This window comes from Massilia jejuensis (genome assembly GCF_042656795.1).
Classification (GTDB): Bacteria; Pseudomonadota; Gammaproteobacteria; order Burkholderiales; family Burkholderiaceae_D; genus Telluria; species Telluria jejuensis.
In genome coordinates this window covers 1-44,029 of sequence record NZ_JBHSMS010000013.1, presented here as the reverse complement: position 1 = coordinate 44,029, position 44,029 = coordinate 1, and the positions used below count along the sequence as shown (strand labels likewise).

Here is a 44,029-nt window from a genome sequence, read left to right as displayed (position 1 = left end):
AGGCGGCCGGCGCGGCGGCGGCCGCGCCGGCCCGTTGCGGCGCCGCGCCGAGCAGGTCGAGCAGCTGCGACACGCTGGGCGGGCGCGCCGCCGGGTCGTGCGCGAAGCCGCTCGCCAGCACGCGCCACTGGTCGTCGCTCAGGTTGTCCGGCCGGGCGGGCGCGCCGGTCGCGGGCGCGGCGATCCCGGCCACCATCTGGTGCACCATCACCGCCACCGAATACACGTCCAGCGCGCGCGAGGGCGCCGTTGCGGCGCTGCCCGCTTCCGGCGCGCGGTAGCCGGGCGTGCCCGACAAGGCCGGGGCCTCGGTCGAGGCGCGCCCGCCGGCACGCACGCGCGCGGCGATGCCGAAGTCGAGCAGCTTGACCTCGCCGCGCGCGGTGACGAAGGCATTGCCCGGCTTGATGTCGCGGTGCACCAGGCGGTGCTTGTCCCAGGCGTAGTCGAGGGCGACGCCGACCGGCCGCAAGAGCGCCAGCGTGCGCGCCAGCGGTAATGTTCCCTCGCGTGCCAGCAGGCTGTCGAGGTCTTCGCCTTCGAGGCATTCCATGATCACGAAATAGCTGGCCGTCGCCGGGTCCTGGGCCCAGTCGTAGACGCGCACGATGTGTTCGTGCGCCAGGCGCCGCGCGCGCGTGGCTTCCTGCACCAGCAGCTTGGCGTGGCCCGAGCTTTCCGTCACTTCGGGCGAGAGGATCTTCAAGGCGACCTGGGCGCTGTGTCCCAGTTCCGCATGCGTGGCAAGGTCGGTCGCCTGCCACACCTGGCCCATGCCGCCCAGCGCGATCAGGCGTTCGAGGCGGTAGCGGCGGTTGGCCGGGCCGACCTGCTGGCCCACCATCAAGCCCAGTTCGGTTCCGCGCGGCGCGCCTGCCGGGGCCGCGCGACTGCCCGCCGGCGGCACGTGGGCGGCGTCGAGGATCGCGTTCTTGCGCTGCTCGAATTCCTGGCGGCTCAGCAGGCCGTCCTCGTGCAGGGCGCGCAGCTCGCGGATCTTGTCGATGGCAGTTTGCATCGCGCTTTCGTCAAGCGAGCGGCGCGCCGCAGGCGCCGCAGAAACGGTCGCCGCCGCGTACCGGGTGGCCATGGATGCAGGCGCAGGCCCTGGCGGGCGCGCCGGCCGCGGCCAGCGCCGCGCCCACCGTGCCGGCCACCTGCGCCTGGGCGCCGAGCGCCGTCTTGTTCACGTCGTTCTGCAGCGCCAGCAGCGCGAGCTGGTGGCGGCGGTCCTGGTCGACCTCGGCGTCGCGCCGCGCGCGTTCGCCCGCGATGGCTTCCCGGGCCAGGCTCGCCGCTTCGTTCGCGCCGCCGGCGGCCACCACGCCGGCCAGGGCCGCCAGCTGGCCGGCGTCCATGCCCGCATGCACCCGGGTCTTCAGGTAGTCGGCCAGCACGGCCGCATTCGGCGCGGCCGCGACGGCCAGCTTGGTGGTGTCGTCGAGCGCGTCGAGCGACTCGGCGCGCGCCATGTCCAGGCGCGCCAGGTCGAGGGCGTGCGCCAGCTCGGCGGCGCGTTCGGCGCGCTGCGCGCCCAGGCGGCGCAATTCCTGCTGCCAGTTCGCTTCCTGCTCGGCGCGGCGCTGCTGGTGGCGGCGTTCTTCGGCCAGCAGCTCGACTTCCCTGGCGGCGCGCGCCTGGCGCTGCTCGGCCTCGATCGTGCGCAGCAGCTTCTCGTGCTGGGCGATCGACTCTTGCTGGCCGCCGGTGCGGCGCAAGGCGTCGATCTGTTGCCTGACGCCTTCGGCCTCGAGGTCCTCGCCGCGCATGTGCGCCCGCACCCTGGCTTGCGCCTGCAGCTCGATCCATTCCTCTTCGCGCTCGAGTGCGCGCCGGCGCGCGGCGTTGGCCAGCAGCACCAGGCCGAACTGGGCCTTGTGCTCTTCCTCGTCGAGCGCGCGCGCGCGCTGCGACAGCGCCTGCTCGTTCGCGCGCAGGCGGGCCAGTTCCGCGCGCTGGCGCACCGCATCCTCGATGTCCTTGGCCTGCTCGACCTTGTTGCGGATCTGCTGGGCCAGCAGCTGTTGCGCAAAGCGCTGGCGCGCCAGGGTGCGCGTCTGCTGCGCTTCCTGCTGCGCCACTTCGAGCGCGCCGCGCATGCGGATCGCGGCCAGCGCTTGCAGGTGCGCCCATTCGGCCTGGGCGCCGGCGCGCTGGCCGCGCTTGTGCGCCAGGTCGTGCTCGAGTTCGGCCAGGAGCTCGCCGGCGCCGCGCTCGACCGCTTCGCGCCTGGACTTCGCTTCGGCCACGCGCGCATACAGGTCGATCTCGCGCGCGCGCAGGGCGATGGCGCGCTCGGCATGATCGAGCCTGACCTCGCCCCGGTCGAGGGTCTCGCTTTCCTGCAGTTCGAGGCGGCGCAGGCGCAGGCGCGCCGCCTGTTCTTCGCGCGCGATGCGGTGCCAGGCCTGCTCGTCGTACAGTTCTTCGAGCTGGCGCGCGTGCGTCAGCTGCACGCGGCGCTCGTCGGCCGCCAGCCATAGCGTGCCGATGCGCGCGCGGTTGGCGTCGAACTTGTCGTGGCGCAGGGCCAGCGTGTCGACCTGCGCCACGCCCAGGCCATAGTCGGCCAGCAGCAGGCGCAAGGCTCCTTGCAGGCGCTCGTCGAACTCGGCGCGCAGCGCACTCCGGCCGGCCATCTCGCGCAGCGAACGGCTGCCGATGAATTCGGCGGCGAGCTGGCGCACGGCCGGCTGCAGCAGTTCGCGCAGCTCGCCCGTGGTCACTGTGCCCGGCATGGTCATGAAATGGCGCGCGAAGGCGGGCACGTTCTCGACGCGCAGGCTGACGCTCAAGCGCGCGCCGACGGCCAGGTGCTCGGCGGTCTCGAGGTCGTCGAAAGCGAATTCGACCGGCAGCGCACTGGTGCGCGTGACCAGGATCTCGGCGTGGCCGTCGCGCAGCAAATGGTTCAGGCGCGAGAAGAAGCCTTCGATCTCGTATTCGCCCTGCGGCACTTCGGTGGCTTGCCCGCCTTGCAGGATGTAGGCGCGCGCCGTGGCGGGCACGCGCAGGGTTTTCACGAAGATGCCGGACAGCGCCCGCACGCCGAAGAAGACGGCCAGCTCGTCGGCGCCGGCGACCCAGCGGTTTTCCACCAGCAGCGGCGCGTTGCGCGGGGCGCCGAGCGTGATCCCGCACGCCGCGCAATAGCCCGCGCCGCCCGCGTTCTTGTGCTCGCAACGCGGGCATTTGCTACCGCCAAAACCGAACATCTGGACCATGATCCGACTCCATCCTCAGGTGATTCACGACTTTCAACAGTGCGCCGGTCGCGCCAGATTCTATCAGGCGCGGCCGTTTCAAATGATTCCGATGCGCTCGACGCAGGCCAGGCTGGCGCCCTTTGCCCGCAGCGCCTGCGCCAGCCCCGGCGGCAACTGCGTTTCCCAGGCGCGCGGCAGCAGCACGCGGTCGCCGCGCTGCGCCGTCCGTTCGATCAGGGCGCATTTCGGCGCCAGCCCTTCGACCGGCTCGACCAGCCCGGCATGCCAGGCGCTGGAACAGCCGCTGGCGATGATGCGCCCGCGCGGCACGAATTCGCGTCCGCGCGCCAGGCGGTCGGCCAGCACCAGCGCCAGTTCGTAGGAATTGCCGTGGAAGGCGGCGGCGCCGAAGCGCACCGTGGTGCGCCAGCGCGCGGTCCGGGCGCCGTCGAAATGGCGCGCGCCCAGCAGCACCTGGCGCAGCGCCGCCTGGCGCACGCCGTCGAGGCCGGGCGCGGCGATCGCGTCCTCGTCGGCCGCCTCGCCACCGTCCCCGCCCAGCGGGTAGACGCTGACCTCGACCCAGCCGAGGGCGTCGTTGATGCCGCCGCTGTGCAGCGGGAACCAGGCGCGCGCGCTCGAAACCGAAGCGGCCACGTCGGGCTGGCCGCTGAATGCACCAAGATGGTGCAAATGACCGGGTCCGCCGCGCAGCGCACCTGGCGGCAGCCTGGTCGTGTCGTGGCCCGCGATGCGCCCGAGCTGCCATGCGTCGGACCAGCCGTTGGCGATGACGCCCGGCCCGGGCGCCAGCAGGCCGCGCGCGCCGCGGTCGGCCAGCACGACGGCCAGTTCCCAGTCGCGCTCCGAGGGATGCGGCGCGCGGTCCAGGCTGATGACCACCTGGTCGCGGCTGTCGTAGCGCGCTTCGGTATGGCGCGCCAGGCGCGCGACGAGGGCCATGCGCGCGGCCAGCAGCGGCGCGCCGGGGGCGCTGCACTTGACGTCGGCACGGCCGGCGCGCGGGCGGCGCGTGGCCGTCACCGTCGCGACGCTGCCGTCGGCGAGCACGGTGCGCACGACCGCGCAGTCCGGCCTGGCCGGGGCAGGCGCGCTCATGCCGCCTCCTCCGCGCTGGCCGTGCGCTTGCGCGCGGCCAGCGCATCCTCGACATTGGCGACGATCCGGTCGGCTTCGTCGAGCAGGCGCTCGAGTCCTTCGTCGCCGGCCGTTTCCAGGCGCGCCAGCAGCGCCCAGGCTTCGTCGAGCGCGGCGGCGGCGCGCAGGCTGTGGCCGGCGCGCCGCCGCTGGTCCGCGGGGGCCAGCGCCTGGCCGGGCGCCGCCAGGCCGAGCGCCGGCATGGTGGACGCCGCCAGGCAGGCCAGGTCCAGCCGCCGCAGCAAGGCCTGCTGGCGGCGGAAGGCGTCCTGCCCTTGCGGCAGCGCCGCCTGGCGCATGCGGCACATCACGCAAGGCAGTTCCAGGAACAGGCGGCGCAGCGCGCGCGCATCGCCGCCTGCCGCGTCGGCCGCATGCGGCGCCGCAATGGCAGGTGCGGCCGGCGCGGCCGGGACGGCGGCGGCCGCCCGCGCCTGCAACGCCTGCGCGTAATCGCGCGTGCCGCCCAGGTCGACCGGCACGCAGTCGTCGACCGTGACGCCGAAGCGGGTGTAGAGCAGCTGGTTGAAGCCGCCCCGGAACGCATTCCATTCGTCCAGCGTCGCACAGGGCGGCAAGTCCAGGTTGCCCTGGCCGAGTTCGCGCTGCAGGGCCGCCTCGATGCGCGCGCCCAGGTTCGCCAGCGTCAGCTCGCCCGCCGCTTCGCTGGCGAGGAACAGGTCGAAGCGTTGCTGGGTCACGCGCCGGTCCGGGCTGTCAATCGCGAAATGCAGGCGCAGGCCGATCTCGGGCGCCGCCGCGAACGGGACCAGGTCGCAGCCATAGGGTCCCGGATGGAAGCACCAGCCGGCTTCGCCCTCGGCCAGGGTCAAGCGCCCGCCCGCGCTGACGCGGCGCGTGTGGCCGCTGGCGGCCACCACGACGCCGACGCCGGCGGGCGGCAGCACGCAGCCCGCGCCGACCGGACGCGCGATCACGTCCGTGCCCAGGCCGGCGGCATCGAACTGGGGCGCGCGCGACAGGCGCTTGAAGAATTCGAGCATCGCTAGCGCGCCGGCTGGACCGCGAAGGCCGCGCCGTGGCGCTGGAAATGCGCGGCCGGGTCGAGCGCGAAGGGCCAGGCGCATTCGCACTCGCCATCGGGGTCGAGCCGGCCGGACAGCACTTCGCCGCCGGCGCCGTCGACCACACGCAAGTGCAGCCGTGCGCGCAGCAGGCGCGCCGCGAACGGGGCCTCCGGCATCAGTTGCAGGACCACGCGCCGCGCATCGGCGGCGCCGACGAAATGCAGGCGCCACCAGCCATCTTCGGTGTCCAGGTGCAGCAGCGCCTGCCCGCTGTCGGCCGCGCGCAGCATGCCGCTGCTGCCGTGCCAGGCGTCGCTGGCGGCGGCGCGTGCTTGCAGGGCCAGCGTGCGCAGGCGCCGCGTGGTCAGGGGCGACGCTTGCAGGGCCGCGCGCTCGCCGGCGGTGAGCGGCCGGCTGCCGTCGAGGGCCGCGCGCAGCACGGCGTCGCTCAGCACCAGGCGGTCGCCCGCCACGCGCGGCGCCGTCAGCAGACGTTCGCGCAGCTTGCGCTCGATCCGGCTTTCCGTATTCATTCGCTTCTCCCATTCTGTGTTGCATGCGCCTGCAGGCTGGCGATCGCCGCATCGCGCCGCTTGCGCAGGGTCGGCAGCGAGACGCCGTCGAGCGCGGCCAGCTGCACCATCGTCGGCAGCGCGTTCGTGGCCGGATCGCGCCAGGCGTCCGGATAGCTGTCGTCGTCCGGCCCCAGCAGCTTCGCGTACACCGCCAGGCGCACCGCCAGCGATGCGCCGGCCAGCATGCGCGCGCTCCAGCTGCCCGGCTCCTGCGCCGCGCCCGCCGCCAGTACAAAGCCGGGGGGCAGTGAAACCGCGTGCGCGCGCAGCGCGGCGAGCGGCTCGTCGGCGCCGTCCGCGGCGCCGGCCGCGTCGGCGGCTTCGGCGGCTGCTTCGGCTGCCTCCGGCGCCACGGCCTGCCCGCCATCCTCGTCCTCCAGCGCTTCCAGGATCTGGTCCGGTCCAGGCGTGCTGCCCGCGCCCGACTCGTCCAGCACGCGCCAGTAATCCTCGATCCAGGCGGCCGAGGTGTCGGCATCCTGCAGCCAGTCGCGGTCGCGGTTGGCCGAGAGCGCTTCATATTCGCCGATCTCGGCCAGCATGGCGCCGATCTTCTCGCGGTTGTCCTTCAGGCTGTCGAAGCGTTTCGAGCGCGTGTGCAGCGGACCGGGGGTGCCGCCGAAGCGCTCGAGCGTCTCGCTCCAGCGCAGGATCCATTCGGGGCGGCAGGCGCCGATCGCGCCGAGCTGGCGCACTTCGATCGGCTGCGCCGCGTCCAGCGGCCGGCCGAGGATGGCGCCGACCTGGGCGCGGTGCATCTGCCAGCCGGCGAACAGGCGCGCGATGTCGCCGTAGGCCGTGTCGAGCATGCGGTAGGCGTACAGGCGGTTCGGGCTGCAGGGACGGCCGCAGGCGGCCTGGTAATTGTCGGCATCGACCTTGTCGCGCAGGACGGCGAACATGTCGTTGACCTTCTTGCGCAGCAGCGCTTCACCTCCCGGATGGCGCCAGAAGGCGGGCGCGCGCGCATGCTCGCCGGCGATGGCCGTGCGAAACGCCTCCCAGTCCGCCGGCCGCGCCGCCAGCTCGTAGGCCAGCAGCAGGGCCAGCTCGGCGACGCTGTCGCCATAGCTGTTGCCGGCGGCCCGGCCGCGCGCGCCGCGGCCGGCCGCGTGCAGGCTGGCCGCCAGCAGGTCGACGTACAGCGCCAGGCCGTCGCCGCCGCCGGCGGGCGCGAGCAGTCCGGCGAGGTCGCAGCGCGCAAAGGCGTCGAGCGAGCACTGTCCGAGCAGCTTGCGCACCTGCTCCCAGCCTGGCTCCTGATACCGGGTTCCCGGCAAACGCATACCTTCCTCGTGGTGTGATGGCGTATCCGCCAGATAACGGATTTTGTAAATCATGCCATACAAACACAAAAACAAGGCGCGCTGGAGAGGCTCAGTCGGCCTTCTGCTCGGGCTTTTGATCCAGGGTGCGCAACAGGCTCGCCACCACCGGCGCCGCATGCTCGCCCCCGGTCGCGTCCGACCGGCTGACGAATACCGCGAACGCCAGGCGCCGCGTCTGTCCCGCCAGGCTGCCCGGTTCGAGCCAGCCGGTGAACCAGACCGTGGCCTGGCCGGCGTCGCCCACCGGCGCGGTCCCGGTCTTGCCGTACAGGCCGGCGCGCAGGCGGTCGAAGTGCGCGCCGCGGAAGGCGCCCGCCGCCGTGCCGTGGGTGACGACGCCGTGCAGGCCGGCGCGCACCCGGTCGAGCCGCACCCCCAGCGGCGCGCCCGGCACCGGCCTGGCCGCCTGTCCGTCGAGCGCCAGCAGCAGGCGCGGCGCGATCGCGCGTCCTTCGCCGACCGCGCCCGCCGTCATCGCCATGTGCAGGGGCGTGGCCTGCATGCGCAGGCCGATCGCCATCTGGCGCAACTCGTGGCGCGAGCCGATCGGGTCGATCCCGGCGGCGCTGGCCTGCAGCGCGTCCCAGCCGCGCCAGTCGAACTCGGGCGGCAGCAGGCCGCCGTCGAGCTGGAGCGGACGCTCGAAGCCGAGGCGGCGCGCCATGTCGGCGATCGGACGCACGCCGTCCATGGCCGTGTCGTCGAGCGCGCGCAGGCTGGGCGCGCCGCCCCGGGCCTTGCCGAACAGGCTGGCGTCGGACAGTTCGGCGCCCCAGGCGAACCAGGTATTGAGGCTATGGGACAGCGCTTCGCTCAGCCCCAGCTTGCCGTCCCGGGCGCGGCGGCCGGGGACCGCGTCGCGGAAGTTCGTGATGCGCGCGCCGCCGCCGGCCGGATAGGCCGCGGCATCGGTGCGGAAGGCGAAGCCGCGGCTGGCGGCCAGCGCATCCATCCCGGCCAGCGGCATGCCGTCCAGCAGCGCGTCGAGGCGCGGGTCGCGCCGGGCGGCCAGCTCCAGGCCCAGCGCGCTGACGATCTTGAAGGTCGAGCCGGGGCTGCGCTCGACACCGCCGTCGTGCTGGAAGGCCGCCTGGCGCAGGGGACTGCGGGCGGGATCGACCTGGTCGAATGCGCGCACTTCGCGCCAATCGGCCTGCGCCAGGTCGGCGCTGCCGCTGCTGGCCGCGGCCAGGATGTCGCCACTGCCGGTATCGAGCAGCACCAGGCCCGCCTGGCGCCCGGCCGGGGCATCGGCTCCCCCCTGGCAGCGCGCGCCATCCCACTGCCCGCGGCGCATCCCGACGCAGTCGAGCACCGCCTGGGAGGTGCGCTGCAGGCCCAGGTCGAGCGTGAGCCTGGCGGCGTGCGCGCGGCCGTCCTTCGAGGGCAGGCGCGCCAGCATGCCGGCCACGCTGCTCGCCTGGCCGGGGTGCAGGCCGAGCAGCGTGCCCAGCCCGGCCGCGCGCGCGGCGGCGGTGACGGCGCCGGCGCCCCACAGCGGCGTGCCCGCGCGGTCTGCCAGCAGAACCGGCACCGGCACCTGCACCGGCGCCGGCGCCGTGGCCTGCCCCGCGCGGGGAAGCGCCCGCCACGCGAGCCGGCCATGCTCGAGTTGCAGGTGGCGGTAAGCGGCGTCGCCGCTTCCGCCCATGCCGGCCAGGTCGAGCGGCGCGGCGGCGAGCACGACCTGGCGCGCGCCCGCATGCGGCACCAGCACCAGTTCGCGCACGTCGTCCGGCCGGCGGCAGGCGCGGCCCGCGCAGGCCGGGCGCGTCGCGGCGGGCAGCGCGCCATCGATGCGCGTCACCTGGCCGGCGACCATCAGGGCGATGCGTTCGTCGCCACGCGCCGGCTGCGCCAGCGTCAGCACGAGCCGGGCATTGGCGGCGCCGCCCGGCCAGTCGGCCACGCGCCGCCACGGCGTCCAGCCCTGCGGCAGGCGGTCGAACAGGCGCGCCGCGCCCAGCGGCATCGCCTCGTCGGTGGCGACTGCATTCGCGCCCGCCTCGACGCGCCAGGCGCCGGCCGACGGTCCCGGGCGCAGGCGCCAGGCCAGCAGGCGCCGCTCGCCATTGAAGAGGCGGATCTGTTCGCGCACATAGGCGCCGTCGGCGCGATGGTGGAGCCGCTCGAGCAGGCGCCGGCCCGCCGCGTCGAGCACGACATGGTCCCAGCCGCGCAGGTCGGCCGCGCGCTGGCCCGGGGTGGCCGCGCGCCATGCCGGCAGGTCGCGCGGCGCCGTCGCGATCATTGCGCCCGGCGAGACGCGCACCAGGCCACGCGCCAGCAAGCCGTCGAACAGGGCGCCGTCTTCCAGGGCCGCCGCGGCGGCCTCCGGAACGCGGTAGTCGCCGGGAGCTAGCCGCGCACTGGTCACCCCTCCGCGCGCGGGAAAGGCGGCGACCAGGGCGGCCGATGCAGTGCCCGATGCAGCCCGGTAGCGCGTCAGCACCAGTTCGCCGCCTTGCGCGCAAGCGGCGCCGGCCCGGCGCGCGACGCGCAGCGCCTCGTGCTCGCCCCAGACCAGCCAGCCCTCGCGGCCCAGGACCGCCGTGCCGCGTTCGCCGCGCGCGATGCCGCCGGCACTCGCGTCGCCGATCCAGCGCGCCGCCCGGCCGTGCCAGGCCAGCCGCAGAGGCGACGCCAGCGACCCGCCGATATCGACCCGCGGCATGTCCGCACCGGCCAGCACCAGGTTGCGCAGCGTGACCGGGCTGGACCCGCTCTCGTTGCGCGCCGCCCAGCGCGCCACATCGGCGAAGCGGTAGCCGATGCGCAGCGGCGCCAGCCGTCCGCCGCTTTGCGCCAGTGCCTGTTCACACAGGTCGATCACGACCGGCCGCCCGGCGCGCATGCCTGACAAGACCAGCAGGGCGCCGCCCGGATGCGCGGCCAGGTGCACGCCGGGCACGGCCGGCACGCTGAAGGACACGCCCGGCAGCGCCGGCTGGAAGGCCGGCAGCGTGCGCACCGGCCCGCCCGCGGCCAGGCGGTTCGGCGCCGCCGCCCCGAGCGAACGGGCATGGCCGGCAATGAGCAGGGCGCCGCCGAGGGCCAGGCCTGCGGCGAGCAGGACCAGCCAGAAGCGCGGGCCCGCGTGCCAGTCGGGCAGGCGCACGGCCGGCCTGGCGCGCACCCCGCCCGCGCGCAGGTTGCGCGCGCGGCGCCAGTTCCGGCGCCTGGCGTCGAGGTCGGTCAGCACCGCGGCGAACACTCCTCCCATCTCGTCTCCCCGGCGGCCGGGATGGCCGCGTTCGCCCAGTCCTAGCGGGGGGACGCGCAAAGCGTGCCGATAAGCGTGCCGATAAGCGTGGCGATAAGCGTGCCGATAAGCGTGCCGATACCGTCGGGCTGGACGCCCGCGGCGCGGTGCGCCGGTCGCCCCGTCGTGCAGGCCATCCCGCGTTTCATGCGCCTCGTCGCAATCCGGTGGAGTATTGCGCGGGCCCTGGCTACATTGGACACATCGCAAGCCACCCGCCACCCGCCAACCGCAAGGAGAAACACCGTGAACATCGCCAAGCACATGGAAGCCGTTTTCGTCGTTGCCCTTGCCGCCGCCGGCTCGGCCAGCTTCCTGTCCGACCCGCCGCAGGCCCGGGCCCGGCCCGCCGCCATCGTCGACTCGAGCATCGCCACCGAAACGAAGATGGCCGTGGTCGTCGTCAAGGGCAAGCGCCCGTCCGCCGTACGGGCTCCTGCCATGCTGGCCGATCGCCGTACTGGCGGGATCCGCATTTGAACGGCGCTCGCAACGCGCGCCGGGCCGCCTCCTGAGGCGCGTCCGGCGGCGCCGCTTCCTCCTGCCGTCTTCCCGTCCGTGCGCCTGTCGCGGCCGAGCTGCCGCAATCTGTTTCAGTTGTAAGCAGGTGCATCAAACATCCCACGCCATCCGAGCGATTGATATATTGAATCATCCGCTTTTGGAGATGGAGAACGAGATGAAACGCAGCCTGACCCTTGCAAGCCTGATCGCCGTCGGCGCCGCCGCGTTTGCACCGCTGCCATCGATGGCCCAAACCGATGTCCAACTGTATATCGGCTCGGCCCCGCCGGCACCGGTGTACGAACGCGCCCCCGCAGCGCGCCGCGGCTATGTCTGGTCGCCGGGTTACTGGGAATGGCGTGGGCATCGCCACTACTGGGTGCCGGGCAGCTACATCGTCGAGCGTCCCGGCTACGTGTACGCGCCGCCGGCCTGGCAGCAACGCGGCGGCCGCTGGCACATGCACCAGGGCGGCTGGGCGCCACGCGGCGATGGCTACTACGGCGCGCGTGACGGCCACTACGCCGCGCGTGACGGCTACTACGCTTCGCGCGACGGCTATTACGCATCGCGTGACAGCTACGCCCGCCAGGGCTTCTACGACGGCGGCTACCGCAACGGTCACGGCTACCGCGACCGCAACCGCGACGGCGTGCCCGATCGCTACGAGCACCACCGCGGCATCGGCGCGCGCGACTACGACCGCGACGGCGTGCCGAACCGCTACGACCGCGACCGCGACAACGACGGCGTGCTCAACGAGTACGACCGCGACCGCGACGGCGACGGCCGCCGCAACCGCCACGACAGCAGCCCGGACAATCCGTACCGCCGCTGAACGGCATCCTGAAGCACCCTGCGGGGCGCTTCGTTCATGTCCGTGTCGCCCGCGCCCATGGTGTCCGTTCGTGCGAAACCGGTTATGCTCGCGCCATGACCGAACTCGACCGCTTGCAAGGCGCCGCCAACCGCGGCGAACTGGCCGCCAGCCGCAGGCTGGCCCTGCGCACGGGCGTGCCGATCGAGGAGGCGCTGCGCAGTACCCTGGCCGCCAGCGCCGGCGCGGCCGGCTTGCCGGCACTGCTGGCCGAACGCGGCGCGCTGCGCGAACGCGAGGCCGCGCACCTGCGCGCCCGGCAAGCGGCGCGCGCGGCCGCGCTGGCCCTGCGCCGTGCCCGTCACGACGGCGCCCCGACTCCCTGGCGCGCCTGGTTCGACGGCTCGGCCAGGCCGAACCCCGGACACTGCGGCATCGGCGCGCGCCTGCTCGGCCCGGCCGGCGAAGTGATCGAATTGTGCGATCCGGCCGGCTACGGCAATAGCGGCGAAGCGGAATACCTGGCCCTGATCGCCGTGCTGGAAGCAGCGGCGCGCCACGGCGCGCACGAACTGACGGTGTATGGCGACAGCCGCGTCGTACTCGACGACGCCAGCGCGCCGCACGCCGCCGGTGCTCCCGCCCTGCAGCCGTATCGCGCGCGCGTGCAGGCGCTACTGGCGCTGCTGCCGGGCGCCCGGCTGCGCTGGGTGCCGCGCCATAAGAACTTGGACGCCGATGCCCTGTCGCAACGCGCCAGCCGGCTCTGTGCCCTGGCTTCCGATGACCGTCCATGAGCACGCGCGCCTGCAGGGCGGGCGCCGCCCGGTGCCGCCTGTTTCGACGGGCGGCATTCCATCGCCTCCCCGGCATCGGCGGCATCCACGCCTTGAGACGGGCGGTGTCACCGGGGAGAACAAGTTGCGGCGGGTATTCCCTGTCGGAAAACTTTACAGAAAGGTTGACAACAATCTGGCGTACATTCGCAAGTTTCTGATTTTACAGATAAATTTCCTGCTGGCATGCTAATTGCTCATCAATACACAACTCCAACGCCACTCGAAAGCACACTGATGAACTTCCTGAACACACTTGGCTGCGTCGCAGCCGTCGCCATGGTCGCCAGCGCGGCCCAGGCTGCTCCGATCATGAACAACTGGATCTTCAACCCGGTCGGCACCGGCCTGGTCAAGGGCCAGAAGATCAACGAGTACCTGGACGTGAACGGAAACGCCTTCATTCAGATCAAGCCGACCGGCGGCGCCTCGTTCTCGTTTACCGACCACGCGGTCTTTAACCTGGTCCAGGCCGACAGCAATGGCCAACTGTTCCCGGTTAACTACAAGGGCGGCAACATTACCGCGACCCTGGTCGGCTACGGCACCGGCACCTTCGGCGGCGCCTTCCGCTTTGACGGCGGCACGATCAAAATGTACCAGAACAAGACTAATGGCCAATACGGTACCACCAGGGGTTATTTCGGGGCCAATCTGGGCGAAGTGATCGCCGAGTTCAACATCCTCGTCGGCGGCGGCGGTTCGGTCGATGCCAAGGGCAACCCGACCGACAACGGCCAGGTCAGCGTTTCGGCCAAAACCATCGCCGGCACCATGGATGCGGGCTATTTCTTTGACAACCGCGGCGTCGACATGTCGACCCTGACGAGCACGGCATTTGCCTTCACCAATGCCAATACGGTCGGCAAGCCGACCGCGCGCCTGATCAACGAAGTCGCTTGCCAGTTCGCCGGCTACACCGGTTCCGGCTGCGGCAAAGGCAAGTACGCGAACGTCGCGGGCGACCATTTCTTTATCAGCGGCAACGGCCAGTTCAAGTTCGCCGAAGTGCCTGAACCAGGGTCGGTCGCGCTGTTCGGCATCGCCCTGATAGGCCTGGGCGTCCTGCGCCGCCGCGTGAAGTAATTCGCTACCCGACGTCGCCCTGCCCCATGGCCCGGCACGCCGGGCCATGTTTGTTTAGCGCTCCCGCAGATGCGCCCGGCCCGGCGGGCGGGAAGCTCAGAACTTCAGCTCCAGCGTCGCGCGCACGCTCGGCCCGGCCTTGAAGCGGGTTTCGCGCACGACCAGTCCGCGCTCCTCTTCGACGAAACTGCCGCGGTTGACGAAGTCCTGGCCCAGCAGGTTCGACAGCGCCACGCGCAGCTGCTGCCGGGGCGTGAATTTGTAGAGCGCATACGCTTCCAGCTCGCGCCGCGGCACGATGAAGGACGTCTGGCGCTCCGAGACCCGCACGGTGCCGCCCTGCTTGTAGGCGAAGCTGGCGCCCGTGCTAAGCTCGCCGCGCCTGTAATCGATGCCGAGGTTGCCCGACAGGCGCGTCTGGCCATCCAGGCGGTTGTCCGGCCCCGGTACGCCTTCCACCCGCGACCAGTTGGCCGACAGGCTGGCACGCAGGTCGATCGCCGGCGCATCCTTCATGAGCGCCTTCAAGGGGAACTTGGTTTCCAGTTCCAGCCCACGAGTCCTGGCGCGGCCTGCGTTCGTCGGCATCGCCACCCAGCGCGCGCCGTCGAAATCGACCAGGGTGCGCGTGTAGTCGTCGATACGGCGCATCGAGGCGCTGATCGACACCAGCGCGCCCTCGGCCCAGTAATGCTCGTAGGAGGCGTCGAAGCCGAGCGCCAGTTCCGGCTTCAGGTCCGGGTTGCCGGCGAAGTCGGGATCGGTCGAGCGGTTGTCGATCGCGCTCTGGCGACGCGGGATCAGCTGCTGGAAGCTCGGCGCCTTGTAGGTGCGGGTGACGGCGAAGCGGATCTGGTCGCCCTTCTTATCCGGAATCTTGAACAGGGTCTGCATCACCGGGCTCCAGACGTAGGAGCTCGAGCGGCCGGTGGAGAAGGTATTACCCGTGGTGCGGGTGCGGATTCCTTCCCAGCGCGCACCCAGGTACAGCGACCAGCGCGGCGTCAGGTTCCACTCGTCCTGGGCATACAGCGCCAGGCGCGCCACGCGCGAGTCGGATGTCTCGCCATCGGGCAGCGCCGGCAACAGCAGGCGTCCCGCCTCGCTTTCCTCGCGGCTGTCCTCGCGCACGGAATAGCCGGCATCCCAGCCCATGCCCAGGGCGTGGTCCTTGAGGATCGTCTTGCTGAACTTGCCCACCGTGGTGGTGCCGGCTTCCTCGGCTTCCAGGTGAACCAGGTTATCGACCGGGCGCGCCGCCCCGGGCGGCGTGGTGCGCCGGCTGTCGGTGGTGTTCTGGCCGCCGATCAGGCTGGCCTTGACGTCGAGCTTGGCACCGCTGGCCAGCTTGTGCACCCAGTTCAGTTCCGTGCGCACGACATCGTTGTCGGACCGGAGCGACGAGTTCAGCGCAGGATAGAAGGCGGACGTGCCCAGGCTGGCGGTCGTGGTCTCGCGGTTATCGTTGCGAAAGCGGGCGGAGTTCACGAAGCTCTGGGAGGTGAGCGTGTCGCCGTTGTCGAGCGTCCAGTTCAGCCGCGGCGCGAGGTTGATCAGCATGAGGCGGCCGTTTTCGTCGCCATCCGTATGGCGTGCCACGGCGGGCCTGCCGGACGGGTCGTAGCCCTGTTCGTCGCTGGCGACCTCGCGCTTGAACTGCTCGGCCATCACGCTGCCGGCGATCGAATACGACATCTTGCCCAGTTTGTCGGACACCTGGATATTCGCCGTCGGTCCGCTGAGACCACTGCCTGCGCGTGCGCCGAGCTTGAATTCGCGTTGACCGCTGCGCACCGTTTTTTTCAGCACGATATTGACCGTGCCGGCCACCGACTGGGTCGAGAACTCGGCGCTGGCCGCGCGCAGCACTTCGATGCGCTCGATCACGTCGGGCGCGAGCGAATCGAGCGTGAAGCCGTTGGGGGCGCGCTCGCCGTTGATCAGGATCTGCGTATAGCCCACCCCCAGGCCGCGCATGCGAATTTCCGCATTGCGTCCGTTCGGACTGCTGACCGTGATGCCGGGCACGCGTTTCAGGACGTCGGCCACGTTGGTGTCGCCATATTTCGCGATCTCCGCCTGGCCGACCACGATCTTGGTGGCGGTATCGTCGCGGCGCGGATCGTAGCTGTCGGCGTTGCCGCGCACTTCGACTTTTTGCATCTCCTGCGCGGCGGCGCCGGCCGCTTTCGATGCGGCGGCGGGCGGCGTTTCCTGCGCATCCGCAGGGAAGGCGGCGGCAAGCGCGGTGGCGAGCAGGGTCAGGCGGATCGGTGAGAGGATGTACATATCAGAAAACCAAGTTTATGAACGCGTATTGTCCTATAGTTCTTCCCTATTTAAATGCTTGAGGGAATGTATTTTCGATATGCATGTTCCGGCGGGAGCGGACTACCCTGCGCAAGCGGCCCGTGCGAGGGCAATGCGCTACACTGAATTCGGGCTACGTACGCAAAACAAAGATATGCACCGCAACGCCCCTTATTTATAATTCGCCATCATCACAAGTAATAAAGGGCTGCCATCGTGTCCGATCGTTTCAAAGTACTGCCGCAATACCTCATGCCGAAGCAGGCGCTGACCACGTTCGCGGGGCGCGTTGCAGGCCACCGCGGAGGCAAGGTGACGACCCGCCTGATCCGCTGGTTCGTCGGCAAGTATGGCGTCAACATGGACGAGGCGGCCAATTCCGACATCGCCAGCTACCCGAGCTTCAACGAATTCTTCACCCGGCCCCTGAAGGAAGGCGTGCGTCCGCTCGCCGACGCCGACTTCGTCTGCCCGGTGGACGGCGCGATCAGCCAGTTCGGCGCGATCGACGATTACCACATCCTCCAGGCCAAGGGCCACAAGTTCACGACGACCCAGCTGGTGGGCGGCGATGCCACCCTGGGCGCCCAGTTCCAGCACGGCAGTTTCGCCAACCTCTACCTGAGCCCGAAGGATTACCACCGTCTGCACATGCCCTGCGACGGCCGCCTGACGCGCATGATCTACGTGCCCGGCGCCCTGTTCTCGGTGAACCCGACCACGGCGCGCGGCGTGCCCGGCCTGTTCGCCCGCAACGAGCGCGTCACCTGCGTGTTCGAGTCCGAGCAATTCGGCACTTTCGTGATGGTCCTGGTCGGCGCGACCATCGTCGGCAGCATGGCGACCCCCTGGCACGGCGTCGTCAATCCGCAGCGTCATGGACGCATCTCGGAGTGGACCTACGACGCGCAGCCGGTCGTGCTGAAAAAGGGCGAAGAGATGGGACGCTTCCTGCTTGGGTCGACGGTGGTGATGCTGTTCAAGGCCAACACGATCCAGTTCAACCCGGAATGGGCGCCGGAGCGCAAGGTGCGCCTTGGCGAGATGATGGGCAACCGACCGGCGTGATCAAGACCTCCAAGACCTGGGGTCAAGTCTGACATTCGGACGCGAACTCAACCATTCAGGCTTTCCGGAGATGGCTTGAAGCTGGGATAAAGCAGAGTTCGGGTCTGAATGTCAGACCTGACACCAGCCTTTCGTGACACCAGTCTTTCGTGAGACCTGGAGACCTGGGGTCAAGTCTGACATTCGGACGCGAACTCAACCATTCAGGCTTTCGGGAGATGGCTTGAAGCTGGAATAAAGCAGAGTTCGTGTCTGAATGTCAGACCTGACACCAGTCTTTCGGCGATCCTGGCGAGGCGGCGGCGATGGCGTCAGCCGCCGCCATCGCCGCCCGCCTCGCTGCAAAACATCTCTTCCATCAGGTCGAGGAAGGCGCGCGTCTTGGCCGGCATCAGGCGCCGGCCCGGGAACACGGCCCAGCCGGTGGCGGGCGGCAGGTGCCATTCGGGCAGTACCCGCACCAGTTCTCCCCGGCGTACCAGGGGCGACGCGAACAGTTCCGAGCTGGCCGCGATGCCGGCGCCGCTGCAGGCGATGCGCGCCAGCAGGTCGGGCGAATTGGCCGTCAGGCGCGCCGGCAGTTCGCGCTGCCAGCGCGTCTTGCCGCGCGTGAGCGTCCAGGACAGCGGGCCGCCGCCGCGGCTGAGCAGGCATAGCAGATCGTGGCCGAGCAGGTCGTCCGGGTGCTCTGGCAGGCCGCGCACGGCCGTGTAGCCGGGGGAGGCGTACAGCCCGAAGCGCTGCAGCGTGACGCGGCGCGCGGCCAGCGAAGCGTCGTCCGGCAAGTCGCCCATGCGGATGGCGATGTCGACATTTTCCGCTACCAGGTCGACCCGGCGCGGCGACAGGTCGAGTTCGACGTTCACCGCCGGGTAGCGCGCAAGAAATGCCCCGATCATCGCGCTCATGCCGAGGTTGGCGAAATCGGCCGGCAGCGATATACGCAGGCGCCCGCTGGGCGCGGCCTGGCGGTGCTGCGCCAGGGCGGCGGCCGCTTCCGATTCTTCCACCACCTTGCGCGCGTGCTCGAGCAGGCTGGCGCCGAATTCCGTGACCATCAGCTTGCGCGTCGTGCGCTGCAGCAGGCGCTCGCCGAGCCTGGCTTCCAGCAACGCAATGCGGCGCGAGACCGTCGACTTCGGCAGGTTGACGCGGGTGGCCGCGGCACTGAAGCTGCCAGCCTCGACAATGCGGGCGAACAGCAGCAGGTCGTTCGGTTCGACTTCCATTGGATTGTTCCACTGGCTGAATAATGTTATCCATTCTAGCGGCTTCTAGATTGATTTTGGAACTGCTACAGTGGCTATGTCGAAACGCCGAACTCATACAAGGAATCCAAGATGAACATCCTGCAAATTACTTCCAGCCTGCGCGGCGCCGAATCCGAGTCGACCCGTGTCACCAACAGCGTCGTCGCCAAGCTGGTCGCCGCCAACCCGAACGCGACCGTCGTCACCCGCGACCTGGCCCGCGCGCCACATCCGCCGCTCGACGAAGCCGCGCTCGGCGCCCTGTTCACCCCGGTCGAGGCGCGCACCCCCGAGCAGGCCGCCCGCGTGGCGCTCGACGACGCCCTGATCGCCCAGGTGCAGGCGGCCGACGTGGTCGTGCTCGGCGCGCCCATGTACAACTTCGGCATCCCGGTGCAGCTGAAAAGCTGGTTCGACGCGATCGCCCGCGCCGGCGTGACCTTCCGCTACACCGAGGCCGGTCCGGAAGGCCTCCTGAAGGGCAAGAAGGTGTTCGTGGCCACCGCGCGCGGCGGCGTCTACCCGCCCGATGCCGATCCCCAGGTGCCGTTCGTGCGCATGCTGCTCAACTTCCTGGGCATGACCGACCACACCTTCATCCATTCGCCGGCTCAGGCAATGGGTCCGGAAGCGGCGAGCGAGGGCCGCGCGCAAGCCGACGCCACGATCGAAGCGGCGCTGGCGTGAATGTTCCAGGCGGCGTTTTCAAGGAGAAGAATATGCATGCAGTGATCGACCAGACCGTCACCCGGCCGCGCGGCGTGGAGCGCGTCGTCAGCGGCCAGTTCGTGATGGACGGCGCAGGGGTGAAGATCAACCGCGTCCTGACCCAGGCCTTGCAGCGCCGCCTCGACCCTTTCCTGATGCTCGACGCCTTCGGCAGCGACAAGGCGGGCGACTACATCGCCGGCTTTCCGGAGCATCCGCACCGCGGCTTCGAGACCATCACCTACATGCTGGCCGGCCGCATGCGCCACCGCGACAGCGGCGGCAACGAAGGCCTGATCACGGACGGCGGCGTGCAGTGGATGACGGCCGGGCGCGGCGTGATCCATTCCGAAATGCCCGGGCAGACCGAAGGCCTGATGGAAGGCTTCCAGCTGTGGCTGAACCTGCCGGCGAAGGACAAGCTGTGCGATCCCTGGTACCGCGACATTCCGAACAGGGAGGTGCCGCGTTTCACGACGGACGCCGGCGTGACGGTGCAGGTGATCGCCGGCGCCACGCATAGCGTCGAAGGCGCCGTGCAGCGCGCCGGGACCGAGCCGCTGTATCTCGATATCGAACTGCCCGCGGGCGCCCGCTTCGAGCAGGTGCTGCCGGCCGGTCATCACGCCTTCATCTACGTGTTTCGCGGCGAGGCGATCGTCGCCGGCAAGGGCGTGCCGCACACGCGCATGGCGATTTTCGATAACGCCGAAGGCGCCGACGGGGTCGTCCTCGAGGCCGCGACGCCGACGCGCCTGCTCCTGATCGCGGGTCGTCCCTTGCGGGAACCGATCGCGCAGTACGGTCCCTTCGTGATGAACACGCAGGCCGAGCTGGAGCAGGCCGTCGCCGATTTCAGGGCCGGACGCTTCAGCGCATAAGGCTCACCGTTTCACGCGCGCCTGGGCAGTCGTTGGATCGCCCGGCGCGCTTGCGTTACACTGCCGGCATGCGTCACTGCCCCCTCTTCCCATGCCCCTGATGCCCGTCCTGCTGGACCTGCTCGCGCGTGCGAGCTTCGCGCTCGGCTTCGAGACGGTCGACCGTTTTCCGCCCCGCCACATCCATGCGCGCACGCACTGGGACCGGGCCTATTTCGATATCGCATCCGACCTCGCGCCCGAGGCCATCGAGCGCTCGCTGTGCGCCTCGATCGACAACACGCCCTCTGTCTTCGCCCACATCGCCAACCCGACGCCGGCCATGCAGCGCACGCTGCTCGCCGCGATCGACACGCGCCTGCGCCGTTCCTGCGGCGCCCCGTCGGATCTGGTGCTGCTGCTGATCGAGGCTTACCGCAGCCCGTACACGATCGAAGCGCGCCCCGGCCTGCGCGCGGCCATCGAGGCGAGCGCCGGCCAGCAAGCGCGCGACCGCGTGCATGCAGTGCTGGCGTTCCTGGGCGCGATGCCGGCCGCTTTCGACGTCATCGAGGCGCGGGACTGATGGCCGGCTGCGCCAGGTTGCTCGGCACGTAGCGTTCGCGCAGGGCCATGAAGGGCGCTTCCACCAGCCGGTACAGCAGCCACCCCGAGAACACCGACAGCACCAGCAGCACCACGATCGCCGTCGTCGTCTGCGGGCCGTAGCCCAGCTCCTGCAAGGGACCGGCGGCGACCGCACCCATGCCGCGGTGGGTGAGGTAGATCGCGTACGACCAGACGGCCAGGCGGCCGGCGCCGGGGATGCGCAGGTCGCGCAGCAGCGAGCGCTGCGCCAGCGCGGCCAGGATCAGCAAGCCAAAACCGAGCGCCAGCAGCGGATAGCCGAAGACGGTGGCGGCGAAGCCATGGCGGTTCTCCAGCAAGAGCCAGAAGGTCGCGCCGGTGACGCCGAGGCCGGCCGCCAGCAGGGCGTTGCCGTACCGGGTCAGGCGCGTCCACGGGACGAAATGCCGGTGTTTTACCAGGGCCAGCGCGACGCCGGCCACCAGTTCGTCGAGCCTGCATAAGCTCGCGTAATAGATGAGCTTGTAATAGAAGTAAATCCCATACTGCTGGCCGTCGACGCGCTCCGACCAGAGCTGGGCACGCAGCAGCATGCCGCCCAGGATGACGCAGCCGATGAAGATCCAGGCGGCCGCCATGCGCAGGTGCAGCGCGGCCCCGAGCAGTGCCAGCGCCGGCAGCACCAGGTAGAACTGTTCCTCGATCGCCAGCGACCAGCTGTGCGAAAACGCGGTGCCCGGCGCAAGGCCCAGGTTCTGGGTGAAGCTCAGATAGCGCCACAGGGGCGCGAGCGGCGCGTTCTCGCCCCAGGCCGGCCACACGAAATAGATCGCCAGGATCACCAGGTAATTCGGCAGGGTGCGCAGCAGGCGCCGTGCGTAGAAGGCCTTCATCGACAGTCCCGCCGCGGTGCCCATGGCCGCGAAAATCTGGTTGCCGATCAGGTAGCCCGAGAGGGCGAAGAACAGGTCGACGCCGACCCAGCCGATGCGCCCGACCCAGCCGAAGGTGTGGTCGTCGTTCGACACGAAGAGCGTGTAATGGTGGAGCACGACCAGCGTGACGGCGAGCGCGCGCAAGGTATCGAGGCCGTGCAGGCGGGGGCTGCGGGTATCGCTCATGGGATCGTGACGAAACGGGAGTGGCGGATCATGCCACGACGAAACCGCATGTGCCAGGGTTTCCCGATAAAATGACGGCACCGATATTTGTTTGCGCTTTACTTGGGATACTCACCGGGATACTCACGCATGACCTCCGTACCGAATCTGCAATTCAAGTTTATCAACTATACCGGCCTGGATGCCGGTCCGAGCGTGATCATCATGGGCGCGACCCACGGCAACGAGATGTGCGGCACCGAGGCGATCCGACGCGTCATGGCCGAACTCGACAGCGGCGAGCGCAAGATCGTCGCCGGCAGCGTCACCTTCGTGCCGATCGTCAATCCCCTCGCCTATTTCAGGAACGAGCGCAACGGCGAACGCAACCTGAACCGCAACCTGTTCCCGAAAGACGAGCCGCAAGACTTCGAAGACCGGATCGCAAACTGGCTGTGCCCGCTGCTGGCCCAGCACGACGTGCTGCTCGACCTGCACTCCTTCAATGCCGCGCACGGCGAGCCCTTCGTGATGGTCGGTCCCCTGAACAACGCCGGCCCGCTCGAAGCGTTCGAGCATGCCGACAAGGAACGCGCGCTGGCGCGCCGCCTGGGCGTGCGCCGTTTCGTGACCGGCTGGATGGCCGCCTATGGCGGCGGCGTGCAGCGCCGTTCGCGCGGGAACGCGGCCGAACTGGAAACCGTGCTGCGCTATGGTGTCGGCACCACCGAATACATGCGCACCACTGGCGGCTACGCGCTGACCCTCGAATGCGGCCAGCACCTCGACCCGCAGGCGCCGGAAGTGGCCTACCGCGCGATCGTCAACACGCTCGCGTTCCTGAAACTGATCGAGGCGCCGGAGCCGGAACCGGTGCCGTTCGACGAGATGGAAGCGCTGCAGATGGTCGTGGTGCACGACAAGCAGGATGCCGGCGACCAGTTCGCGCGCGCCTGGGCCAGTTTCGATCCGGTCGCCGAGGGCGAACGGATCGGGACGAGGGCCGACGGCACGCCGGTCGTGGCGGAATTTTCGGGGCGGATCCTGTTCCCGGACGCGAAAGCGGGCGCCAATTCCGAGTGGTATTACCTGACCCGGGCCAATCCCGATTTCGGGCGCGATTGAGCGGCAGGCGGCGCGGCCGCTTGCCCGGCCGGGCTAGCGTGCGGCGTTGCCGCTGCTGCCGTTCTAGTGGATAATTCGCACCCATGACCGATACCGCAACCCTCCCCCCTCTCCCCGACCGGCTCTCGATCGATCCGAGCAGCCCTTTTCACAACCGCGACGTGTTCCAGCATGACGTCGGCATCCGCTTCAACGACAAGGACCGCTTCGACGTCGAAGAGTATTGCTTGAGCGAAGGCTGGATCAAGGTTGCCGCCGGCAAGACCCTGGACCGCAGGGGCAAGCCGATGCTGATCAAACTGAAGGGCAAGGTCGAAGCCTTCTACCGCTGACCTGCCGCGCCGGCAGGCGCCATGGGCGCCGCCGGCATCTTCCCGTTCCTCCCCACGGGCAAAGCGCGGCCGGTGTGCCCCCGGCAAGCTGTCGCCCGACTGCCACATCTGATGTTTCCATTAGGAAAAAGGCTTGCACGGCCAAATTCCGGCCCCTATCATTGTCGACTTGGATTGCCTTTGGGCAATGTTTAGCCTGCACCGGCGCTTGCCGGGATATTGGAATTTGGATGAAACTGTTAAAGACTGTGTCGACCTTGCTGGTCGCATTCGCCGCCGCCAGCGCGGCCCAGGCCGCCGAGATCGCGGTCACCCTCGGCGCCGGCAGCACCGGCCTCGGCCTGCACCTCACCACCCCGCTCACCCCCCAACTCAACGCCCGCGTCGGCCTGAACCACGCCAACTATTCGTCCACCGGCAATACGCCGGACGTGAACTACGACTTCAAGCTCAAACTCGCCACCGTCGACGCCCTGCTCGACTACCACCCGTTCGCCAGCGCCTTCCGCATCAGCGCCGGCCTGATCCACAACGGCAACCGTATCGAGCTCAATGCCCGCCCGAATGCGAACGGCAGCTATACGATCAATGGCCGCACCTACAGCCCGGCAGCCGTTGGCCAGATGGAAGGCGACGTCGAGTTCCGCAAGCTCGCGCCTTATCTCGGTATCGGCCTGGGCAATGCGGTGCAGGCGGCCGGCTGGGGCTTCGGCATGGATCTCGGCGTGGCCTTCCAGGGCTCGCCCAGGACCCGGCTGGCGTCGACCGGCTGCGCGGCGCTGGCCGCGGTCTGCACCACGCTCGCCAACGACGTGGCCGCCGAGAATGCGAAGCTGGCCGAGGAAGTCAAGGACCTGAAACTCTATCCCGTGCTGCGCGTGGGCGTCAGCTACCGTTTCTGACGCGCCTCCCCGGGCGCGAAGCAAAAGCAGGCCGCCGGCCTGCTTTTTTCATGCCGGCGTCAGCAGTTTCAGGCCCGCGATGCCGAGCGCGATCAGGCCGATCGAGCCAATGCGCAGTGCGCCGGCCGGCTCGCCGAGCATCATCATGCCGAACACGGCCGTGCCTATGGTGCCGATGCCGGTCCAGACCGCGTAGGCCGTTCCAAGCGGCAAGTGACGCAGGGCCAGGCCCAGCATGCCGACGCTGAGCAGCATCGCCAGCAGCGTGAAGGCGGTTGGAATCGGCTTGGTAAAGCCTGCCGTGTACTTCAGCCCCACTGCCCACGACACTTCCAGCAAGCCCGCCAGCACCAGGTAAAACCAGCTCATCGTCGACCTTCCGCGGGGCATGCCCGTCCATGAAAAACGGGCGCAAGTATAACACCTGGACGGTGCGGCGCAGCTCGGCCCCGGCGCGGTGAAGCCGGCCGGCAGCGTCAGCCTGGTGCGCCCGCAGCGCGACTACGCGCCAGGCGGTATCGACGCGTCTGCGTCGGGTATGCACACCCCGTGGAGGCGCCGCGTTTCTCCTGGGACTGCTCTTGCACTCATGATATTCTTGCGCGATTCGCGGTCGCGCCGGCGGGCGGTGCACGCTCTGACAGGGAATCATCTTGAATCGTTTTGCACCACGGGCACTTGCCATCGCCACCGCGTTCGCCATATCGACCTCTGCCGGCAGCGCCCACGCCGCCCCGCCTCCGCGCGCCGAAAACGCCTTTCTTTCGGAACAGGACGCCGCGGCGCGCTCGGCGCGCGTGTCGAACGTCGAGTACGCGCTCGCGTTCACGCTGACCGGCAAGGAAAGCTTCAGCGGCGTCACCAGCGCGACCTTCGACCTGGCCGACACCGCCGCGCCCCTGACGATCGACCTCGACCAGGCGACCGTGACATCGGTGAGCGTCAATGGCAAGCCTGTGCAGGCCAGGTACAACGGCTGGTTCGTGACGATTGACGCAACCGACCTGGCCAGGGGCCGCAACACCGTCGTCATCGCCTACGAGCGCCTGCACGGCACGAACGGCGAAGGCTTGCACCGCATGGTCGATCCGGTCGATGGCCGCGTCTACACCTACTCCCACTTCGAGCCGGCCGCCGCGCACCAGATGTTCGCCGTCTTCGACCAGCCCGACCTGAAGGCGACCTACCAGGTCACGGCCACCGCCCCGGCCGACTGGCATGTGGTCTCGACCACGCGCGAGAGCGCGATCGAGGACGCCGGCCGGATGAAGCGCTGGGTCTTTCCGAAGACCAAAAAGCTGAGCCCCTACAATTTCTCGCTGCATGCCGGTCCGTACAAGGTGTGGGAAGACAAGCGCGGCCCCTACCCGATGCGCCTGTTCGCGCGCCAGTCGGTGGCGGCGCAGGTCACGCCCGAGGACTGGTTCCGCTATACCAGGGACGGCCTGGCCTTCTTCGACAACTACTTCGGCATTCCTTACCAGTTCGAGAAATACGACCAGCTGCTGGTGCCGGACTTCCTGTACGGCGCGATGGAAAACGCCGGCGCGATCACCTTTGCCGAAAGCGGCTTCCTGCACAAGGCGGCCATGACCGACGCCCAGCGCCACTCGCTGGCCTCGGTGATCATGCACGAGATGGCGCACCAGTGGTTCGGCGACCTGGTCACCATGCAATGGTGGAACGGGCTCTGGCTGAACGAAAGCTTCGCGTCCTTCATGGGTACCCTGGCCACGGCCGAGGCGACCGAATTCAAGAATGCGTGGCAGCACTTCTACTCGACCGGCAAGCAGGCCGCCTACGCACAGGACCAGAAATCGAATACCCATCCGATCGAGGTGCCGGTGCCGTCGACGGCCAACGCCTTCGACAACATCGACGCGATCACCTATTCGAAGGGCGCCTCGACCCTGATCCAGCTGCGCCACCTGCTGGGCGCGGAAGTCTTCCGCAAGGGCGTGCATGACTACCTGACCAGGTACGCCTACCGGAACGCCAGGCTCGACGACTTCATCGGCAGCCTGGGCGCCGCGGCCGGGCGCGATCTGTCCGGCTGGACGCGCGCGTGGCTGTACGAGCCGGGCGTGAACACGATCGCCGCGAACTTCAGCTGCGCCGGCGGCAAAGTGCGCGCGTTGACGCTTGCCCAGACGGCGCCGGGCAAGGCCTTGCCGACGCTGCGCGAGCAGCGCGTGCAGGTGGCCACCTTCAAGCTCGGCGGCGGCAAGCTGGTGCCCCTGCACGCCGTGCCCGTGACCTACAAGGGCGCCACGACCGAGGTGCCGGCCCTGGCGGGCAGCGCTTGCCCGGACCTGGTCTATCCCAACTACCAGGACTGGGGCTTCGTGAAGGTGCAGCTCGACAGGCGCTCGTTCCAGACCGCGCGCGCCAGCCTGGCCAAGGTCGACGACGCGCTGCTGCGCACGATGCTGTGGCAAAGCCTGTGGGACGGCGTGCTCGACGCCAAGCTGCCGCTGGACGCTTTCCTGGAGACAGTGCTGGCCAACGCGCCGCTGGAAAAGGATTACACGCTGCTGGGCGACGTGCTGGGCAAGGTCGCCCAGTCGAAGGAATACCTCGACCTGACCGGCCAGCGTTCGGCCTGGGCCAGGCGGATGCGCACCGACCTGCAAGACATGGCCTGGAAGGCGACCGCAGCCAGCAAGGGCAACGACAACTTCCAGCGCCGCTGGTTCGACGCTTACCTGAACCTGGCCAGCACCCCGCCTGCCCTGGCGCGCCTGGCCGGCGTGCTGGCCGGCACCACGGTGGTCGAGGGCTTGGCGCTCAACCAGGACTTGCGCTGGGCCATCGTGCGCCGTTTGAACCGCTACGACCACCCGGGCGCCGCCGCCCTGGTGGCGGCCGAAGCGGTGCGCGACCGGTCCGACGCCGGCCAGGCCGCGGCGCTGGGCGCGGCCGTGATCCGTCCCGATCCGAAGATCAAGGCCGAATGGCTCGGTACGGTCGAAGACTTGCAGACCAAGCTGCCGTTTTCGAAAATCCGCACCGCGATGGGCAGCCTGTATCCGGCCGAGCAAAGCGTGCTGGCCGAAGCGACGGCCGCGCAGCGCCTGGCCGGGCTGCCCGCGATCGACAAGGCGGCCGGCCCGGTCTACATGCGCAGCTATGCATCCGCGCTGATTCCTGCAAGCTGCACCCCGGCCAGCGTCAAGCGCCTGACCGAGGCGGCGGCGGGGATGACGGACCTGTCGGCCGGCACCCGCCGCGCCCTGCGCGATGCCCAGCAGGAAGACCAGCGCTGCTTGCGCATCAAGCAAGCCATGACGGCGCCGAAGTGATTGCCGGTGCCCGGCGCAGCACCGCCCGAAGCCGTGCCTGACCGGGCGGCGCCGCGTCCCTGGACGCCGCTCGCGCTGACCCTGGGCCTGCACCTGCTGCCGGTGCTGGCCTGGCTGACGAGCATGCGCGGGGCCGCCGCGCCCGGGCCGCCGCAGCGCGAGGCCAAGGCGGTGTTCCTGCAGGTGTAGCCGCAGGCGCGGCCGGCGCAGGCGCCTGCGGCCCCCCCGGCCGCTGGCCCCGCCACGTCCGCGCCAGCGCCCGTGCGCGAGCAGCGGGGTGCCGCCCGCCGCGCTGCCGGCGCCCGCTGTCTTTCCCGAATTACGATTTGACCCTGTCTTCGCCCCGCAGGCCGCTGCCGCGCCAGGCGCAAGGCCTGCTACCGCGGCGGCAGCGTCGGCGGCCTGCAAACCGGCTTCCGCATGGCCGACGGCCGCGGCGCCGTGGCCACCCCCTGCCCGTCCGGCGTCAGCTGGACGCAGCCCTGACCGGTCCTCGCGCGGGCGCGCCAGGCTCCCGCCCGGCTTGCACAATTCGGCCAGGCGGCGCCAGGCGCCGGCTGCGCCGCATTCGCCCGCCGGCGGCTGGCGCTCGAACAGCCGGCCCAGGCCTTCGGGCGCGGCGCCGTTGACCTTGACGTCGCGGTTGATCGGCAGGCAGACGGCGTCGTGCCAGGCCGCGGCATACGAACGCGGCGTCGGCAGCGGCCCGCGCAGGCGGGTGGCGGCCGCTTCGCATTCGGCGCGCGTGGCGTACACGCCGCGCAGGCTGCTGCTCTCGAGCGTGACCTCGAGGTGCAGCTGCAGATATAACAGCAAGACAATCGTCAACACCGCGTCCCCCCATGCCGGCCTGGTGGTTGGACGCGCTTCGCGGCGAGCCGGTTCGGCGCGCACGGCTGACATGGGTCAGGCCGCGCCAGTACGGCAAGGCCGACCCGGCAGTGGACGCGGCATCCGGCTAGAATGGCGCTTTGGCGCCGCCGCGGGCATGCTCCGCGCTGCACCGCGCGCCGTTCGAGAAGGATTTCAATTGACCTGGGATTATCCGCAACCGTTCCTGCTCGCGCTCGCGCCCGGCGCCGGGGATATCGATGGCCTGAACCATACCAACAATGCCGTCTACGTGCGCTGGTGCGAGCAGATCGGCTGGGCCCATTCCGAGTCGCTGGGCCTGGGCATCGACGATTACCGGCGCCTGGACCGCGCGATGGCGATCCGGCGCGGCGAATACGACTACATCCTCCCCACGCTGCTGGGCGAACCCCTGCAGCTGGCGACCTGGCTCGTCGGCGGCGACGGCAAGCTGTCGATGGAACGCCGCTTCCAGCTGGTGCGCGCCGGCGACGGCGCGACCGTGCTGCGCGGGCGCTGGGAGCTGGTCTGCATCGACATCAGCGGCGGCCGTCCGCGCCGCATGCCGGCCGAGTTCCTCGACGCTTACATGCCGCAAGTGGTGGGGAAGAACGCGCGCGGCTGACGCATGCATGTGCTTGCGTGAGTCGCGTTGCGCTCCCTCAAAGGCAAACTTGAGCAAACCGGGCCGGCGGCCGTTCGCACCGGGCGACACTGCACTGGTGTCCGCCGTCCACGAGGTCTCGCCATGCTTGGTCAGCCGCATCGTCCCGCCAACCCGCTGCTCGCGGTCCTGTCCTGCGCCGTCTTGCTCGGGCTCGACGGCTGCCGCCTGCGCGAGGGTTCATCCGAACAGCTGGTCATCCCGGAGGTCGTGCGCACCAACCTGTTCGTGGCGCCGGGCGGTTCGGACGCCAATCCGGGCACCCAGGAAGAACCCTTCCGCACGATCGGGCGCGCGGCGCAGGTCGTGACGCCCGGCACCACCGTGTACGTGGCGCCCGGCCAGTACACCGGCGGCTTTCGCACGAACGTGAACGGCAGCGCCGAGGCGCGCATCATCTTCGTCTCCTCCGAGCGCTGGGGCGCGAAAATCGTGCCGCCGCTCGACTCGCGCACCGCCAGCGCCTGGGATAACCGCGGCAACCATGTCGACATCGTCGGTTTCGAGGTCGACGGCAGCCAGTACCAGAGCGGCACCAAGTGGCTCAGCGGCATCTACAACGGCGGCTCCTACAACAGCATCCGCCACAACCACGTGCACCACATCGCCCTCGACGTGCCCTGCGAGGCGGCCGGCGGTTCCGGCATCGGCGTGGACAGCTATTACAAGGGCAAGCAGGGCGAGGTCATCGGCAACAACGTGCACGACATCGGCCCGGGCGACTGCCGCTACCACCACGGCATCTACATCAGCACCCAGGCGCGCGTGCGCAGCAACGTGGTGTACCGGATTTCCGGCGCCGGCATCCACCTGTGGCACGACGCCCAGCGCGTCGACATCACCGGCAATACCGTGTCGACCTCGGGTTCGGGCATCGTCGTCGGCGGCGGCGACTTCTATTATTCGAAGGAGGGCAACGACCACACGATCGTGGCAAACAACATCGTCTACGACAACAAGCACGGGATCCTCGAGCAAGGCGCGACCGGCCGCAACAACCGCTACGTGCACAACCTGGTGTTCCAGAACACCGCCAGCGACTGGCGCCTGGCGCCGGGGCGCACCCATCTCGGGACGATCGCCGCCGATCCGGGCTTCCTCGACTACTCCCGCACCGACACCCCGGACTTTCGCCTGAGCACGCAATCGCCGGCGATCGGGCGCGGCATGGCCGTCGCCGCGCCGGAGCCGGACTTCGACGGCAAACCACGCAGTCCGGAGACCGGCTTCGACATCGGCGCCTTCCAGCACGAGCCGCCGGCCGACGCGGACCTTCCCGTCAGCCAGTATTCGCCTCCCTCCCGCTAATTACCCGACACCGCGTGCGAATTTCCTGGAACAGCACCGGATACGGTGCAAGGCGGCCGGGCACCGCCGTGCGCGCACTGCAAGCGGAGCGGAGCCAACATAGCAACGCGCTGGCCTGGAAACGAACAACACAGGTGTTTCCGGGCGAGTACCCCGGCTGGCCCCGCAGTGTGCGGCGAATGCCCGCTACAGGATCTCGCGCACCGTCTCCGGCGGCCGGCACAGGCGCACGCCCTTCGGCGTCAGCACGAAAGGCCGGTTGATCAACACCGGATGGGCCAGCATCGCATCGATCAAGACCGCGTCGGACACGGCGTCCCCGTCGAGTCCGAGTTCCGTGTACAGGCTTTCCTTGGTGCGCATCGCCGCGCGCGGACGCATGCCGGCCGCGGCCAGCATGCGCTCCAGTTCCTCGCGCGAGGGCGGCGCGATCAGGTAATCGACGATACGGGGCGCGTGGCCGGCGGCGCGGATCGCCGCCAGGGTCTGGCGTGAATTACTGCAATGCGGATGGTGATAGATCGTGATATCCATGGCGGTCGAATGGCAGACGGATACCCATGATACGGCCTGCCCCGCCACCAGGACAGTTTTTCGCTTGTAGGTCTTGCCCTGGCGCTATAAAATTCCCCGCTTGGTTTTCCACACGGGAATAAAGTCACTTGCGCGAGTCAGACTACAGAACAAGACGGCCATCCTCCGGATCGCATGACGGAGAGATCATGGGCGACACGATGTTGCATCCAGCGGCCTTGCCGACGCTCGGCCAGCGCCTGGCGCTGCGCATGCTGAACCTGATAGGCTGGAAACTGCGCTGTCGTCCCCTGCCCGGCCCGCACGGCATTGCCGTGGTCTACCCGCATACCTCGAACTGGGACTTCCTGATCGGCTTGCTCGGCAAATGGGCGCTGGGCCTGCCGTTTCGCTGGCTGGCCAAGGATGCGCTGTTTCGCGGTCCGCTGGGCGCGCTGATGCGCTACTGGGGCGGCGTGGCGGTGGACCGCCGCGCGCCGATGGGGGCGACGCGCCTGCTGGCCCAACGCATGCTGAGCGAGAAGTGGTGCTGGGTGGCCATTACGCCGGAAGGCACGCGCAGCTATCGGCCGCACTGGAAAAGCGGCTTCTACCACCTGGCGACGGCGGCCAGGGTGCCGCTGGTACTGGTCTACATCGATTACGCCGAGAAAGAGCTGGGCATGGTCGACATGCGTGCACCTAAGCGGCGACCAGGACGCCGACATGGCCGCGATCGCGGCCGCCTTCGAGGGCCGCCAGGCACTGCATCCGCGCGATGCCGCGCCGGTCAAGCTGGCACCGCCCCATGCCGGCCCCGAGCGCCGCCAGGGATAACAGGCCACGCGCAAGTGCCTCCTTCACGCCCGCGGCGGGGCGGCTTGCTCGCGCAGGAACAGGGTCTTGTACCAGATCGCGGTAGCGCGCCAGGCGCCGTTCGGGGTGGCGCAGTATTCGGGCAGTTCGCCTACCCGCGTGTAGCCAAGGCGCGCGTACAGCGACTCGGCGTCCGAGCCCGCTTCCGTATCGAGAAACAGCAGACCGCGCCGCAGCGCCAGCGCCTGCGTTTCGGCCGCCGCCATGAGGCGCGTCGCCACGCCGCCGCGACGCGCGTCACTGTGCACGAGCAGCTTTTGCACTTCGGCGCGGTTGCCGCCGTTGGGCTTCATGCACAGGTCGAGCTGCACCGTCCCGACCAGGACCTGCCCGCGCCAGAGCGCCAGCAAGATGCGCGAGCCGGCCTCGACCGCTTCAGCGACGCCGCGCCAATAGGCGTCGGCCATGCTGTCCGCGAGCGGCATGACGAAACCGACCGATGCGCCATGGGCGACCGCGTCGAGCAGCAATGCGCGCAGTTGCGCCGCGTGGGTCCGGGCGTCGGCGCCATCGAGCCTTGTTGCCTGCATTTCTTGTCCTCCCGGTGTGTCGTCGATGAATACGGTGCACTGAGCAGGATTCATGCCTGTCTTTCGGGCCGCTGCGGGGACCCGCCGCACCGTCACGGTGCAGTCCGCACCGCAACCGGTCCCCCGCAGCGGGCACGCGCCGGGCGCACCGCCGCGCATGCTTCAGTGCGTGCGCGCGTTTGGCGACAGGGCATCCCAGGCCATCGCCGTGCTCAGGAACAGTTTCCCGTTCAGCTCGTCCAGCAGTGCGCTCTGCTTCAGGCGGTCCAGGACCGGCCCCTTCACCTCGGCCAGGTGCAGGCCGATGCCGCGCGTGCGCAGCATGGTGTTGAGTTCGGCAAGGGCGAACAGCGCCGAGGTATCGATCGCATTCACCGCCGACAGCACCAGCACCAGGTGGCGCGTGTCCGGACGCGCCGCCAGTTCGTCCTCGATGCGTTCGTTCACCGCCTCGACGTTGCCGAAGAACAGTCCGGCATCGACGCGCAGCAGCAGCAGTCCGGCGGCCGTCTCGGCGCTGTAGCGTTCGACGTTGCGAAAGTGCTCGGTGCCCGGGATGCGTCCCAGCACCGCGATGTGCGGGCGGCTGGCGCGCCAGATCAGCGCACCCATCGAGAGCGCGACGCCGACCACGACGCCCGCTTCCACCCCCAGCGCCAGCACGCCGGCGGCGGTCGCCAGCAGCGCGGCGGCGTCGACCCGGTCGTAGCGCCAGGCGGTGCGCAAGGTCGTCGTGTCGAGCATGCCGAGCACGGCCACGATGATGGTGGCGGCCAGGGCCGGCAGCGGCAGCAGCGCCAGCCAGCCGGTCGGGGCGACCAGGGCCAGGGCCAGCAAGGCGGCGGTGATCAGGCTGGCGAGCTGGGTGTTGGCGCCGGCCGCGAAGTTCACGGCCGAGCGCGAGATGCTGCCGGTGACCGGAAAGCCGCCCGACAGTGCGCTGCCGACGTTGGCCGCGCCCAGGCCGATCAGTTCGTAATTGCTGTGCAGCTTTTCGGCGCGCTTGAGGGCCAGGGTCTGGGCGCCGGACATGCTGATCAGGAAAATCATGAAGCCGATCAGCAAGGCCGGCTGCAGCAGCGGCTGCCAGTGGCCGAACGAGGCCGCCAGGTGAAAGACCGGCAGCCCGGCCGGCACCGTGCCCGTGGTACGCACGCCGAGCCCTTCCAGGCCGAGCACGGGCACCAGCACCGTCGCGCCCAGCACCACCGCCATCGGCACCAGCTTGGCGCCGATATCGGCCACGACGCTACCGACGCCGATGCGGCGCAGCTGGGGTGCAAGCAGGCTGCGCGCGGCCAGCAGGATCACGAGGGAACCGAGGCCGAGGATGGCGCTGGGCAAGTGCAGCGCCGGCAAGGACGCGCCCAGCAGCGCCGGCAACTGGCCGAGCGCGATCACGATCGAGGAGCCGATGGTGAAGCCGCTCATCACGGGGCGCGAAAAAAAGTTGGCGATGAAACCGATGCGCAGCATGCCGCAGGCCAGCAGCACCAGGCCCGACAGCAAAGCGAGCTGGGCGGCCAGGGTGGCGTACAGGGGCGTGCCCGCGGCGGCCAGCGGCGCCAGGCTGGACGCGGTCATCAGCGAGACGATCGCCATCGGCCCGACCGACTGGGTACGGCTGGTGCCGAACAAGGCATACAGGACGGGCGGGACGATGCTGGCGTAGATCCCGGCCACGGGCGGCAAGCCGGCCACCAGGGCGTAGGCCATGCCTTGCGGGATCATCATCATCGCCACCACCACGCCGGCGCTGATGTCGCCGGGCAGCATGGCGCGCCGGTAGTGCCTCAACCAGTGCAGCATTGCTAGTCCGTTTCAAAAGGGCAAGAGTAGCATGCCGGGTGGGCGATCGCGGGCAATGCTGCTGGCGGCGGTCGCGGTGCGTGTCCCGTGCACGGGCGCACAGCCGTACAGGCGTACGCGTTGCGTCGGCAACGACCCGTTTCCTGCCGGGCCCGGTGCCGGGCTCAGCCCATCGCCAATTCCACGCAGTTGCGCCCCGCCCGCTTGGCCCGCGCCAGCGCCGCGTTCACCCGCACCGTCAGCGAATCGGCACTCTCGTGCTCGCCCAGCTGCGCCACGCCCAGGCTGACGGTGACCCGGTCGACGCCCGGCATGGCCGTGACTTCGATCGCCGAGCGCAGCTTCTCGGCCATCTTGAGGCCGTCGATGGCGCTGGTGTGCGGCGCGATTACCTGGAATTCCTCGCCGCCCGACCGGACCAGCACGTCGCTAGCGCGCACCAGCTTGCGGGCGGCGTCGGCCACGGCGCGCAGCACCAGGTCGCCGACCGGATGGCCGTAGCGGTCGTTGACGTCCTTGAAGCGGTCGATGTCGAAGGCGATCAGCGCCATCGGGACCTTATAGCGGCGCGCGCGCTTGATCTCGCCTTCGAGCAGGCGTTCGCCTTGGCGCCGGTTGGCGATGCCGGTCAGCGCGTCGAGCGTCGACAGGTGGGTGACGCGCACCAGCATCGCTTCGCCCTCGCGGTTCATGTCGGCGATGCGCAGGGCGACCGCGGCCAGGTCGGCGATTTCCGCCAGGGCGTCGAGTTCGTCGCGCGAAAACAGGCGGGCTTCGCGCAACAGCAGGCAGAGCGAACCGCGCGCGGTTCCGGGGCCGCCCGACGGAATCGGCAGCGCCAGCACCAGCTTGATGCCATGCCCGCGCAAGGCGTCGGCCAGCCGGGGTTCTCCCGATTTGTCGAGGTCGTCGAGCAGCACGATCGTGTTCGCGGCCGCCGCCAGCAGGCCCGGGAAGGCATGCCGCAGGGGCGACTGCAAGAGGCGGTCGGCACGTCCCAGCACCTTGGCCAGGTTGAGATTGCGCTCGCCATGCTGGGCCTGCAGCTGCAGGTCGCCGCCCGGCTGCAGGTAGAACAGTGCCGCATGCGCCACGCCCGGCCAGCCGCACAGGGCCTGGCACAGGCGCTCGGCCAGCGCCGCCAGTTCCTCGCCTTCGCCGAGCGCTGCGCGCACCCGCGCGCGCAGCGCCTGCAAGCCGTCGAGCGCCCGTTCGCGCGGACTGGGCGCGGCAAGCGGCGTCGGTCCTGCCGCCAGGCGTGCGGCCAGCGCGGCGCGCAGCGCTTCGCCGTCGAGCGGGGCGATCGCATACTCGACCGGGCCGCAGGCCATCAGGGCCGGCAGCCAGCGCGCATTGGCGAAGGGGCACAGCACGAAGGTCGGGGCGCCGGCGCGCGCCGCCACCAGGCGCGCCAGTCCGGCATGGTCGAGCTCCGGATCGAAACGGTCGAGGTCGATGACCAGCAGGCCGACGCCGGGCAGATCCGGCGTGGCCAGCGCGGCCTCGGCACTGTCGGCCAGATCCAGGCGCGCGAACTGGTCGCCGCACACGGCCTCGAAGCCGGCGCGGCGCGCGGCTGCCGGGTTGACGAACAACCCGGTGGTGGGACCGGGCGGCGCGGCCTGCTGGGGCATGATTTTCTCCTTGACATGCATTTTGAATGCACAACGATGGCGATTTTGACATAAACGGCCGCCCCGCGACAGGCGAAGTGCCGTTCTGTGTGTGGGAGCGCACCGTCGCGCCCTGTCGCGCATCCGATACTGGCGGGGTCAAGAACATGCAGAGGAAAGGACGCGCGCGATGGCCAACCAGGACGATGTAGCGAACCACCAGAAAGCGATCCAGAACCGCCAGGAGCAGCTCGACGCCAGCAGTTCACCCGACGCAGGCGAAAAGCCGGTGCAGATCGGCGCCCGCCAGCCGGTGCCGCCGATGCCGGCGCAGCACCTGGCCAAGCCGGGGCTGGAGGCGCAGATGGAGCTCAAGCCGCGCTTCATGGCCGAGGGCTACAAGGGCAGCGGCAAGCTCGAGGCACAGGTGGCAATCGTCACCGGCGGCGACTCGGGCATCGGGCGCGCCGTCGCCGTGCTGTTCGCCCGCGAAGGCGCCGACGTTGCCATCCTCTACCTGAACGAACACGAAGATGCCGCCGAGACCCAGCGCTGCATCGAAGCCGAGGGCCGCCGCTGCGTGACGATCGCCGGCGACGTCAAGGACATGGACTTCTGCCAGCAGGCGGTCGACGCCGTCGTCGCGCAGTGGGGACGCCTGGACGTGCTGGTCAATAACGCCGCGTTCCAGATGCACGCCGCCTCGCTGCTCGACATCACCGAAGAGCGCTTCGACGAAACGATGCGCACGAATATCTACGGCTACTTCCACATGGCCAAGGCCGCCCTGCCCTACATGCAGCGCGGCGCGTCCATCATCAATACCGGTTCCGTGACAGGCCTGAAGGGCTCCGGGATGCTGCTCGACTATTCGAGCACGAAGGGCGCGATCCACGCCTTCACCATGTCGCTCGCGGCCAACCTGCTGGACAAGGGCATCCGCGTCAACTGCGTGGCCCCGGGCCCGGTCTGGACGCCGCTCAACCCCGCCGACCAGTCTCCGGACAAGATCGTCCACTTCGGCGAGAGCACCACCTACGGGCGCGCGGCCCAGCCGGAAGAGCTGTCGCCGGCCTATGTGTTCCTCGCCTCGAACGCCTGCTCGAGCTATATCACCGGCATCGTGTTGCCGGTGACCGGCAGCGTCGGCGAATGACCGCACCTTAACGCACAGGGAGAATTTCATGGCACGCAGCTTGTGGAAGGGCGCGATCAGCTTCGGGCTGGTGCACATCCCGGTCGAGATGTATCCGGCGACGAGCAACCACGCGCTCGACCTGAACATGCTCGACCGCCGCGATTTTTCTCCGATCGGGTTCAAGCGCTACAACAAGAACACCGGCCAGGAAGTCGGCTGGGACGACATCATCAAGGGCTACGAGTACGCCGACGGCGAATACGTCGTGCTGTCGGACGAAGACCTGCGCCGCGCCAACCCGGAAGCGACCCAGACCATCGACATCCTCGCCTTCGTCGACGCCGGGGACGTGCCGCTGATCTACTACGACCAGCCCTATTACCTCGCGCCCGGCAAGGGCGGCGACAAGGTGTACGCGCTGCTGCGCGACACGCTGAAAAAAGCGGGCAAGATCGGCATCGCCAACGTCGTCATCCGCGTCAAGCAGCACCTGGCGGCGCTGCACTGCCTGGGCAACGCCATCGTCATGACCACCCTGCGCTATCCCGACGAGATCCGCGACCCGGCCGACCTCAAGATCCCGGCCAGGAACGCCAGGAATGCGCTCAGCGACAAGGAGTTGAAGATGGCGATGGCCCTGGTCGAGGGCATGAGCGAGCAATGGGAGCCGGAGCAGTACCACGACACCTACCGCGAGGACGTCATGGCCCTGATCGACAAGAAGATCAAGGCCAAGCAGACCAAGACCATCACGATGCCGGACAAGGACGAAAAACCGGCCAGGCCGACCAATGTCGTCGACCTGGTCTCGCTGCTCCAGGCCAGCCTGGGCAAGAAGCCGGGCAAGACCGCGTCCGCCGACGGGGACGACGACGACGAACCGCCGCCACCGAAGCGCGCGCCCAGGCCGGCCGCCGCGGACGCGGACGAGGAAGCGGCGCCGCGCGCGCGCAAGACGGCCGGCGCCAGCCGCGACAAGCTTGCCGCCAGCGCAGTCCCCAAGAAGCGCGCCACGGCGGGCAAGGCCGCCGCCAGGCCGGCGCCGAAGACGGCCAAGGCCGCCGCGCCGGCGCCCGCGCGCCGCAAGAAGGCGGCTTGAAGCATGGAGGAATTTCTCGACTTTCTCCAGTGGCCCGCGATGGCGGTCAGTTTGTACGCCGCCTTCATGGTCGGCTCGAAACAGGCCGGCAAGCGTATCTTCGGTTTCTGGGCCTTTATCTTCAGCAACATCCTGTGGATCGTCTGGGGCGTGCACGACGAGGCCTGGGCCCTGATCGCGCTGCAGGTGGCGCTGATGGCGATGAATGTACGCGGTATCTTCAAAAACGAATCGTCGGGCTGAAGCAGCACCCGGCAATGCAGGAAAGACATATCAACCGGATGGCATCCCGCCGTCCACCCACAAGGAGATTTTCATGCGCAAGATGATCATGATGGCAATCGCAGGCTTCATCTGGAAAAAAATCCAGGCCAAGATGAACAAACCGACCTATAACGGCACCACCGGCACGCGCCGCTATTGATGTGATGTGACGGCCGGCCGCGCGCGGTCGGCCCGGGCAACACCGCGGGCCAGGCCGGTGCATAGCGCACTGCCTGGTCCGCATTTTTTCGTGCAAGCCGGTTCGCAATCGCGTGCCGTCGGGCGGGCGACTGCCGCCTGTCGTCGCGTTGCGGGGCGGATTCCCGCGCCTGCCCGGATGGGACAGCGCGGCAATCTGCGCTCAGGCCTTGAACCCCAGCTGCTTCATCGCCGCCGTCAGCGTCCTGGCCGCCTTCGCATACCCATCCCAGGGATGGTTTCCCTGGTCCAGGCGCGTGTGCGCGTTCTTGACGTTCCAGTAATCGCTCGCCTCCAGCCTTGCCAGTTCGTCCCAGGCCAGCGGCACCGAGATACCCAGGCCCGGCCGCGCGCGCGCCGACCAGGCGCAGACGGTGGTCGCACCCTGGCCGTTACGCAGGTAGTCGATGAAGATCTTGCCGACCCGGTTCTTCGGGCCGCTCTTGGCCGAAAAACGCTCGGGCAAGGTCTTGGCGAGGTGCTGCACGATCGCCTGCGAAAAGTCCTTCACGGTGTCCCAATCCTTGCCGCCCTTGATCGGCACCACCACGTGCAAGCCCTTGCCGCCGCTCGTCTTGAGGAAATTCGGCAAGCCGAGTTCGTCGAGGAAGGCGTGCATCAGCAGTCCCGCTTCCTGCATCGCCGCCCATTCCACGCCCTCGCCCGGGTCGAGGTCGAACACCATGCGGTCGGGCTTGTCGTAAGCCTTGCCTGTCGCGTTCTGGGTATGGAACTCGACCGCGTTCCATTGCGCGGCCGACAGGATGCCGGTGACATTGCTGATCTCCAGCATGGGCGGATGCTCGGGGTCGAGCGCCTGGTCCATGTGCTTGATGCCGGGCAGCTTCTTGATGTCGGCATGCTTCTGGAATACCAGCTCGCCCCGGATGCCGGCGGGCGCGCGCACCAGCGAAACCGGGCGCCCCTTCAGGTGTTCCATCATCAGGTCGCCCACGAGGGCGTAATAGCGCACCAGGTCCATCTTGGTGGCGCCGCTGCGCTCGTCGACGACGCGCTCGCCGTTCGTGACCTTCAGCGTGGCGGGCAATTCGCCCTGCACCGCCACGGGTTCCGGCGCTGGCGCCCGCTTGTCTTCTGGCATGTCGACCTCCTGTATCGGGGTGGGCAGTTCGCGCGTGATGCCTTGCGCTGGTTTGTCGGTGCGCAAGCCCTGGAATACCGGATGGCGTACCGCGCCGGCACTGGTCCACTCCGAAAAGCTTACTTCGGCGATCAGTTCCGGTTTCACCCAATGGTGCTTGCGCCCGGGAACCGTGCGCGGCGGGAATGGACTGAGGTCGGTATCGAGGGCTTTGAGCCTGGCGGTGATGTCGCGCAGGCTCTCGGCATTGAAGCCGCTGCCGACGTTGCCGGCGTAGCGCAGCACGCCGTCCTGGTCGTAGGTACCCAGCAGCAGCGAACCGATGCCGCTGCGGGCGCCCTTCGGGTCGGTATACCCGGCGATCACGAATTCCTGGCGCTGGCCGCACTTGAGCTTGATCCAGTCGGGCGAGCGGCGCGACACGTAATGCGAATCGCGGCGCTTGCCGATCACCCCCTCCAGGCCGATCTTGCAGGCGGCCGCCACCAGGCCTTCCGGGTCGGTGCCGAACTCGGCGGAGAAGCGCACCTTGTCGGAAGGCTTGGCTGCGGCCAGCGCCGCTTCCAGCAGCGCGCGCCGGTCGACCAGGGCCACCTTACGCACATCATGGCCGCCGAGGTAGGGAGCGTCGAACAGGAAATAGACGATGTCGACGCCATTGGTGCCGTCGAAGGCCAGCTGCAGCAGACCGAAGTTCGGCCGTCCCTGGGCGTCGTGGACGACGATCTCGCCGTCGTACCAGCCGTCGGGCAAGCCCATGCGGGCGATTTCCCGCCGCAGCGGCTCCAGCTTGTCGGTCCAGTCGTTGTCGTTGCGGGTAATCAAACGCACCTCGCCGTTTTCGATGCGCGTGAGCATGCGGTAGCCGTCGAACTTGACCTCGAACACCCATTCTTCCGGACGGGCCGGGGGGCTGTCGACCAGGGTGGCCAGCTCGGGCGCGCATTGCTTCGGCAGCGGCGCCTCGACGGCGCCCTCGGGCGGGCCGGCCTCGCGCGCCTGGTCCGCGGCCTTGGCCGCGGCAGCGTCCGCGCGCGCCTTGGTGGCGCGGCCCTTCTTTGCGGCCGGAGCCGGGTCCGCCTTCACCTTGGCCGGCAGCCGGGCGCGCGTGCCCGGCATCGGCAGCGACTTGACGCTGTCGGGCATCTCGTCGACCACCGAGAATTCCTCGGCCGGGCGCGTAAACTCGTCTTTTTCCTTGATCAGGAGCCAAGGTTCCTGCTTGTCGCCGCGGCCCTTCATGCGCACCAGCACCCAGCGGCCATGCATCTTGTGACCGTGCAGTTCAAATTTCAGGTTGCCCTTGGCATAGCCTTCGTGCGGATCGCCGTCCGGCTGCCAGCTACCTTTGTCCCAAATGATGACCTTGCCCGCGCCATACTGCTTCTCGGGAATCGTGCCCTCGAAATCGGCATACGAGAGCGGGTGGTCCTCGACGTGCACGGCCATGCGCTTGTCGTGGCTGTCGTAGCTCGGGCCTTTCGGAACGGCCCAGCTTTTCATGGTGCCGTCGAGCTCCAAGCGGAAATCGTAGTGAAGGCGGCTGGCCCAGTGTTTCTGGATGACGAAGGTGAGCGCGTCCTTCCCCGGCCGGCCGCCTTCGGCCGGCTCCGAGGTGATCGAAAAATCGCGTTTGGATCGGTAGAGCTTGAGGGCGTCGGGCATGGCGGGACTCCTGCGTTTTTCCGGTAGCGCCAGTGTAGGCAGCAGGCGGCGTACACACTGTACGGCAGCTAACGGTCGCGCTCGCGATGGGCGGGACGCAGGTTTGTAAGCTGATGTAATTCGTGTCAACGTCGCCGCCGCGGCCCGCGTTAAGGACCACAGCAGCACCGGAAAGCATGGCCGTCGCGGCCATCGGCTTCCACCCTTTCCCCTTTTCCTGAAGGAATGACCATGAGCAAAATCGTCGCTACCCTGATTGCCGGCCTGTTCGCCACCTCGGCGTTTGCGCAGAGCACCGCCACCCAGACGACCGACCCGGCAGCCAAGGCGCAAGCCAAGGAAGCGAAGGAAGTTGCAAAGGCCGATGCCAAGGTTGAAAAGGCTGCGGCCGAGGCGAAGGCCGACGTCGCCGGCGCCAAGGCGGACGCTGCGAAAGACAAGGCCAAGGCCGTGAAGAAAGCGAGCAAGAAAAAGGCGGAAGCCAAGGCCGACGCCGCCGCGGCGAAAGCCGATCACAAGGCGGACACCGCCCACAGCGCCCACATGAGCACGACCAGCACCACCAGCACCACCACAAAATAACGACAGGCCGCTCGAGCCCCACCATCGCCCGAAAAAGACAGGGTTCGCCCTGTCTTTTTTCGCGCCGCTTTTCGGTGGACGCGCGCCCGATGGCGGCGCATGCTCTACCCTCGGCGGGTAAGACTGTCGGGCGACTGCCTGCCGCGCTGTCGGCAAGCCGATTTTTTCCCTACACCAGGCGCATGCTCTACAATATGCGCACCCTATCCTGGAGCGCGCCATGCACAAGATCGTCTTCCTCGACCGCGACAGCCTGCTGGCCACGGTCCGCCATCCCGGTTTCGCGCACGACTGGCAGGACTATCCCGCCACCGCCGCCGACCAGGTCGCCGAGCGCCTGCAAGGCGCCACCGTTGCCATCACCAACAAGGTGCCGCTGCGCGCCGAAGCGCTCGACCAGCTGCCGCAGCTGCGCATGGTGGCCGTCGCCGCCACCGGCACCGACAACGTCGACCTCGCCGCCTGCCGCGCGCGCGGCATCGCGGTGGCCAACATCCGCGATTATTCGGGCGTCTCGGTGCCCGAGCACTGCTTCACCCTGATGCTGGCGCTGCGCCGCAACCTGCGCGCCTATGTCACCGACGTCGAGGCGGGCCGCTGGGAGCATTCGAGCCGCTTCTGCCTGCTCGACCACCCGATCGGCGACCTGGCCGGCAGCCAGCTCGGCATCGTCGGCTACGGCGCGCTGGGGCGGCGCGTGGCGCAGATCGGCCAGGCCTTCGGCATGCGCATCGCCACGACCTCGCGCTCGCCCGTGACCGAGCCGGGCGTGGCGCAGCTGGAACTGGACGAATTGCTGGCCACCTCCGACGTCATCAGCCTGCACCTGCCGCTCAACGAGGCCACGCGCCACATGATCGGCGCGCGCGAACTGGGGCTGATGAAGCCGACCGGCCTGCTGATCAACACCGCGCGCGGCGGGCTGGTCGACGAGGATGCGCTGGCCGAGGCCCTGATGCGGCGCACGATCGGCGGCGCCGGTTTCGACGTGCTGAGCAAGGAGCCGCCGGACCAGGACAATCCCTTACTGGGATTGCGGCTGCCGAATTTCATCCTGACACCGCACGTGGCCTGGGCCAGTGCCGGGGCGATGCAGACGCTGGCCGACATGTTGGTGGACAATATCGAAGCGTGGGCAGCGGGACGGGCGATCAACCTGGTGGGGTAAGCGGCCCCGATCCGGCTCACTCGAGGCGGATCGCGACGTCGAAAATCCAGGTGCGGCGGATTTCGATCACATCGTACTGACGCGCCAGGGCCGGCGGGAACGGGCCATACGGCGCCTGGCTCGCCACCACCTGGCGGATCGCTTCGTCGATTGCCGGCACGCCGCTCGACACCACGAAGGTCACTTTCTCCACCGAGCCGTCGGCGCGAATCGCCAGCGTCACGACCGGCTGGGTGTGGCGCTGCTTGACGATGTCGCGCAGCAGGTCGAGCGTCATGTTCAATTCGATCTTGCGGCTCATCGCCTGCGCATAGTGCACCAGGTCGGCATTCGCGTCGGCGCGCCCGAACATCCAGCCGCGGCGCAGGCTGCTGGTGGTGGGGGTCGACGCCGCCGCGTCGCGCTGGGCGGCTTCCTGGTCGAGCTGCTTGCCGATCGCGCGCAGCCGCTCCTCGCGCTGCGCTTCCTGCGCGGCGCGCTCGCGCTGGGCCTGTTCCTGGCTGGCCCGGGCCTGCCGCTCCGCTTCCTGCCGCGCCGCTTCCTGCCGTGCCGCTTCCTGCCGCGCCGCTTCCTGCCGTGCCGCTTCCTGGCCCGCGGCTTCCTGGCGGAGCGCTTCCTGGCGCGCGGTTTCCCTGTCGGCTGCGTCGCGGCGTGCGGCTTCCTGGCGCGCCTGATCCTGCCGCGCCTGCTCCGTGCGCGCGGCATCGGCTTCCGCTTGCGCCATGCGCGCCGCGTCGGCCCGGGCTTGTTCCTGGCGTGCCGCTTCCTGGCGTGCCGCTTCCTGGCGCGCCGCTTCCTGCCGCGCCTGCTCCTGCCGTGCCACTTCCTGCCGCTCGGCGTCCTGCCGCGCCTGTTCCTGGCGCGCGGCCTCGCGCTGCGTCTGCGCTGCCTGTTCCTGGCGCGCCGCTTCCGTGCGCTCGGCATCGGCCCTGGCGGCGGCCAGCCGTTCCTGTTCCTTGCGGGCGGCGTCCTGTTCGGCGTCGCGGCGCTCCGTTTCCAGGCGCGCCGCGTCGAGCCTGGCCAGCTGCTCGGCGCGGGCGGCTTCGCGCGCCGCTTCCAGGTCGCGCTGCGCTGCTCGTGCAGCTTCCTCCTGCGCCTGCGCCGCCGACTGCGCCTGCTGCAGCCGCTGCGCATCCTGCCTGTCCCGCTCCAGCACGATGCGTTCGAGTTCGCGTTCCTGCTCGGCCGCCTGTTCCTGCGCCGCTTGCACCTGGTCCGGCGCCGGCGCTTGCACGGGCTCGACGGGAGCGCTGCGCTCGGCGACATCGACCGTGGCCTGCATCGACGGCGCCGCCGGCGCCGG

The 44,029-nt window shown here is 69.3% G+C and carries 38 protein-coding genes and 1 pseudogene; 22 read left to right on the top strand and 17 right to left on the bottom strand.

Annotation, left to right across the window (positions count from 1 at the left end; genetic code table 11):
• The 7 genes from ACFPOU_RS03350 to ACFPOU_RS03320 all read right to left on the bottom strand — a co-directional run.
• The coding region (locus ACFPOU_RS03350) for a protein kinase domain-containing protein (RefSeq protein ID WP_379717201.1) at positions 1–1,018 on the bottom strand (1,018 nt) is incomplete at its 3' end.
• 10 nt (positions 1,019–1,028) lie between these two features.
• Positions 1,029–3,224, bottom strand: a complete 2,196-nt coding sequence (locus tag ACFPOU_RS03345; protein WP_379717199.1) for a hypothetical protein — start codon at positions 3,222–3,224, stop codon at positions 1,029–1,031.
• 78 nt (positions 3,225–3,302) lie between these two features.
• Positions 3,303–4,325, bottom strand: coding sequence for a hypothetical protein (locus ACFPOU_RS03340; RefSeq protein ID WP_379717197.1), 1,023 nt, complete (start codon positions 4,323–4,325; stop codon positions 3,303–3,305).
• Positions 4,322–5,368 (bottom strand): hypothetical protein, encoded by a 1,047-nt coding sequence (locus ACFPOU_RS03335; protein WP_379717195.1) that lies wholly within the window; start codon positions 5,366–5,368, stop codon positions 4,322–4,324. The genes ACFPOU_RS03340 and ACFPOU_RS03335 overlap by 4 nt, the downstream gene beginning before the upstream one ends.
• 2 nt (positions 5,369–5,370) lie before the next feature.
• Positions 5,371–5,925 carry a hypothetical protein gene (locus ACFPOU_RS03330; RefSeq protein ID WP_379717193.1) on the bottom strand — a complete coding sequence of 185 codons (555 nt, stop codon included), beginning with the start codon at positions 5,923–5,925 and terminating at the stop codon, positions 5,371–5,373.
• The gene (locus ACFPOU_RS03325) at positions 5,922–7,253 is read right to left on the bottom strand and encodes a hypothetical protein (RefSeq protein WP_379717191.1); all 1,332 of its coding nucleotides are present in this window, start codon (positions 7,251–7,253) and stop codon (positions 5,922–5,924) included. The genes ACFPOU_RS03330 and ACFPOU_RS03325 overlap by 4 nt, the downstream gene beginning before the upstream one ends.
• Positions 7,254–7,344: 91 nt before the next feature.
• The gene (locus tag ACFPOU_RS03320; protein WP_379717189.1) at positions 7,345–10,518 is read right to left on the bottom strand and encodes a penicillin-binding transpeptidase domain-containing protein; all 3,174 of its coding nucleotides are present in this window, start codon (positions 10,516–10,518) and stop codon (positions 7,345–7,347) included.
• Positions 10,519–10,803: 285 nt separating this feature from the next.
• On the opposite strand from ACFPOU_RS03320, the gene ACFPOU_RS03315 reads away from it, so the two are divergent.
• From ACFPOU_RS03315 to pepA, 4 genes are all read left to right on the top strand, one after another.
• Positions 10,804–11,037, top strand: coding sequence for a hypothetical protein (locus ACFPOU_RS03315; protein ID WP_379717187.1), 234 nt, complete (start codon positions 10,804–10,806; stop codon positions 11,035–11,037).
• Positions 11,038–11,236: 199 nt separating this feature from the next.
• Positions 11,237–11,899 carry a YXWGXW repeat-containing protein gene (locus tag ACFPOU_RS03310; protein ID WP_379717185.1) on the top strand — a complete coding sequence of 221 codons (663 nt, stop codon included), beginning with the start codon at positions 11,237–11,239 and terminating at the stop codon, positions 11,897–11,899.
• Between the two features lie 95 nt (positions 11,900–11,994).
• Entirely contained in the window at positions 11,995–12,675 is a 681-nt protein-coding gene (locus ACFPOU_RS03305; RefSeq protein WP_379717183.1) for a ribonuclease HI family protein, read from the top strand.
• A gap of 276 nt (positions 12,676–12,951) precedes the next feature.
• On the top strand, positions 12,952–13,800 hold the full coding sequence (pepA, locus tag ACFPOU_RS03300; protein WP_379717181.1) for a flocculation-associated PEP-CTERM protein PepA: 849 nt from the start codon (positions 12,952–12,954) through the stop codon (positions 13,798–13,800).
• Between the two features lie 96 nt (positions 13,801–13,896).
• On the opposite strand, the gene ACFPOU_RS03295 is transcribed toward pepA, so the two are convergent.
• Complete coding sequence (locus tag ACFPOU_RS03295; RefSeq protein WP_379717178.1) at positions 13,897–16,089, bottom strand: TonB-dependent receptor plug domain-containing protein; 2,193 nt, start codon at positions 16,087–16,089, stop codon at positions 13,897–13,899.
• 237 nt (positions 16,090–16,326) lie between these two features.
• Between ACFPOU_RS03295 and asd the strand changes: the two genes are divergently transcribed.
• Positions 16,327–17,178 (top strand): archaetidylserine decarboxylase, encoded by an 852-nt coding sequence (gene asd, locus ACFPOU_RS03290; protein ID WP_379717175.1) that lies wholly within the window; start codon positions 16,327–16,329, stop codon positions 17,176–17,178.
• A 311-nt stretch (positions 17,179–17,489) separates the two neighbouring features.
• On the opposite strand, the gene ACFPOU_RS03285 is transcribed toward asd, so the two are convergent.
• Positions 17,490–18,407 carry a LysR family transcriptional regulator gene (locus tag ACFPOU_RS03285; protein ID WP_379717172.1) on the bottom strand — a complete coding sequence of 306 codons (918 nt, stop codon included), beginning with the start codon at positions 18,405–18,407 and terminating at the stop codon, positions 17,490–17,492.
• Positions 18,408–18,518: 111 nt separating this feature from the next.
• On the opposite strand from ACFPOU_RS03285, the gene ACFPOU_RS03280 reads away from it, so the two are divergent.
• From ACFPOU_RS03280 to ACFPOU_RS03270, 3 genes are all read left to right on the top strand, one after another.
• Positions 18,519–19,115 carry an FMN-dependent NADH-azoreductase gene (locus ACFPOU_RS03280; protein ID WP_379717169.1) on the top strand — a complete coding sequence of 199 codons (597 nt, stop codon included), beginning with the start codon at positions 18,519–18,521 and terminating at the stop codon, positions 19,113–19,115.
• A gap of 32 nt (positions 19,116–19,147) precedes the next feature.
• Positions 19,148–20,017 (top strand): pirin family protein, encoded by an 870-nt coding sequence (locus tag ACFPOU_RS03275; protein ID WP_379717166.1) that lies wholly within the window; start codon positions 19,148–19,150, stop codon positions 20,015–20,017.
• 91 nt (positions 20,018–20,108) lie between these two features.
• On the top strand, positions 20,109–20,582 hold the full coding sequence (locus tag ACFPOU_RS03270; protein ID WP_379717163.1) for a hypothetical protein: 474 nt from the start codon (positions 20,109–20,111) through the stop codon (positions 20,580–20,582).
• On the opposite strand, the gene ACFPOU_RS03265 is transcribed toward ACFPOU_RS03270, so the two are convergent.
• Entirely contained in the window at positions 20,563–21,705 is a 1,143-nt protein-coding gene (locus tag ACFPOU_RS03265) for an acyltransferase family protein (protein WP_379717160.1), read from the bottom strand. The two genes, ACFPOU_RS03270 and ACFPOU_RS03265, sit on opposite strands and share 20 nt — an antisense overlap.
• Positions 21,706–21,834: 129 nt before the next feature.
• Here ACFPOU_RS03265 and ACFPOU_RS03260 point away from each other — a divergent pair, with 129 nt between their 5' ends.
• The 3 genes from ACFPOU_RS03260 to ACFPOU_RS03250 all read left to right on the top strand — a co-directional run bounded on the left by ACFPOU_RS03260 (position 21,835) and on the right by ACFPOU_RS03250 (position 24,043).
• The gene (locus ACFPOU_RS03260; RefSeq protein ID WP_379717157.1) at positions 21,835–22,809 is read left to right on the top strand and encodes a M14 family metallopeptidase; all 975 of its coding nucleotides are present in this window, start codon (positions 21,835–21,837) and stop codon (positions 22,807–22,809) included.
• A gap of 83 nt (positions 22,810–22,892) precedes the next feature.
• Complete coding sequence (locus ACFPOU_RS03255) at positions 22,893–23,141, top strand: DUF3297 family protein (RefSeq protein ID WP_379717154.1); 249 nt, start codon at positions 22,893–22,895, stop codon at positions 23,139–23,141.
• A 230-nt stretch (positions 23,142–23,371) separates the two neighbouring features.
• The gene (locus tag ACFPOU_RS03250; RefSeq protein ID WP_379717151.1) at positions 23,372–24,043 is read left to right on the top strand and encodes a hypothetical protein; all 672 of its coding nucleotides are present in this window, start codon (positions 23,372–23,374) and stop codon (positions 24,041–24,043) included.
• 48 nt (positions 24,044–24,091) lie between these two features.
• Here the strand turns inward: ACFPOU_RS03250 and sugE are convergent, their stop codons facing one another.
• Positions 24,092–24,412 carry a quaternary ammonium compound efflux SMR transporter SugE gene (gene sugE, locus ACFPOU_RS03245; RefSeq protein ID WP_379717148.1) on the bottom strand — a complete coding sequence of 107 codons (321 nt, stop codon included), beginning with the start codon at positions 24,410–24,412 and terminating at the stop codon, positions 24,092–24,094.
• A 284-nt stretch (positions 24,413–24,696) separates the two neighbouring features.
• Between sugE and pepN the strand changes: the two genes are divergently transcribed.
• The 4 genes from pepN to ACFPOU_RS03225 all read left to right on the top strand — a co-directional run bounded on the left by pepN (position 24,697) and on the right by ACFPOU_RS03225 (position 30,169).
• Positions 24,697–27,345, top strand: coding sequence for an aminopeptidase N (pepN, locus tag ACFPOU_RS03240; RefSeq protein ID WP_379717145.1), 2,649 nt, complete (start codon positions 24,697–24,699; stop codon positions 27,343–27,345).
• Between the two features lie 6 nt (positions 27,346–27,351).
• Positions 27,352–27,534: a hypothetical protein gene (locus ACFPOU_RS03235; RefSeq protein ID WP_379717142.1), complete on the top strand. Its 183-nt coding sequence runs from the start codon at positions 27,352–27,354 to the stop codon at positions 27,532–27,534.
• Positions 27,535–28,375: 841 nt separating this feature from the next.
• On the top strand, positions 28,376–28,822 hold the full coding sequence (locus ACFPOU_RS03230; RefSeq protein WP_379717139.1) for an acyl-CoA thioesterase: 447 nt from the start codon (positions 28,376–28,378) through the stop codon (positions 28,820–28,822).
• A gap of 123 nt (positions 28,823–28,945) precedes the next feature.
• Positions 28,946–30,169: a DUF1565 domain-containing protein gene (locus ACFPOU_RS03225; protein ID WP_379717136.1), complete on the top strand. Its 1,224-nt coding sequence runs from the start codon at positions 28,946–28,948 to the stop codon at positions 30,167–30,169.
• Between the two features lie 186 nt (positions 30,170–30,355).
• Here the strand turns inward: ACFPOU_RS03225 and arsC are convergent, their stop codons facing one another.
• Positions 30,356–30,703, bottom strand: coding sequence for an arsenate reductase (glutaredoxin) (gene arsC, locus ACFPOU_RS03220; protein WP_379717133.1), 348 nt, complete (start codon positions 30,701–30,703; stop codon positions 30,356–30,358).
• Between the two features lie 188 nt (positions 30,704–30,891).
• Between arsC and ACFPOU_RS03215 the strand changes: the two are divergent.
• A pseudogene (locus ACFPOU_RS03215) lies at positions 30,892–31,281 on the top strand (1-acyl-sn-glycerol-3-phosphate acyltransferase); the annotation flags it as partial.
• A gap of 97 nt (positions 31,282–31,378) precedes the next feature.
• The gene (locus tag ACFPOU_RS03210) at positions 31,379–31,519 is read left to right on the top strand and encodes a hypothetical protein (RefSeq protein WP_379717130.1); all 141 of its coding nucleotides are present in this window, start codon (positions 31,379–31,381) and stop codon (positions 31,517–31,519) included.
• A gap of 23 nt (positions 31,520–31,542) precedes the next feature.
• Here the strand turns inward: ACFPOU_RS03210 and ACFPOU_RS03205 are convergent, their stop codons facing one another.
• From ACFPOU_RS03205 to ACFPOU_RS03195, 3 genes are all read right to left on the bottom strand, one after another.
• Positions 31,543–32,142, bottom strand: coding sequence for a GNAT family N-acetyltransferase (locus ACFPOU_RS03205; RefSeq protein ID WP_379717127.1), 600 nt, complete (start codon positions 32,140–32,142; stop codon positions 31,543–31,545).
• Between the two features lie 108 nt (positions 32,143–32,250).
• Positions 32,251–33,897 carry a SulP family inorganic anion transporter gene (locus tag ACFPOU_RS03200; protein WP_379717124.1) on the bottom strand — a complete coding sequence of 549 codons (1,647 nt, stop codon included), beginning with the start codon at positions 33,895–33,897 and terminating at the stop codon, positions 32,251–32,253.
• A 164-nt stretch (positions 33,898–34,061) separates the two neighbouring features.
• The gene (locus ACFPOU_RS03195; protein ID WP_379717121.1) at positions 34,062–35,531 is read right to left on the bottom strand and encodes a GGDEF domain-containing protein; all 1,470 of its coding nucleotides are present in this window, start codon (positions 35,529–35,531) and stop codon (positions 34,062–34,064) included.
• A 169-nt stretch (positions 35,532–35,700) separates the two neighbouring features.
• Between ACFPOU_RS03195 and ACFPOU_RS03190 the strand changes: the two genes are divergently transcribed.
• The 3 genes from ACFPOU_RS03190 to ACFPOU_RS03180 are packed head-to-tail and all read left to right on the top strand — an operon-like array spanning position 35,701 to position 37,990.
• Positions 35,701–36,666 carry an SDR family oxidoreductase gene (locus tag ACFPOU_RS03190; RefSeq protein ID WP_379717118.1) on the top strand — a complete coding sequence of 322 codons (966 nt, stop codon included), beginning with the start codon at positions 35,701–35,703 and terminating at the stop codon, positions 36,664–36,666.
• Between the two features lie 28 nt (positions 36,667–36,694).
• Complete coding sequence (gene ku, locus ACFPOU_RS03185; RefSeq protein WP_379717115.1) at positions 36,695–37,747, top strand: non-homologous end joining protein Ku; 1,053 nt, start codon at positions 36,695–36,697, stop codon at positions 37,745–37,747.
• 3 nt (positions 37,748–37,750) lie between these two features.
• Positions 37,751–37,990: a hypothetical protein gene (locus ACFPOU_RS03180; RefSeq protein ID WP_379717112.1), complete on the top strand. Its 240-nt coding sequence runs from the start codon at positions 37,751–37,753 to the stop codon at positions 37,988–37,990.
• Positions 37,991–38,372: 382 nt separating this feature from the next.
• On the opposite strand, the gene ligD is transcribed toward ACFPOU_RS03180, so the two are convergent.
• Entirely contained in the window at positions 38,373–40,976 is a 2,604-nt protein-coding gene (ligD, locus tag ACFPOU_RS03175; protein WP_379717109.1) for a DNA ligase D, read from the bottom strand.
• A gap of 231 nt (positions 40,977–41,207) precedes the next feature.
• Here ligD and ACFPOU_RS03170 point away from each other — a divergent pair, with 231 nt between their 5' ends.
• Entirely contained in the window at positions 41,208–41,558 is a 351-nt protein-coding gene (locus ACFPOU_RS03170; protein WP_379717107.1) for a hypothetical protein, read from the top strand.
• A gap of 220 nt (positions 41,559–41,778) precedes the next feature.
• Entirely contained in the window at positions 41,779–42,726 is a 948-nt protein-coding gene (locus tag ACFPOU_RS03165) for a D-2-hydroxyacid dehydrogenase (protein WP_379717104.1), read from the top strand.
• A 16-nt stretch (positions 42,727–42,742) separates the two neighbouring features.
• Here the strand turns inward: ACFPOU_RS03165 and ACFPOU_RS03160 are convergent.
• A partial coding sequence (locus ACFPOU_RS03160; RefSeq protein WP_379717101.1) for a TonB C-terminal domain-containing protein occupies positions 42,743–44,029 on the bottom strand: 1,287 nt, incomplete at its 5' end.

What these genes read in the sequence shown, in the direction of transcription:
- ACFPOU_RS03295 (WP_379717178.1), bottom strand. Translation starts at nt 16,089, where the DNA reads ATGTACATCCTCTCACCGATCCGCCTGACCCTGCTCGCCACCGCGCTT.
- ACFPOU_RS03165 (WP_379717104.1), top strand. Translation starts at nt 41,779, where the DNA reads ATGCACAAGATCGTCTTCCTCGACCGCGACAGCCTGCTGGCCACGGTC.
- ACFPOU_RS03255 (WP_379717154.1), top strand. Translation starts at nt 22,893, where the DNA reads ATGACCGATACCGCAACCCTCCCCCCTCTCCCCGACCGGCTCTCGATC.
- ACFPOU_RS03195 (WP_379717121.1), bottom strand. Translation starts at nt 35,531, where the DNA reads ATGCCCCAGCAGGCCGCGCCGCCCGGTCCCACCACCGGGTTGTTCGTC.
- ACFPOU_RS03190 (WP_379717118.1), top strand. Translation starts at nt 35,701, where the DNA reads ATGGCCAACCAGGACGATGTAGCGAACCACCAGAAAGCGATCCAGAAC.
- ACFPOU_RS03280 (WP_379717169.1), top strand. Translation starts at nt 18,519, where the DNA reads ATGAACATCCTGCAAATTACTTCCAGCCTGCGCGGCGCCGAATCCGAG.
- ACFPOU_RS03225 (WP_379717136.1), top strand. Translation starts at nt 28,946, where the DNA reads ATGCTTGGTCAGCCGCATCGTCCCGCCAACCCGCTGCTCGCGGTCCTG.
- ACFPOU_RS03285 (WP_379717172.1), bottom strand. Translation starts at nt 18,407, where the DNA reads ATGGAAGTCGAACCGAACGACCTGCTGCTGTTCGCCCGCATTGTCGAG.
- ACFPOU_RS03250 (WP_379717151.1), top strand. Translation starts at nt 23,372, where the DNA reads ATGAAACTGTTAAAGACTGTGTCGACCTTGCTGGTCGCATTCGCCGCC.
- sugE (WP_379717148.1), bottom strand. Translation starts at nt 24,412, where the DNA reads ATGAGCTGGTTTTACCTGGTGCTGGCGGGCTTGCTGGAAGTGTCGTGG.
- ACFPOU_RS03270 (WP_379717163.1), top strand. Translation starts at nt 20,109, where the DNA reads ATGCCCCTGATGCCCGTCCTGCTGGACCTGCTCGCGCGTGCGAGCTTC.
- ACFPOU_RS03200 (WP_379717124.1), bottom strand. Translation starts at nt 33,897, where the DNA reads ATGCTGCACTGGTTGAGGCACTACCGGCGCGCCATGCTGCCCGGCGAC.
- ACFPOU_RS03205 (WP_379717127.1), bottom strand. Translation starts at nt 32,142, where the DNA reads ATGAATCCTGCTCAGTGCACCGTATTCATCGACGACACACCGGGAGGA.
- pepA (WP_379717181.1), top strand. Translation starts at nt 12,952, where the DNA reads ATGAACTTCCTGAACACACTTGGCTGCGTCGCAGCCGTCGCCATGGTC.
- ku (WP_379717115.1), top strand. Translation starts at nt 36,695, where the DNA reads ATGGCACGCAGCTTGTGGAAGGGCGCGATCAGCTTCGGGCTGGTGCAC.
- ligD (WP_379717109.1), bottom strand. Translation starts at nt 40,976, where the DNA reads ATGCCCGACGCCCTCAAGCTCTACCGATCCAAACGCGATTTTTCGATC.
- ACFPOU_RS03260 (WP_379717157.1), top strand. Translation starts at nt 21,835, where the DNA reads ATGACCTCCGTACCGAATCTGCAATTCAAGTTTATCAACTATACCGGC.
- ACFPOU_RS03305 (WP_379717183.1), top strand. Translation starts at nt 11,995, where the DNA reads ATGACCGAACTCGACCGCTTGCAAGGCGCCGCCAACCGCGGCGAACTG.
- ACFPOU_RS03320 (WP_379717189.1), bottom strand. Translation starts at nt 10,518, where the DNA reads ATGGGAGGAGTGTTCGCCGCGGTGCTGACCGACCTCGACGCCAGGCGC.
- ACFPOU_RS03330 (WP_379717193.1), bottom strand. Translation starts at nt 5,925, where the DNA reads ATGAATACGGAAAGCCGGATCGAGCGCAAGCTGCGCGAACGTCTGCTG.
- arsC (WP_379717133.1), bottom strand. Translation starts at nt 30,703, where the DNA reads ATGGATATCACGATCTATCACCATCCGCATTGCAGTAATTCACGCCAG.
- ACFPOU_RS03180 (WP_379717112.1), top strand. Translation starts at nt 37,751, where the DNA reads ATGGAGGAATTTCTCGACTTTCTCCAGTGGCCCGCGATGGCGGTCAGT.
- ACFPOU_RS03310 (WP_379717185.1), top strand. Translation starts at nt 11,237, where the DNA reads ATGAAACGCAGCCTGACCCTTGCAAGCCTGATCGCCGTCGGCGCCGCC.
- ACFPOU_RS03345 (WP_379717199.1), bottom strand. Translation starts at nt 3,224, where the DNA reads ATGGTCCAGATGTTCGGTTTTGGCGGTAGCAAATGCCCGCGTTGCGAG.
- ACFPOU_RS03265 (WP_379717160.1), bottom strand. Translation starts at nt 21,705, where the DNA reads ATGAGCGATACCCGCAGCCCCCGCCTGCACGGCCTCGATACCTTGCGC.
- ACFPOU_RS03275 (WP_379717166.1), top strand. Translation starts at nt 19,148, where the DNA reads ATGCATGCAGTGATCGACCAGACCGTCACCCGGCCGCGCGGCGTGGAG.
- ACFPOU_RS03325 (WP_379717191.1), bottom strand. Translation starts at nt 7,253, where the DNA reads ATGCGTTTGCCGGGAACCCGGTATCAGGAGCCAGGCTGGGAGCAGGTG.
- ACFPOU_RS03170 (WP_379717107.1), top strand. Translation starts at nt 41,208, where the DNA reads ATGAGCAAAATCGTCGCTACCCTGATTGCCGGCCTGTTCGCCACCTCG.
- ACFPOU_RS03340 (WP_379717197.1), bottom strand. Translation starts at nt 4,325, where the DNA reads ATGAGCGCGCCTGCCCCGGCCAGGCCGGACTGCGCGGTCGTGCGCACC.
- ACFPOU_RS03335 (WP_379717195.1), bottom strand. Translation starts at nt 5,368, where the DNA reads ATGCTCGAATTCTTCAAGCGCCTGTCGCGCGCGCCCCAGTTCGATGCC.